The 57,671-nt window shown below is 32.9% G+C and carries 53 protein-coding genes (2 of these 53 only partly in view); 34 read left to right on the top strand and 19 right to left on the bottom strand.

What is annotated here, in order from left to right:
* From OLM52_RS11015 to OLM52_RS10990, 6 genes are all read left to right on the top strand, one after another.
* On the top strand, nucleotides 1-3,252 hold the 3' portion of the coding sequence (locus OLM52_RS11015; protein ID WP_264548562.1) for a DUF4175 family protein. The gene continues 78 nt to the left of window position 1, outside the view; 3,252 of the gene's 3,330 nt are visible here — the last part of the coding sequence; the start codon falls outside the window, past its left edge; its stop codon occupies nucleotides 3,250-3,252.
* Nucleotides 3,245-3,664 carry an rRNA maturation RNase YbeY gene (gene ybeY, locus OLM52_RS11010; protein WP_264548561.1) on the top strand — a complete coding sequence of 140 codons (420 nt, stop codon included), beginning with the start codon at nucleotides 3,245-3,247 and terminating at the stop codon, nucleotides 3,662-3,664. The genes OLM52_RS11015 and ybeY overlap by 8 nt, the downstream gene beginning before the upstream one ends.
* Nucleotides 3,665-3,718: 54 nt before the next feature.
* Nucleotides 3,719-5,590 carry a tRNA uridine-5-carboxymethylaminomethyl(34) synthesis enzyme MnmG gene (gene mnmG / locus OLM52_RS11005; protein WP_264548560.1) on the top strand — a complete coding sequence of 624 codons (1,872 nt, stop codon included), beginning with the start codon at nucleotides 3,719-3,721 and terminating at the stop codon, nucleotides 5,588-5,590.
* Between the two features lie 104 nt (nucleotides 5,591-5,694).
* On the top strand, nucleotides 5,695-6,543 hold the full coding sequence (locus tag OLM52_RS11000) for a class I SAM-dependent methyltransferase (RefSeq protein WP_264548559.1): 849 nt from the start codon (nucleotides 5,695-5,697) through the stop codon (nucleotides 6,541-6,543).
* 236 nt (nucleotides 6,544-6,779) lie between these two features.
* Nucleotides 6,780-7,349 carry an OmpH family outer membrane protein gene (locus OLM52_RS10995; protein ID WP_264548558.1) on the top strand — a complete coding sequence of 190 codons (570 nt, stop codon included), beginning with the start codon at nucleotides 6,780-6,782 and terminating at the stop codon, nucleotides 7,347-7,349.
* Nucleotides 7,350-7,425: 76 nt separating this feature from the next.
* Nucleotides 7,426-9,702: a helix-turn-helix domain-containing protein gene (locus tag OLM52_RS10990; RefSeq protein ID WP_264548557.1), complete on the top strand. Its 2,277-nt coding sequence runs from the start codon at nucleotides 7,426-7,428 to the stop codon at nucleotides 9,700-9,702.
* On the opposite strand, the gene OLM52_RS10985 is transcribed toward OLM52_RS10990, so the two are convergent.
* Nucleotides 9,699-10,088: a DoxX family membrane protein gene (locus tag OLM52_RS10985; RefSeq protein ID WP_264548556.1), complete on the bottom strand. Its 390-nt coding sequence runs from the start codon at nucleotides 10,086-10,088 to the stop codon at nucleotides 9,699-9,701. The genes OLM52_RS10990 and OLM52_RS10985 overlap by 4 nt on opposite strands.
* A gap of 2 nt (nucleotides 10,089-10,090) precedes the next feature.
* Nucleotides 10,091-11,242 (bottom strand): ATP-binding protein, encoded by a 1,152-nt coding sequence (locus tag OLM52_RS10980; protein ID WP_264548555.1) that lies wholly within the window; start codon nucleotides 11,240-11,242, stop codon nucleotides 10,091-10,093.
* Nucleotides 11,243-11,399: 157 nt separating this feature from the next.
* Between OLM52_RS10980 and OLM52_RS10975 the strand changes: the two genes are divergently transcribed.
* From OLM52_RS10975 to OLM52_RS10960, 4 genes are all read left to right on the top strand, one after another.
* Entirely contained in the window at nucleotides 11,400-12,587 is a 1,188-nt protein-coding gene (locus tag OLM52_RS10975; RefSeq protein WP_264548554.1) for a phosphoglycerate kinase, read from the top strand.
* A 66-nt stretch (nucleotides 12,588-12,653) separates the two neighbouring features.
* On the top strand, nucleotides 12,654-14,177 hold the full coding sequence (locus OLM52_RS10970) for a lytic transglycosylase domain-containing protein (protein ID WP_264548553.1): 1,524 nt from the start codon (nucleotides 12,654-12,656) through the stop codon (nucleotides 14,175-14,177).
* Nucleotides 14,178-14,190: 13 nt separating this feature from the next.
* Nucleotides 14,191-15,171: a DUF4837 family protein gene (locus OLM52_RS10965; RefSeq protein ID WP_264548552.1), complete on the top strand. Its 981-nt coding sequence runs from the start codon at nucleotides 14,191-14,193 to the stop codon at nucleotides 15,169-15,171.
* 37 nt (nucleotides 15,172-15,208) lie between these two features.
* Nucleotides 15,209-15,655 carry a GNAT family N-acetyltransferase gene (locus tag OLM52_RS10960; RefSeq protein ID WP_264548551.1) on the top strand — a complete coding sequence of 149 codons (447 nt, stop codon included), beginning with the start codon at nucleotides 15,209-15,211 and terminating at the stop codon, nucleotides 15,653-15,655.
* Here the strand turns inward: OLM52_RS10960 and OLM52_RS10955 are convergent, their stop codons facing one another.
* From OLM52_RS10955 to OLM52_RS10925, 7 genes are all read right to left on the bottom strand, one after another.
* Nucleotides 15,656-16,501, bottom strand: a complete 846-nt coding sequence (locus OLM52_RS10955; protein ID WP_264548550.1) for an OmpA family protein — start codon at nucleotides 16,499-16,501, stop codon at nucleotides 15,656-15,658.
* 1 nt (nucleotide 16,502) lies between these two features.
* On the bottom strand, nucleotides 16,503-18,137 hold the full coding sequence (locus OLM52_RS10950; protein WP_264548549.1) for a S41 family peptidase: 1,635 nt from the start codon (nucleotides 18,135-18,137) through the stop codon (nucleotides 16,503-16,505).
* Between the two features lie 73 nt (nucleotides 18,138-18,210).
* Nucleotides 18,211-18,582, bottom strand: coding sequence for a ribonuclease P protein component (rnpA, locus tag OLM52_RS10945; RefSeq protein ID WP_262317329.1), 372 nt, complete (start codon nucleotides 18,580-18,582; stop codon nucleotides 18,211-18,213).
* A 67-nt stretch (nucleotides 18,583-18,649) separates the two neighbouring features.
* A complete protein-coding gene (locus tag OLM52_RS10940) occupies nucleotides 18,650-20,773 on the bottom strand; it encodes an elongation factor G (RefSeq protein ID WP_264548548.1) in 2,124 nt (707 codons plus the stop codon).
* Nucleotides 20,774-20,927: 154 nt separating this feature from the next.
* Nucleotides 20,928-22,811: a M1 family metallopeptidase gene (locus OLM52_RS10935; RefSeq protein ID WP_264548547.1), complete on the bottom strand. Its 1,884-nt coding sequence runs from the start codon at nucleotides 22,809-22,811 to the stop codon at nucleotides 20,928-20,930.
* Nucleotides 22,812-22,886: 75 nt separating this feature from the next.
* Nucleotides 22,887-24,482, bottom strand: a complete 1,596-nt coding sequence (locus tag OLM52_RS10930) for a S8 family peptidase (RefSeq protein WP_264548546.1) — start codon at nucleotides 24,480-24,482, stop codon at nucleotides 22,887-22,889.
* Between the two features lie 74 nt (nucleotides 24,483-24,556).
* Entirely contained in the window at nucleotides 24,557-25,417 is an 861-nt protein-coding gene (locus OLM52_RS10925; RefSeq protein WP_264548545.1) for an MBL fold metallo-hydrolase, read from the bottom strand.
* Between the two features lie 144 nt (nucleotides 25,418-25,561).
* Here OLM52_RS10925 and OLM52_RS10920 point away from each other — a divergent pair, with 144 nt between their 5' ends.
* From OLM52_RS10920 to OLM52_RS10860, 13 genes are all read left to right on the top strand, one after another.
* Nucleotides 25,562-25,891: a HesB/IscA family protein gene (locus tag OLM52_RS10920; protein ID WP_264548544.1), complete on the top strand. Its 330-nt coding sequence runs from the start codon at nucleotides 25,562-25,564 to the stop codon at nucleotides 25,889-25,891.
* Between the two features lie 36 nt (nucleotides 25,892-25,927).
* Complete coding sequence (locus tag OLM52_RS10915) at nucleotides 25,928-26,296, top strand: four helix bundle protein (protein ID WP_264548543.1); 369 nt, start codon at nucleotides 25,928-25,930, stop codon at nucleotides 26,294-26,296.
* A gap of 62 nt (nucleotides 26,297-26,358) precedes the next feature.
* The gene (sufB, locus tag OLM52_RS10910; RefSeq protein ID WP_264548542.1) at nucleotides 26,359-27,807 is read left to right on the top strand and encodes a Fe-S cluster assembly protein SufB; all 1,449 of its coding nucleotides are present in this window, start codon (nucleotides 26,359-26,361) and stop codon (nucleotides 27,805-27,807) included.
* 37 nt (nucleotides 27,808-27,844) lie between these two features.
* On the top strand, nucleotides 27,845-28,594 hold the full coding sequence (sufC, locus tag OLM52_RS10905; RefSeq protein ID WP_264548541.1) for a Fe-S cluster assembly ATPase SufC: 750 nt from the start codon (nucleotides 27,845-27,847) through the stop codon (nucleotides 28,592-28,594).
* Between the two features lie 65 nt (nucleotides 28,595-28,659).
* Nucleotides 28,660-29,976, top strand: coding sequence for a Fe-S cluster assembly protein SufD (sufD, locus tag OLM52_RS10900; RefSeq protein ID WP_264548540.1), 1,317 nt, complete (start codon nucleotides 28,660-28,662; stop codon nucleotides 29,974-29,976).
* A gap of 104 nt (nucleotides 29,977-30,080) precedes the next feature.
* The gene (locus tag OLM52_RS10895) at nucleotides 30,081-31,082 is read left to right on the top strand and encodes a DUF2157 domain-containing protein (RefSeq protein ID WP_264548539.1); all 1,002 of its coding nucleotides are present in this window, start codon (nucleotides 30,081-30,083) and stop codon (nucleotides 31,080-31,082) included.
* A complete protein-coding gene (locus OLM52_RS10890; protein ID WP_264548538.1) occupies nucleotides 31,066-32,223 on the top strand; it encodes a hypothetical protein in 1,158 nt (385 codons plus the stop codon). The genes OLM52_RS10895 and OLM52_RS10890 overlap by 17 nt, the downstream gene beginning before the upstream one ends.
* A gap of 71 nt (nucleotides 32,224-32,294) precedes the next feature.
* Nucleotides 32,295-33,509, top strand: a complete 1,215-nt coding sequence (locus tag OLM52_RS10885) for an aminotransferase class V-fold PLP-dependent enzyme (protein ID WP_264548537.1) — start codon at nucleotides 32,295-32,297, stop codon at nucleotides 33,507-33,509.
* Nucleotides 33,510-33,523: 14 nt separating this feature from the next.
* Nucleotides 33,524-34,273: an META domain-containing protein gene (locus tag OLM52_RS10880; protein ID WP_264548536.1), complete on the top strand. Its 750-nt coding sequence runs from the start codon at nucleotides 33,524-33,526 to the stop codon at nucleotides 34,271-34,273.
* A 9-nt stretch (nucleotides 34,274-34,282) separates the two neighbouring features.
* Nucleotides 34,283-34,702: a SufE family protein gene (locus OLM52_RS10875; protein WP_264548535.1), complete on the top strand. Its 420-nt coding sequence runs from the start codon at nucleotides 34,283-34,285 to the stop codon at nucleotides 34,700-34,702.
* Nucleotides 34,703-34,764: 62 nt separating this feature from the next.
* Entirely contained in the window at nucleotides 34,765-35,088 is a 324-nt protein-coding gene (locus OLM52_RS10870; RefSeq protein ID WP_264548534.1) for an SUF system Fe-S cluster assembly protein, read from the top strand.
* 72 nt (nucleotides 35,089-35,160) lie between these two features.
* The gene (locus OLM52_RS10865) at nucleotides 35,161-35,664 is read left to right on the top strand and encodes a DUF2480 family protein (RefSeq protein WP_264548533.1); all 504 of its coding nucleotides are present in this window, start codon (nucleotides 35,161-35,163) and stop codon (nucleotides 35,662-35,664) included.
* Nucleotides 35,665-35,759: 95 nt separating this feature from the next.
* Entirely contained in the window at nucleotides 35,760-36,602 is an 843-nt protein-coding gene (locus OLM52_RS10860; protein ID WP_264548532.1) for a DUF3078 domain-containing protein, read from the top strand.
* 48 nt (nucleotides 36,603-36,650) lie between these two features.
* Here the strand turns inward: OLM52_RS10860 and hflX are convergent, their stop codons facing one another.
* The 4 genes from hflX to OLM52_RS10840 all read right to left on the bottom strand — a co-directional run bounded on the left by hflX (nucleotide 36,651) and on the right by OLM52_RS10840 (nucleotide 42,774).
* Nucleotides 36,651-37,874: a GTPase HflX gene (gene hflX / locus OLM52_RS10855; RefSeq protein ID WP_264548531.1), complete on the bottom strand. Its 1,224-nt coding sequence runs from the start codon at nucleotides 37,872-37,874 to the stop codon at nucleotides 36,651-36,653.
* 93 nt (nucleotides 37,875-37,967) lie between these two features.
* Entirely contained in the window at nucleotides 37,968-39,356 is a 1,389-nt protein-coding gene (locus tag OLM52_RS10850; RefSeq protein ID WP_264548530.1) for a DUF5689 domain-containing protein, read from the bottom strand.
* A 5-nt stretch (nucleotides 39,357-39,361) separates the two neighbouring features.
* Nucleotides 39,362-39,970, bottom strand: a complete 609-nt coding sequence (locus tag OLM52_RS10845) for a DUF5017 domain-containing protein (protein WP_264548529.1) — start codon at nucleotides 39,968-39,970, stop codon at nucleotides 39,362-39,364.
* Between the two features lie 11 nt (nucleotides 39,971-39,981).
* Nucleotides 39,982-42,774, bottom strand: coding sequence for a TonB-dependent receptor (locus OLM52_RS10840; protein WP_264548528.1), 2,793 nt, complete (start codon nucleotides 42,772-42,774; stop codon nucleotides 39,982-39,984).
* Between the two features lie 139 nt (nucleotides 42,775-42,913).
* Between OLM52_RS10840 and OLM52_RS10835 the strand changes: the two genes are divergently transcribed.
* From OLM52_RS10835 to OLM52_RS10825, 3 genes are all read left to right on the top strand, one after another.
* Nucleotides 42,914-44,029 carry an endonuclease/exonuclease/phosphatase family protein gene (locus OLM52_RS10835; RefSeq protein ID WP_264548527.1) on the top strand — a complete coding sequence of 372 codons (1,116 nt, stop codon included), beginning with the start codon at nucleotides 42,914-42,916 and terminating at the stop codon, nucleotides 44,027-44,029.
* Nucleotides 44,030-44,122: 93 nt separating this feature from the next.
* Entirely contained in the window at nucleotides 44,123-44,662 is a 540-nt protein-coding gene (locus OLM52_RS10830) for a 3-hydroxyanthranilate 3,4-dioxygenase (protein ID WP_264548526.1), read from the top strand.
* A gap of 87 nt (nucleotides 44,663-44,749) precedes the next feature.
* Nucleotides 44,750-46,300 (top strand): aldehyde dehydrogenase family protein, encoded by a 1,551-nt coding sequence (locus OLM52_RS10825; protein ID WP_413614414.1) that lies wholly within the window; start codon nucleotides 44,750-44,752, stop codon nucleotides 46,298-46,300.
* 134 nt (nucleotides 46,301-46,434) lie between these two features.
* Here OLM52_RS10825 and OLM52_RS10820 read toward each other — a convergent pair whose 3' ends face one another.
* Both OLM52_RS10820 and OLM52_RS10815 read right to left on the bottom strand, forming a co-directional pair.
* Nucleotides 46,435-47,136 (bottom strand): hypothetical protein, encoded by a 702-nt coding sequence (locus OLM52_RS10820; RefSeq protein WP_264548525.1) that lies wholly within the window; start codon nucleotides 47,134-47,136, stop codon nucleotides 46,435-46,437.
* Nucleotides 47,137-47,291: 155 nt separating this feature from the next.
* Nucleotides 47,292-47,867, bottom strand: a complete 576-nt coding sequence (locus OLM52_RS10815) for a PhnA domain-containing protein (RefSeq protein WP_264548524.1) — start codon at nucleotides 47,865-47,867, stop codon at nucleotides 47,292-47,294.
* 91 nt (nucleotides 47,868-47,958) lie between these two features.
* Between OLM52_RS10815 and OLM52_RS10810 the strand changes: the two genes are divergently transcribed.
* Nucleotides 47,959-48,333, top strand: a complete 375-nt coding sequence (locus OLM52_RS10810) for a carboxypeptidase-like regulatory domain-containing protein (RefSeq protein WP_264548523.1) — start codon at nucleotides 47,959-47,961, stop codon at nucleotides 48,331-48,333.
* A gap of 49 nt (nucleotides 48,334-48,382) precedes the next feature.
* On the opposite strand, the gene OLM52_RS10805 is transcribed toward OLM52_RS10810, so the two are convergent.
* Both OLM52_RS10805 and OLM52_RS10800 read right to left on the bottom strand, forming a co-directional pair.
* A complete protein-coding gene (locus tag OLM52_RS10805; RefSeq protein WP_264548522.1) occupies nucleotides 48,383-48,880 on the bottom strand; it encodes a DUF6646 family protein in 498 nt (165 codons plus the stop codon).
* A 41-nt stretch (nucleotides 48,881-48,921) separates the two neighbouring features.
* Nucleotides 48,922-49,656, bottom strand: a complete 735-nt coding sequence (locus OLM52_RS10800; protein WP_264548521.1) for a metallophosphoesterase family protein — start codon at nucleotides 49,654-49,656, stop codon at nucleotides 48,922-48,924.
* Between the two features lie 154 nt (nucleotides 49,657-49,810).
* On the opposite strand from OLM52_RS10800, the gene OLM52_RS10795 reads away from it, so the two are divergent.
* From OLM52_RS10795 to OLM52_RS10780, 4 genes are read left to right on the top strand one after another with little or no spacing between them, the layout of a single operon-like run.
* Nucleotides 49,811-50,023 carry a hypothetical protein gene (locus tag OLM52_RS10795; protein WP_264548520.1) on the top strand — a complete coding sequence of 71 codons (213 nt, stop codon included), beginning with the start codon at nucleotides 49,811-49,813 and terminating at the stop codon, nucleotides 50,021-50,023.
* Between the two features lie 20 nt (nucleotides 50,024-50,043).
* Nucleotides 50,044-50,220: a hypothetical protein gene (locus tag OLM52_RS10790; protein WP_264548519.1), complete on the top strand. Its 177-nt coding sequence runs from the start codon at nucleotides 50,044-50,046 to the stop codon at nucleotides 50,218-50,220.
* Nucleotides 50,221-50,265: 45 nt separating this feature from the next.
* Complete coding sequence (locus OLM52_RS10785; protein ID WP_264548518.1) at nucleotides 50,266-52,272, top strand: tetratricopeptide repeat protein; 2,007 nt, start codon at nucleotides 50,266-50,268, stop codon at nucleotides 52,270-52,272.
* A 38-nt stretch (nucleotides 52,273-52,310) separates the two neighbouring features.
* Nucleotides 52,311-52,982, top strand: a complete 672-nt coding sequence (locus tag OLM52_RS10780; protein ID WP_264548517.1) for a response regulator — start codon at nucleotides 52,311-52,313, stop codon at nucleotides 52,980-52,982.
* Nucleotides 52,983-53,319: 337 nt separating this feature from the next.
* Here OLM52_RS10780 and OLM52_RS10775 read toward each other — a convergent pair whose 3' ends face one another.
* Both OLM52_RS10775 and OLM52_RS10770 read right to left on the bottom strand, forming a co-directional pair.
* Nucleotides 53,320-54,459: an ATP-binding protein gene (locus tag OLM52_RS10775; RefSeq protein ID WP_264548516.1), complete on the bottom strand. Its 1,140-nt coding sequence runs from the start codon at nucleotides 54,457-54,459 to the stop codon at nucleotides 53,320-53,322.
* Nucleotides 54,460-54,531: 72 nt separating this feature from the next.
* Nucleotides 54,532-55,404: an aldo/keto reductase gene (locus OLM52_RS10770; protein WP_264548515.1), complete on the bottom strand. Its 873-nt coding sequence runs from the start codon at nucleotides 55,402-55,404 to the stop codon at nucleotides 54,532-54,534.
* Nucleotides 55,405-55,581: 177 nt separating this feature from the next.
* Between OLM52_RS10770 and OLM52_RS10765 the strand changes: the two genes are divergently transcribed.
* The 3 genes from OLM52_RS10765 to OLM52_RS10755 all read left to right on the top strand — a co-directional run.
* A complete protein-coding gene (locus tag OLM52_RS10765; protein WP_264548514.1) occupies nucleotides 55,582-56,586 on the top strand; it encodes an AAA family ATPase in 1,005 nt (334 codons plus the stop codon).
* A gap of 84 nt (nucleotides 56,587-56,670) precedes the next feature.
* The gene (locus OLM52_RS10760; RefSeq protein ID WP_264548513.1) at nucleotides 56,671-57,537 is read left to right on the top strand and encodes a DUF58 domain-containing protein; all 867 of its coding nucleotides are present in this window, start codon (nucleotides 56,671-56,673) and stop codon (nucleotides 57,535-57,537) included.
* 5 nt (nucleotides 57,538-57,542) lie between these two features.
* Nucleotides 57,543-57,671, top strand: the 5' portion of a protein-coding gene (locus OLM52_RS10755) for a cytochrome P450 (RefSeq protein ID WP_264548512.1). Its footprint extends 1,488 nt past the window's final position; only the first 129 of its 1,617 coding nucleotides appear in the window; the start codon lies at nucleotides 57,543-57,545; its stop codon lies off the right edge, out of view.

Genomic DNA, 57,671 nt, shown 5'->3' with positions numbered 1-57,671 from the left:
GTTATTCTTTTCATCGGATTAGGCTTGTTGTATTTTATTTTTACCTTATTGATCGAATACTTTTTGTGGTTATCCACATCCGGAAGAACCATTTTGTTCTGGTTGTTTGTTGGTGTTGAATCGTTTTTATTGTTTCGATTCATTGCTTTTCCGCTGTTTAAATTATTTAAATTACAACAAGGAATCAATTACGAACAAGCCTCCCGAATCATTGGAAATCACTTTTCAGAAGTACAAGATAAATTGTTGAACTTTCTACAATTAGCGAATCAAAACCAAAATTCTGAATTATTAGCAGCGTCTATCGAACAAAAAGCAGCTTCTTTGCAACCCATTCCTTTTTCAAACGCGGTGAATTTTGCTAAAAATAAAAAGTTATTACCTTATGCAATTCTACCTATTTTATTATTGATTTTGTTTTTCGTGACTGGAAATTCTGCTGTGATTTCCAATAGTTTTGATCGTGTTGTGCACTTTCAAACTAAATATGCTCCTCCTGCACCATTTGAATTTGTAGTATTGAATAAATCATTAACAGCACAACAGAATTCCGATTTTGTGTTACAAGTCAAAACTCAGGGAAAAGTGATGCCTGAAAATATTGCCATTCAAATTGGTGACGAAGAATATTTTTTACAAAGCACAAAACCTGGTGTTTTCGAATATACTTTTTCTAAATTGTCTAAAGATGTCGATTTTTCACTTCAAGCGAATGGTTTAAATTCAAAAGAGTATCAGATTAAAGTCGTGGATGTACCAACGATTGCCAACTTCGAAATGGTGTTACAATACCCTTCTTATTTAGGTAAAAAATCGGAAGTGATTCAAGGAACTGGCAACGCCGTTGTTCCAGAGGGAACTGTTGTCAATTGGAGAATTAACGCTTTAGCGACTGATAAAGTTAGTTTTAAAACGAACAATCAAGTGAGTGTTTTTGCATCTAAAGAGAATAATTTTTCACTTTCAAGAAGAATTATGGACAATTTGAGTTACGAAGTAATTACATCGAATAGAAACATTAATGAGTTTGAAAAATTGTCGTATCAAATCGCAACTATTAAAGATCAATTTCCTACAATTTCTGTTCAAATTGCCCCAGATTCATTAAAGTTAAAATCCAAAATGATGATTGGTCAAGTTGCCGATGATCATGGTTTATCGAAGTTACAAGTTATTTTTTATCCAAAAGGAAATCCTTCTGCAATACGAAAAGCGAATTTAGCAATCAATAAGCAAGCGGTGGATCAGTTTATTTATTCGTTTCCTAATGGTTTATCGATTGAAGAAGGTGTAAATTATGAATATTACTTTGAAGTGTTTGATAATGATTTAGTTAACAACTATAAAAGCACAAAATCTTCTGTTTTTCTTCATTATGAATTGACTGAAGATCAAAAAGAAGACAAACAGCTGCAAGAGCAGAATGAAAATATTAATAGTTTAGAAAAATCGCTTCAAAATCAAGAAAAACAAATTTCTGAATTGGATAAATTACAAAAAATAAATAAAGAAAAATCTACTTTAGATTTCAAAGACCAAAAGAAAGTAGAAGATTTTATCAATCGTCAAAAACAACAAGACGAAATGATGAAAGAATTTACAAAAAAGTTATCTGAGAATTTAGAAGAGTTCAATCCAAAATCACTAGATAAGGAAAAAGAAGAATTGCTAAGAAGATTAGAAGAAGCTGAAAAGCAATCTGAAAAAAACGAAAAGTTGTTAAAGGAATTGGAAGAACTTTCCAAGAAACTAGAAAAGGAAGAACTTTTTGATAAAGCGGATAAATTGAAACAAAATGCAAAAAATCAAAAGCAGAATTTAGAACAGCTAGTTGAGTTAACTAAACGTTTTTATGTTGAAAAAAAAGCAGAACAAATCGCAGATAAATTAGATAAGCTTTCGGAAAAACAAGATAAACTTTCTGAAGATGCTAAAGAAAACACAAAAAAAAACCAGGATGAAATCAATAAAGAATTTGAGGACATTCAAAAGGAACTTCAAGAATTAGACAAAGAAAATCAAGATTTAAAAGCTCCTATGGACATTCCTAATGACAAAAACGAACAGGAAGATGTTAAAGAAGATTTAGAGAAAGCCACAGATGAATTGCAAAAACAAAACCAACAGAAAGCCAAACCTAAGCAAAAATCCGCTGCTTCAAAAATGAAACAAATGGGTAAAAAGATGGCTGCTTCTATGGCTGCTGGTGAAATGGATCAAATGCAAGAAGACGCAAAAGTACTTCGTCAAATTTTAGATAATTTATTGGCTTTTTCATTTGACGAAGAAAAATTAATTAAAACTACTAATGCTACTCAAACTCGTTCTTTGGAGTTGAACAAAGTGCTAAAAAAACAACAAGATTTGAAGTTACAGTTCAAACATGTAGATGACAGTTTGTTTGCAGTTTCCTTGCGAAATCCTAAAATATCAGAAACTATTTTAAAAGAAATAGGTGAGATCCACTATAATTTAGATAAGAGTTTAGAAACATTAGCTGATAACAACATTGCGAAAGGAGTTTCACACCAACAATATGTTTTAACTTCTGCTAACCGTCTAGCTGATTTTTTGAGCAATGTGCAAAGCCAAATGAGTATGGAAGCACAAGGACAAGGTCAAGGAAAACCATCGCCAGGAAAAGGTCAAGGGAAAGGAATGCAATTGCCAGATATTATAAAAAAACAAGATGGTTTGGGTGAGAAAATGAAAGAAGGCATGAAGCCTGGGGATAAGCCTGGAGACAAACCAGGTGACAAACCAGGTGAAGGAAAGCAACAAGGTAAAGAAGGTAAAGGTCAATCTGGTGAAGGAAATCAAGAAGGCGAAAATGGTTCGGAAGGTAATGCTGGAAAAGTTTTAGAAATTCTTAAAGAACAAAGACAATTACGTGATGCACTTCAAAAAGCCTTAGAAAAAGAAGGAATGTCTAATCAAGGTATGAATGCTTTAAATCAAATGAAAGAGATTGAAAAGCAACTAATCAACAAAGGTTTTAAAAACGAAACACTTCAAAAGATGTTAAATTTAAAACATGAACTTTTAAAATTAGAAAACGCTATTCAACAACAAGGTGAAGACACAAAGCGTCAGTCAAAAGCTAATGAAAAAAACTATAACGGTTCTTCTACTCCACTTTCTAAGGAAGTAAAAGAATATCTAAATAGTGTTGAAATATTAAATAGACAAAGCTTACCTTTGCAACCCAATTTTAACCAGAAGGTTCAAAACTATTTTAAAAGCAATGATTAGTTTTAATTACGAAACAGATTTCAAACTCGATAATGAAGCCCAATATGAAGATTGGATTTCTCGTATAATTGAATCCGAAGGATTTGATGAAGGCGAAATCAATTATATCTTTTGTGATGACGATTACTTACATAAAATTAATGTAGAATATTTAGATCATGATACATTAACAGACATCATCAGTTTTGATTACACGGTAGGAAATGTATTACAAGGCGATATTTTCGTTTCTGTAGAACGAGTTAAGGATAATGCGAATGATTTTAACGTTCCTTTTGATGATGAACTAAAACGTGTATTGTCGCACGGTGTCTTGCACTATTGTGGATACAAAGATAAGTCACCTAAAGATGAAGCTTTGATGCGTTCTAAAGAAGAAGAAAAAATGCAAATGTTTCACGTGGAACATTAAGCGTATAAACTAAAGTTTTTTAAATGTTTCACGTGGAACATAATATTTATAAAGATGTTTTTAAATCAATATGATGTAATTGTTGTGGGTGCTGGTCACGCCGGTTGTGAAGCTGCTGCCGCTGCTGCCAATATGGGGTGCTCTACCCTTTTGGTGACAATGAATCTTCAAAACATTGCGCAGATGTCGTGTAATCCTGCTATGGGTGGAATTGCAAAAGGACAAATTGTGCGTGAAATCGATGCGTTAGGCGGATATTCCGGAATTGTTTCAGACAAGACAGCGATTCAATTCAAGATGTTGAATAAATCAAAAGGTCCTGCGATGTGGTCGCCAAGAGTGCAATCTGACAGAATGCGTTTTTCGGATGAGTGGAGAACGATGTTGGAGAATACACCTAACTTGGATTTCTATCAAGAAATGGTGGCTGGAATTATAGCTGAGAACGGAAAGATTGTTGGAGTCAAAACTTCGCTTGGAGTTGAAATTAAAGCAAAGTCAGTTGTGTTGACAAACGGGACTTTTTTGAACGGTTTGATTCATATTGGTGACAAACAATTCGGTGGTGGCCGTGCAGGTGAAAGTGCTTCTTTTGGAATTACAGAAGATTTAGTGAAACTTGGTTTTGAATCAGGAAGAATGAAAACCGGAACGCCTCCACGTGTTGATGGCCGTTCTTTGGATTTTTCTAAAATGACTGAACAGCCTGGTGATGAAGTTCCAGAGAAATTCTCGTATTCTAATTTAACCGCCCCATTAAAAACACAACGTTCTTGTTGGATGTCTTATACTTCATTAGAAGTGCATGATATTTTACGTGAAGGTTTTGATCGTAGTCCAATGTTTAACGGAAGAATAAAAAGTCTTGGCCCAAGATATTGTCCTTCGATTGAAGATAAGATTAACCGTTTTGCAGATAAAGAACGTCACCAGCTTTTTGTTGAACCTGAAGGTTGGACAACATGTGAATATTACATCAACGGATTTTCAACTTCATTACCAGAAGATGTTCAGTTTAAAGCATTGCGTTCCGTAACTGGATTTGAGCATGTGAAATTTTTCAGACCTGGTTATGCTATTGAATACGATTACTTCCCTCCTACACAATTGCAACACACTTTAGAAACTAAATTAGTAGAAGGTTTGTATTTTGCAGGACAAATTAATGGAACCACAGGTTATGAAGAAGCGGCTTCTCAAGGATTAATGGCAGGAATAAATGCAGCGTTAAAAGTGCAAAATAGAGAGCCATTTATATTAAAAAGAGATGAGGCTTACATCGGTGTTCTTATCGACGATTTGATTACAAAAGGCACAGAAGAACCCTATCGAATGTTTACTTCTCGTGCTGAATACAGAACATTATTGCGTCAAGATAATGCTGATTTTAGATTAACACCTAAAGCATTTGAAATTGGTTTAGCGAAAGAAGACCGTTTGATTCGTATGGAACAAAAATTTTCACAATCGGATGCGATGGTGAATTTCTTTAAAGAAACAAGTTTAAAACCTGAAGAAGCAAATCCAATTTTGGAAGCTAAAGGTTCTGCTCCAATGAGTCAACCCGATAAAATGTTTAAAGTCTTTTCTCGTCCGCAATTGGATTTGGAAGATTTTAGAAAGTTTAAAAAAGTAGCTGCTTACATTGAAGAACATGATTTGGATCGCGAAGTTGTTGAACAAGCCGAAATTCAAGTAAAATATTCTGGTTACATCGAAAAGGAAAAAAACAATGCGGATAAGTTGACTCGTTTAGAAGATATGATTATTCCAGATAATTTTAATTTCGATAAAATTCAATCGATTTCAATTGAGGCCAAACAAAAATTAAATAAAATACGACCTCGAACTATCGCACAAGCTTCTCGTATTAGCGGAGTTTCACCGAGTGATATTTCGGTGTTGTTAATATACATGGGAAGATAAGAAAGTATTCAGTGTTCAGTTTTTAGTATTCAGTAAAAAATGTTTCACGTGAAACAACGCTGCTAACCCTATTAAAATAACCCTTTCGCATAAAAATAAAATAAATGAATTTTTTAGAAGATAAAAGTTTTATTACCGTTAAAGATTTTTCAGTTTCCGGAGAATCTTTTTCCTTGTTGTTAAATGAAGAATACCAACTCTTAAAAACACATCCGCAACCTACTTTGGATAAACTAGGTTCATATTATGAATTTGAAGATTATATTTCGCACACGGATGGAAAACGGACGTTGTTTGAAAAAATGTATCATTTCGTAAAAAGAAATGCTATTCGTAAAAAAGTGAGTTTAATTCATTCGTACCAACCTCTAAAGGGAAGAATTTTAGATATTGGTGCTGGAACAGGTGATTTTCTTTTAGAAGCAAAAAATCAAAATTGGGAAATTCTTGGGATTGAACCTAACGATAAAGCAAAAGGAATTGCTTTAGGTAAAGGAATTAAGTTTGGGGATACGATTGAAAAACTAGAAAGCAATTCATTTGATGTGATAACGATGTGGCATGTTTTAGAACATGTTCCAGATGTCGAACATCAAGTAGCTGAATTGAAACGATTATTAAAACCTTCAGGAACAATTATCATTGCGGTTCCAAATTTCAAATCGTACGATGCAAAACATTACGGAGCATTTTGGGCCGCTTATGATGTGCCAAGACATTTGTGGCATTTTTCAAAAACAGCTATCGAAAAATTATTCGACAAACAAAACATGAACCTAGAAGATGTTAAACCAATGTGGTTTGATAGTTTTTATGTTTCACTTTTATCTGAAAAATACAAAACAGGAAAAATGAATTTTGTTTCTGGGTTTTTTATAGGTTTGATTTCAAATCTTTCTGGATTGTTCAAAAAAGAGTTTTCTTCGCATATTTATGTGCTAAAAAACAAGTAAAAATCATTTTAAAGCGTTTTAAAGTGTTTTTTTACTGTTTGTGAAGGAATTTATTACCTTTTTTTAAAGGATTTACCACAATTGATTTAATGAAGTCGTTTTTTATAGTTTATGATTATAGAAATCTTAAAATTACATAAAAAATTCTTATAGTTTAAAAATAAATAAAAAAGCAACAAATTTGCTACTTACCAACTTATTATTACTTTTACAAAAATTATTAATTATTTACAAAAATGAAAAAAGCCATTTTAATTTTAGGAGTTGCATTAAGCATATTAGCTTGTAACAAATCTGAAACATCTGCAAAAGAATTCAAAACTGCATATATAGACACTGCTAAATTGTTGGAAGAAAATGTACAAGCTCAAGAAATGAAAGACAGATATAATGTTAAATCTGAAGAAATGGGTAGAGAATTGCAAGCAGAAGCAAAAAATTTTCAAACAGATTTTGAATTAGCTAGAGCGCAAGCTCAAGTAAAAGGACCAGCATGGGCTCAAGCTAAAGGTGAAGAAATGCAAAGAAGAGAGGAACAATTAAATATAAAACAGCAAGCTTTAGTAAGACAGATTCAAGAAGAAAGCGGAAAAGAAATGGATAGTTTGGTAAAAGATATTAAAGAATTTATCAGTGATTATGCAAAGAAAAATGATTATGACTATGTATACGATAGTCCGGGTGTTATTTATGCTAAAGAATCTAATGACATTACTAAAGAAGTAACAAAGTTGTTAAATGATAAATATAAGTCATCTTCAAAAAAAGACGATAAAGTAGCCACTAAAGAAGAAGATAAAAAATAGTTGAAAGTCCTGAGAAATCAGGACTTTTTTATTTCTAATTGTTTCTATATATTTGTATTTCAAATTTATAAGCCACATGGAACCATTATCAGCCGCAGCCACTTACACCCTTAGATTTATTAATCAAACCAATAAATCCATTTTTCTTACCGGAAAAGCAGGAACCGGAAAAACCACTCTTTTAAAAGAAATTATTGCCACAACACATAAAAATACAGTTGTTGTAGCACCTACCGGAATTGCTGCTTTGAATGCAAATGGCGTTACAATTCATTCGATGTTTCAATTGCCCTTTGCCGCTTTCATCCCTGATAACAAACAACTTCCACACTTTTCTGACACTGTAAAATTTGAAAATCGCGATTCGTTAGGTCGCCATTTCAAGATGAACAACGTGAAACGTTCTGTAATCCGAAATATGGAATTGTTGGTAATCGACGAAGTTTCTATGCTCCGTGCCGATGTACTGGATGCCATGGATTTTATGATGCGAAAAGTCAGAAGAAACGAAAGACCTTTCGGCGGAGTTCAAGTTTTATTTATAGGAGATTTACTACAATTACCGCCAGTGGTAAAAAATGAAGAATGGGAAATGCTAAAGAATTATTATCGAGGCATGTTCTTTTTTCATTCCCATATCATCCAACAATATCCGCCGTTGTATATTGAGTTGGATAAAATTTTTCGTCAAACCGATGCCGAATTTATTGATGTTTTAAACAATTTACGTCACAATAAAATCACTTCCGAAGACGTCAAGATTCTAAATCAATTTGTACAACCCGATTTTGATCTCAAGAAAAATAAAGGATTCATCATTTTAACTACTCACAATTCCAAAGCGGATACCATAAACGCAAAGTCTTTACAAGATCTTGAAGGCAAGCAATTCACCTATTTACCTGAAATTACAGGCGATTTTCCAGAGAAAATATTTCCATTAGACGAAAAATTACAACTTAAAGTTGGTTCGCAAGTCATGTTTGTTAAAAATGATTTGAATTTCGAAAAGCAATATTATAACGGAAAAATGGGTGTCATTAAATCATTAACCGAAAAAGAAATTTTTGTTCACTTTCCAGAAGAAAATAAAACCATAGAAGTAGAACGTTATGAATGGCAAAACATTCGTTATAAGATCAATGAAAATACCAAAGAAATTGAAGAAGATGTAATTGGAACATTTGTCCACTACCCTATCAAGTTAGCATGGGCAATTACAGTACATAAAAGTCAAGGGTTAACATTTGACAAAGCAGCGCTTGATGTATCGCAAGTTTTTGCACCTGGACAAGCCTATGTGGCTTTATCGCGTTTGCGTTCGTTAAAAGGGCTTATTTTGCTTTCTCCGTTACGAATGAATGGCATTTCAAGTGATGAGGAAGTACTCAATTATGCCGAAAATAAAGCTTCCGAAGAAATCTTACAACATTCATTAGCTAAAGAAACATTGATTTTTTGGTTGAATACACTACTTAATTCATTTGATTTCAAAGAATTAGGTCAAGAATGGCGCAATCATTTGTTCAGTTATAATTCTGAAGCACCAAAATCGCCTAAAACCAAACACAACGATTGGGCAAAAACCCAACAAGAAAAAATAGCCGAAATTTTAGAACCTTCCGGAAAATTTCTATCGCAATTACAGAAAATTTTCTACGATGAAAATTTGGATGTTAATTTTGTAAAAGAACGATGTGATGCAGCTTATCAATACTTTTTTAAAACATTAGATACTGTAGCCGAAGAATTATTATTAAAAATTGAAGAAGTAAAACGCATCAAAAAAGTAAAAACGTTTTATGATGAATTATTGGCTTTAGAAGAACTTCAAATTAAAGCGATTTTACAACTTAAAAAAGCGAAATTACTTACGAATATCATTGTAGAAGGTAAAGAAATTACGAAAGAAAATTTAGTTTCTGAAGAAATTAGTACATACAAAATCAATAAGTTAGTGGTTGTGGCAGAACGTTTTAGAACTTCGCATGCCGCTTTGGTGGAAGACGACGAAGATGTTTCGTATTACACCGATTCGAAAAAGAAAAAAACAAAAGAACCAAAGAAATCCACCATTGAAGATACTTTGGAATTGTGGAAACAAAACCTATCAATTTACGAAATTGCAAAACAGCGAAAACTCACACCACAAACCATCTACAACCATTTTACCAAGTTGATTCAAATGGAAATCGTGCAACTTTCAGACATTTTACCAGAAGATAAAATTTCCGATTTAAAAGCGGCTTTTAAAGATTTTAAAGGCGAAAGTTTAGGCGAATTAAAAGAAATTCACGGCGATACATTCACTTGGGACGAATTGCGTTTGTATAAAGCAAGTATAACAAATTAACTCAACCAGTTTACCAACATTACAGCTGGAATAAAGTAAATTACAATAGTTCTTGCACCATCATAATCTTTTGCTAATCGTTGTCCAAACAAAAGAAATAATAAAGTAACACAAGATAAAATGGCGCCATAAAAGCCTAAACCTTTTATCACCACATCTTGCATGATGTTTTGAATAATACCCGAAACACATAAAACACCCGAAACAATTTCTAAAAGCAATACAATTCCTAAAGCAAAAGGAACTTGTTTCGCTAAAACGGTGTTGGCAAAATGTCCATTTAACCATTCGACATTACCTTTCCAGTCTTTCATTTTATCATATCCAGATTGTAAAAAAGTAATTGCTAAAAAAGCCAAAACTAATAGTGGAGCTACTTGTGTCATAATTATGCGTTTTTGTGGATTAATCGAGTTAATTTTATAGATAAATCGGTTAAGATGATCTTGCTATTTCCATTGCGTTCGATATGATAAATAGCGTCTTCTAATTCTTTGTAAATATCTGTAATATTTGCACCATTTACAAACGGAGCAAATTTTTCTAATTCAAATTTTGGCACTTTTGTTTCTAAAAACACTAAATCATTTGCTTTGTAATTCAGCAATAAAGCTTGTCTAAAAAAGTGAATGCAGTAATGTAAAAATTGTTTTTGGGTTTCTCTTCCAGTGGATGCAATGTTTTCGCTCCAAGCAATTAAATCGTTAATGGCTGCGGCATTTCCTTTTGCTCTAAAAGCACTTCTCACCCATTCTACAAACCATTCGTCAAAAGGAAATTCATCATCCTCTTTTCTTAAAATATGTAATGCTTTGTTATAATTTCCTTCACTTTGATGCGCGATTTTTTTAGCAACAGTTGGCTCACAATTTTCACGTGAAACGAAAGCTTCAGCAATTACACTTTCGCTCAAACCTATAAAATCAATCACTTGACAGCGCGATAAAATCGTTTGCAACATATCGCTCGTGCTTTCTGTAATTAAAATAAAAACGGTTTTGGCAGGTGGTTCTTCTAATAACTTCAATAATTTATTTGCCGAAGGGCCATTCATTTTATCGGCCATCCAAATAATCATTACTTTGTAACCACCTTCATAAGCTTTTAATGATAATTTTTTATTGATTTCAGTAGCTTCATCAACACCAATTAACCCTTGTTTGTTCTGAATTCCGAGATTTTTCAACCAATCGAACAAACTTCCATACGGAGATTCGGTTAAAAATTGGCGCCATTCTATCATGAAATGATCACTAACGGCATGGCTTTTTATGCTATCTGTAGTTGCAACTGGAAAAACAAAATGTAAATCGGGATGCGAAAAATGTTCAAATTTAAGATTGCAAGCAGCATTTTCTCCTATGTTTTCACCACCTTCATTGCCACACAAAATATATTGTGCATACGCAATCGCCATAGGAAGTGTGCCACAACCTTCGGGACCAACAAACAATTGTGCATGCGGAATTCTGCCCGCTTCAGCACTTTTTGTAAGGTGATTTTTAATATGATCTTGACCTAAAATATCTTTAAAAAGCATGCAACAAACCTAAACAAATTTTACCAAAATTGATAGAAAAGAAAGCAAAAAATCAAAACAAGAAAGTTTTAAAAATTTACTAAATATGATATTTGTTATAAAGATTTAAAATACAATAATTTATATTTGCAATCATTCGAATCAAAATAAACTAAAAATGAAAACACTAAACGACTTCAATTTCAACAACAAAAAAGCAATTATTAGAGTAGACTTTAATGTGCCTTTAGATGAAAATTTTAAAGTAACAGATGCCACTCGTATCGAGGCTGCAAAGCCAACAATTGACAAAATTTTGAAAGATGGAGGAAGTGTTATTTTGATGAGTCACTTGGGAAGACCAAAAGGCGTTGAAGCTAAATATTCGTTACAACATATTGTGTCTAAAACAGAAGAAATTTTAGGACAAAAAGTACAATTTGCTACTGATTGTATTGGAGAAGTAGCAGAAAATGCTGCAAAAAACCTACAACCCGGCGAAATTTTATTATTAGAAAACTTACGTTTTTATGCTGAAGAAGAAAAAGGAGATGTGGAATTTTCAAAAAAATTAGCTTCTTTAGGTGATATTTATGTAAACGATGCATTTGGAACCGCTCACAGAGCACACGCTTCAACTACCATCATTGCACAATTTTTTAACGAAGCAAAATGCTTTGGATATTTGTTAGCAAAAGAAATCGAAAGTATCGAAAAAGTATTAAAAAACTCTGAAAAACCAGTAGTTGCAATTTTAGGAGGAAGTAAAGTTTCTTCTAAAATTACAGTGATTGAAAACATTTTAGACAAAGTAAATCACATGATTATTGGTGGTGGAATGACTTTTACATTCGTGAAAGCATTAGGTGGAAAAATTGGAGATTCAATTTGTGAAGATGATAAATTAGAATTGGCTATCGAAATTTTAAAACAAGCCAAAGAAAAAGGTGTTCAAATTCATATTCCTGTTGACGTAGTTGCTGCAGATGCTTTTTCAAACGATGCCAATACTCAGATTGTTGATGTAAATCACATTCCTGATGGTTGGCAAGGTTTAGATGCTGGACCAAAATCCTTAGCCATTTTTAAACAAATAATTTTAGATTCAAAAACCATTTTGTGGAACGGTCCACTAGGCGTTTTTGAAATGGAAAACTTTGCAAAAGGAACTATTTCTTTAGGAGAGTTTATAGCAGAATCTACTGAAAAAGGAGCGTTTTCGTTAGTTGGTGGTGGTGATAGTGTTGCAGCAGTTAAACAATTTGGCTTAGAGCCGAAGATGAGTTACGTTTCTACGGGTGGTGGAGCGATGTTAGAAATGTTAGAAGGAAGAACATTACCAGGAATTGCCGCTATTTTAGAATAATTACACAATAAAAACCTGATAATTAAGTTATTAGTTTTTAATGCGCCCCAAAAAACAAAAACAAGAATGAAAAAATTAATTTTTATATCACTATTGGTCTCGTCAGTTGGTTTTGCTCAAGAAAGTTTAGAGCAAAATACATTGACATTACCAAAACTATCGTATTTAGATTCACTAAAAAACACGTTTATCAATCATTCAACTAGCAATTGTATTGACGAAAGATGGATGGCAGAATTGACCAATACAGAATTGTCTGAAGATATGTTTTCAGATATTTCAAATCTTAATATTGATTCAGAAGTTAGCTATGATTTATCTTTGGAGGTCTTGAAAAAACGACTCGCAAAAATGGACGCTAAATCGCCTTTTAATATTGAATATAATCCAGCGTTAGAAAACACAATTAAGTCTTTTTTAAAAAACAGAACCAAAGCTTTTGAGCGATTAATGGCGGTTTCTGAATATTATTTTCCAATGTTTGAAGAGCATTTAGCAAAATATAATATTCCAATGGAGTTAAAATATTTAGCGATTGTAGAATCAGCTTTAAACCCTAAAGCAAAATCAAGAGTTGGTGCTTCTGGACTTTGGCAATTTATGTATCCAACGGGAAAGCAATATAATTTAGAAGTAAATTCATACGTTGATGAACGCCACGATCCATTAAAAGCAACAGAAGCTGCTTGCCAATATTTATCACATTTATATGAAATTTTTGGCGATTGGAGTTTGGTTTTAGCTTCTTACAATGCTGGACCTGGAAACGTTTCAAAAGCGATTCGTCGTTCAGGTGGAAGCCAAAATTATTGGAATATTCGCAAATTTCTTCCACGTGAAACAGCCAATTATGTACCTGCTTTTTTAGCAACGATGTATATTTACGAATTCAAAAAAGAACACGGAATTCTTCCAAAAAAAGCCACATTAACGTATTTTGAAACAGATACCATTATGGTGAAAAAGCAAATGTCGTTTAAGCATATTTCGGAATTATTGGATATTCCTGTGGAACAAATAGAATTTTTAAATCCGATTTATAAATTAAAAGTAATTCCGTTTGAAGAAGATAAAGCGCATTATCTACGTTTACCAAAAAATAAGATGGGACTTTTTGTTTCAAACGAAGAAAAAGTGTATGCCTATTTGAATCATTTGGAAACATTCAAAGAGAAATCATATACAGATGTTGTTGTGGCTAGCCATAAAGATTCAATAAGCACTTCATCTGAGGAAAACAGACCAAAATTTGAACGAAAATTACAATATCATACGATTAAAAGTGGTGAAAGTCTCGGAAAAATAGCAGATAAATACAATGTTTCAATAAGTAATTTAAAATCTTGGAATAATATCAAAGGCACTACAATTCATTCAGGTAAAAAATTAAAAATTTATTCCAATAAAAAAACAGTAATTAAATCTGAAGCTAAATCCAATAATGACGGGACATACACCGTAAAAAATGGCGATTCATTATTTTCGATTTCTAAACAATTTCCTGGAGTTTCTATTGATGATTTAAAAAAATGGAACGATATTAGCAGTGATAATATTCAGCCAGGAATGAAATTAAAAATTAACGGATAAATTATATTTTCCAATGAAGCAATTAGCAATTCTATCTTTTATTACGCTATCTCTTTTCTCATGTAAAGAAAATAAAGAGGATGCACAAGCCGTTTTATCTGAATCAAACGGAAAAATTAACAACGTTTCAATTATAATTGATGACAATTTATGGAATGGTGAAATTGGCGATAGTATTAGAAAAAAATTCGCAGCACCAGTTGATGGATTGCCTCAAGAAGAGCCACTGTTTACTTTAAATCAGTATCCGACTAAAGTTTTTGAAGGGTTTGTTAGAAAAAGTCGCAACATCATTGTCGTAAAAAAAGATACCAAAACCGGTTTTTCATCGAACAACAACTTGTATGCAAAACCTCAAAATGTATTCCTTGTTTCGGGAAAAACAACCGAAGAGATTTTAACTGTTTTAGAAGAAAAATCAGCTGAAATTATTAAAAACATTAAAGCTTCTGATATTGTTGAAAATCAAGTTCGAATGAGAAAATCATTGGTTTCTGACGACAAAATCCAAAAAATGTTTGGAGTAAGCTTAGAAATAGGATTCGGATTCAAATATGACATGGTGAAAGATAATTTCATTTGGCTTAGAAAAGAGTTTTCATCAGGATATAACAGTATTTTAATTTATGAAGTTCCAATTGAAAAAGTAGAAAAAGACAACAATATTATTGCCAATATTATTACAATGCGAGATGAAATTGGAAAAGCAAATATTCACGGAACATTACAAAATACATGGATGATTACCGAAGCAGCTTATGCTCCTTATTTGTTTGATGTAACCGTTGCAGGTAAAAAAACCTATTTAACAAAAGGAACTTGGGAATTGAAAAACGATTTCATGGCCGGACCTTTTGTAAATTATGCCATTAAAGATACTAAAAACAACCGTTATTTAATTTTAGAAGGATTTACTTATAATCCGTCTAAGTCGAAACGAGATTTGGTTTTTGAATTGGAAGCCATTATTCAATCGGTTAAATTTTTAAAATAATATAAAGTTCCCTTCATTGGGAACTTCTTTTTTTATCATGGAAATAACATTCGAAATAAAGCGATTTAACGAACTTTCTATAACCGAACTATATTCTTTACTGCAACTTCGCTCAGAAGTGTTTGTAGTGGAGCAAAATTGCGTTTATCAAGACATTGATGGTAAAGACGAGAAAGCAATTCACGTTTTAGGGTATTACAACGGCGATTTGGCTGCATATTCTCGTTTATTCAACAAAGGCTATTATTTTGATGAAGCATCAATTGGACGAGTTGTGGTGAGCCCAAAATACCGTGTTAAAAAATTTGGTCACAATTTAATGCAAGTTTCTATTGAAGCAATAAAAGAAAATTTCAATGAAACAGCTATCACGATTTCTGCACAAGAATATCTAAAAAAATTCTACGAATCACACGGATTTATTCAAACCAGCGAAATGTATTTGGAGGATGATATTCCGCATATTCAGATGAAAAAAAAATAATTATTTTTTCTTAGCAGGAGGTTCATTTTTGGTAATCAAAAGCTCCACTCTTCTGTCTAAAGCACTTCCTTGTTTTAACGATTGTGTGTTGCCATAACCCTTAAAAGTCATTCGGGTTTTGCTAATTTGTTTCATTAATAAGTAGTTGTAAACACGCTTGGCCCTGTTGGTAGAAAGTTCGCGTTTTTTGGTATCTCTATCAACGGCTTCTTTTTGAAAAGTTGGTGTACAACAAACATGTCCTTGAATTTCAAAATGAATGTTTTTGTTCTTTTGCAGTTGAATGGCAATTTTATCCAATTCTTTTTTGGCTTGATAAGTTAATTTACTACTTCCGCGTTCAAAAAGCACCTTGTCTAGGTAAATTCTATCGCCAACAATTACATCTTTTCTAACCGAACTATAAACCCCAGGAATTTTTAAATCTTCAATTACGATGGGTTTAAAATTTACCACTACATCTACTCTTCGGTTTTTGGAGCGCGCTTCTGGAATATTGGTTTGCATATCTTCGTCGAGCATGATTCTACCTTTACCTTCCAGCGTAATGATAATTTTACTTTTAATGCCTCGTTCTACCAATTTGTCTTTAACTGTATTGGCTCGATTTGTCGATAAAATGTAATTGTATTCATCTTTTCCTCTATCGTCGCAATAGCCAAAAATTTGAACTGAAGCAATGCGAGAAGTATCTATTTTGCTCACAAACGCCACTACTGCATCAGCTTGTTCGTTTTTTAAATTGTATTTATCAAATTCAAAAAATATCGAGTGTACTTCTTCTTCCTCTTGTCCGAAAGAAAAACAAGAAAAAGCTACAAATAGTATAGAAAGAAAGCGATTCATTTTATTTTTTTAAAATAGATTTATACTGTGATGTATTGTTTAAAAGCGCAATTGCTTTTTCGATTTCGGTATTGTTTTTCGTATAAAAAGTATACAACCCTTCGCGATATTGATAACGAATAATTAATTCTTCTTGCAATAATTTCTTAATTTGGTTTTTGTTTTTGTCCAACGCTAAATCTTGGTTTCTTTCTAAAGCCAATTCCAATTGTTTATATTCGGCTGCTATTTCGGTGTCAATTTTCTCCTTTTTAGCGCTTTCCAACACGTTTTTTAGTGCCTGATTGGTTTCGGTGTCTAAACTGATTTTTTCTTGTTTTAAATAGGTTTTAAAGTTTGCAAAATCAGCATCAGAAACAGAAGGAATTCCGGTTTGTGTCGGATTTTTGTAATACAATTGCGTTGCAAAATTAAAAACAGCGTCTTTTTTTACCACCGCATCAGTAATATTGGCTGTTTTAGATTCTTCAATTTCTACATCTGGCAACACGCCTCCACCATCATAAACAGTTCTTCCGGCTTTAGTTTTAAACGAATTGAATTCGGTTTGATTTTTCTTAATCGCTTTTCCGTTTTCGTCTTTTTTAGAATAATCTAAGGCTTGAATACATCTTCCAGAAGGAGTATAATATCTTGAAATAGTAACTTTAACTTGAGTTCCATATGATAAATCCAAAGGTCTTTGTACCAATCCTTTTCCAAAACTTCTACTACCAAGAACAACTCCTCTATCTAAATCCTGAATTGCACCTGCCACAATTTCAGAAGCCGAAGCACTTTTTCCATCTACAATAACAGCCAATGGAATTTCTAAATCGATAGGTTCATTTTTAGTTTTATACACATGATTGTGTTTCGGGTTTTTAGATTTTGTGGTTACAATAAGTTCGTCTTTAGCCACAAATAAGTTGCAAATATTTACAGCTTCGTGCAATAAACCACCTGGATTTCCTCTTAAATCTAATATGATTTTGGTAGCTCCTTGTTTTTTTAAGTCTAGTAAAGCTGCTTTTGTTTCTGAACTTGCTTTTTCGGTAAATTTTGACAAAACAATATAGCCTACATTATCTTTTAATAGCGCATAAAAAGGAACGGCTTTGATTTCAACTTCATCTAAAATAATTGTGGCTGTTTGTGATTTTCCTTGTCGAATGTATTGCACAACAACAGCTGTGTTTTTTGCTCCTTTTAGCAATTGCGAAGCGTCTTCGGTGTATTCTTTTAAGTTAACATCGCCAATTTGCGTAATTTCATCACCGGCTTTTAAACCCGCTTTATCCGCTGGAAATCCTTTGTAAATTTCTTTTAAATATACTTTCCCGTCTTTGCGTTGTACCATAGCACCAATTCCGGTGTATTCGCCCGTATTGTTAATTTTGAACTTTAAAACGTCTTGTTCGTTAAAAAAAACGGTATATGGATCCAATTCTTTCAACATGCCTTTTATGGCAACATCCATCATTTCACCTGGATTGGTTTCATCTACATAGTTTTGATTCACCGTTTTGAAAACACCAGTAAAAATTTCGATTTGTTTGGCAATTTCAAAAAAATCGTTTTTAAAACTCACTCCGATAAAAAGAAAAGTTAAAGTGACAACGGGGATAATTATTTTTCTTTTGAAATAAGGCTTCATGGATTGACGTGTTGATTGATACTATTTTACGAAAGTAAATAATATTGAGCAAAAATTAAACCATTGTGGTGATTTACTTTTTAATTTCGTTGAATTTTTGAAAAAGTTGGATAGTTTTTTCCTCAATTTCTTGATACGAAAGTCGTTCTTTGGTTTGATAGAAAAACATAAAAGCATACGGTTTTTCTAAATTATCAATCAAAAGATGCTTGTTTAAACGATACGTTTCGCGTAAAACACGTTTGAAATAATTTCGGTCTACTGCTTTTTTGAAATATTTTTTTGATACCGAAACTCCCATTTTCATTAGTTCGGCATTGGGTTCTTTGTTCTCAACATATACCAAACGCAGCGGGAATTTCGAAACCGAATTTCCTTCTGAAAAAAGCAAATCGATAGTGGTTTTGCTTTTTAATTTTTCTTTTTTGGGATATGTGAATTGCATAGCGCAAAGGTATAAAAAAAGCCTCTTCAAATAATGAAGAAGCTTTTTCTATCGCAAAATTCATTTTTTACACTTCAGAAAGCGACGCATTGCTTATAACTAAATTTTCCTGAATGTGTGGAGGAACTAATTGATAATTACTAAATTCTAATTTGAATTTTGCTTTTCCTTGTGTTAACGAACGAAGGGAAGAACCATAATCTTTTAGCTCGGCTAAAGGTACTTCTGCTATTATTTTTTGATAATGTCCGTCGGTTTCCATGCCTTGAATGATGGCTCTTCGGGTTTGTAAATCGCCCATAACATCACCAGTGTGATTATCTTCGCACAATACTTCTAAATGATAAAAGGGTTCTAAAAGTTGTGGTTTTGCTTCGTTAAAAGCCATTCGAAATGCATGTGAAGCCGCTAATTGAAACGAAATATCATTGCTGTCAACAGCGTGCATTTTTCCATCATAAATGCAAACCCGTATGTTTTGACAATTGGAACCGGTCAACGGACCTTCGGTCATTTCATGCATGATGCCTTTTTTGATGGCAGTTGCATAACGATTATCAATGGCGCCACCCACAATACACCAATAGAACGCAAATTTTCCGCCCCAAGGCAATTCTTCGATTTCTTTATTACGAATGTTTACACCTTGTGGTTCGGGCATATCGTCAAAATAAGGCTCAATGGTTATATGTACTTCTCCAAATTGCCCCGAACCACCACTCTGTTTTTTATGACGGTATTCAGCTTTTGCAGCTTTGGTTATGGTTTCGCGATACGGTACTTTTGGTTCTTCAAACAGCATTTCGATGTTGTTTTCGTTTTCAATGCGGTGTTTGATTAAATCCAAATGCAATTGCCCTTGTCCTTGAATAATAGTTTGTTTTAGTTCGGCAGATTGTTCCACTTTTAAGGTTAAATCTTCTTCCTGAATTTGGTGCAACGCTTTAATCATTTTTTCCATATCGGCAAGATTAGCGGTCGAAACGGCTTTTCTGATGCGGCTGTCTGGAAATTGCATTTTTCTGATTTTTCGGTCTACACCTTTCGCGTTAAGCGTATTATTTGAATGCCCAAATTTTAAACGAACCGTTGCTCCTAAATCGCCAGCAACTAATTTTTCCACTGCGGTTCGTTGTTTTCCTTCGGTTACAAAAATTTGAGTTAGGCGTTCGATTTCACCATTGTCGGCATTCACTAATTCATCACCAGCGTTCAATTCGCCCGAAAGTACTTTGAGATAGGAAACCATTCCCACTTGAGGTTCAGAAAGTGTTTTGTAAATAAAAATGGTGGTTTTATCAGAAACATCGCATTTTAATTCAGCGCCATTTTCAAGTTTTTTAGCAGGTCTGTCGGCTGGAGAAGGCGCAATATCATCAATAAATCCCATGATTCTTCCACTTCCCATATCTTTCAATCCTGAAGCACAAAAAACAGGATAAATTTGTTGATGTGCCAAGGCAACGGTTAATCCTTTTGCCAATTCTTCTTCGTCTAAATTGCCTTTATCAAAGTATTTTTCCATTAAACCTTCTTCGTTTTCTGCCGCAGCTTCTACTAAAGCGTTATGAAGTGCATTTGCTTTTTCTAATTCTGCAGTTGGAATAGGCATTTTTTCTGGTTTACCGCCATTTTCTGGGAAAACATACATCGTCATGCGAAGGACATCAATAATGCTATTGAATTTTTCGCCCGAATTGTACGGATATTGTATCGGAATTACTTTGTTTCCAAAACGATTTTTGGCTTGTTCTAAAGTGGTGTCATAATCCGCTTTTGGGTGATCCATTTGATTGATGACAAATAGGGCAGGAGTTTGATAATCTTGCACATATTCCCAAACGATTTCGGTGCCAACTTCTACACCCGAAGCTGCGTTTAAAAGAATTAAAGCCGTGTCTGAAACTTTTAAAGACGAAACCACTTCGCCTATAAAATCATCAAAACCAGGTGTGTCAATAATATTTATTTTGTTGTTGTGCCATTTGGCATGCATTAAATGGCTGTAAATGGTGTTTTCGCGTTCACGTTCCAAGTCGGTAAAATCAGAAATGGTGTTGTGTGCTTCTACCGAACCACGACGCGGAATGATACCGCTTTCAAACAACATGGTCTCGATGAATGTGGTTTTCCCTGAACCTGAATGCCCAAGAAATACCACGTTTCTAATGTCTTTGGTTGCAATGCTCATACTATTGTTTTTTAAAATTGCGTACTAATTTTTGAATTGCGTTTTAAGCACATTAAAATTACGACATTCTAAAAACGTGAATTATGATATTTATCAGGTAGGTAGTCTATCAGAAAGCATCACACAAAAAAAGCGACCCTAAAGTCGCTTTTCGTTATTTTTTGATAAAAACATTGTCTTCTTTATTTACATCGGCTAATAAACCGCTTGGGTCAATAGTGATGGATTTTATGTTGGATTGTGCTTTTGGAATTTCAAAAAAGTAGGTTGGATAAGCCCAATCCCAGCCTTTTAAAACCGTAGCTTTAATTCCAGTGTAAGGATTTGGTTTTTCCCAACGCATTAACGTGTTTGGAATGTAGAAAAATTCTTTAGTTCCGTCGGTATATTCTACTAAAATATCTAACGGCATTGGCATTCTGCCTTTGCGTTCTAATGAAACACCTGTTCTTTGCACGCCATCGGTTGCGCTTTCAACGTTTTTAATAGCATAATCAATGGTGTTGGTGGTCAGTGTCCAATCTAACAAATACCAATCTAAATTTGCGCCAGAAACCTTTTCAGCCACACGTTTGATGTCGTTTGGTGTAGGATGCGTAAATTTATATTCGTTGTAGTAACGTTTGATCGTTTTGTTGAGGTTTTCTTGCCCAATTAGGTAACCCAATTGCGCCAAAAACACTTCCCCTTTACTGTAAGCCGAAATGCCATACGCCATATTCAAATCATAACGATCGGCGTGTGTAGAAAGTGGTTGTTCTTTCCCCGATTTTGCCAAATAAATGTAGTTTTTATAAGCATCTTCAAACGGATTTTCTGGTTTTTTTGGAGGGAAAACTTTGTTCATCGCTAAATTAGAAATATACGATGTAAATCCTTCGTCCATCCATTCGTGTTTGGTTTCGTTGGTTGCTAATACAAATTGGAACCATGAATGCGCCATTTCGTGTGCGGTAACACCAACTAAACTCCCAAAAGCTCTGTTTCCGGTGATTAAGGTACACATGCCATATTCCATTCCGCCATCGCCACCTTGAATTACGGAGTATTGTTTGTATGGATATTGTCCAACGTTTTCATTAAAAAACGCTAATAATTCGGCTGTTTTAGGTTGTAATTTTTTCCAGTTTTCTAAATTATCTTTTTTGTTTTTGTACAAGAAATGCAATTCTACATCATTCGGACCTAAAATCATGTCGTGTATGAATTCGTTATCCGCTCCCCAAGCAAAATCATGAACGTTTGGCGCATAAAAATGCCAAGTTAGATTTTTGGTTTTCTTTGGATAAACGACTTGCACACCAGCATCTTGATAACCGTGACCGATTTCGTTTTTGTTTTGTAAATAACCCGTTCCGCCAATAGTGTAGGCTTTGTCGATAGTGATTTTTACATCAAAATTACCCCAAACACCATGAAATTCTCTTCCGATGTATGGATTAGCGTGCCATCCTTCAAAATCATATTCGCATAATTTTGGATACCATTGTGTCATGGATAAAGCAACGCCTTCTTCAGAAATTCTTCCCGAACGACGAATTTGCAAAGGCACTTGTCCTTCAAAATCTAATGAAAGGGTAGTTTTTTGTTTGGGTAAAATAGCTTTTGCTAACGTAACTTCTAAAATAGTTCCCACTACTTTTGTGGTTGCTGCAACGCCATCTTGTTTGAAGTTAGCGATGTTTAAATAACCAATTTCATTTGGTTTTAGGGTGCTGATTTTACTTTCTTTTACATCTTTACCTTCTTTTTTAAAGGTGCGCACCATGCGTTTATCGGGATCTGAAATTACTTGTAAACGCGCATCCATTTCGCTTCCGGGTTGAAATGCATTATTGTACAAATGATAATACACTTTGTGCAGCGTATCATTAGAATTATTAGTGTAAGCAATTTCTTGTTTTCCAGTATATTGAAATTTTTTAACATCCATTTTCACATCCATTTTATAGTCAACGTGTTGTTGCCAATACCCTGGATTTGGATTGTTTTGTGCGAAACCAAAGCAAGAAATAAAAATAAAAAGTAAGTTTTTCATAATCAGTTTTTTAAAAGAAAAACCTACAAGAATTTAACAACCTGTAGGTTTTGGTTTTTATAGTGGTTTAAACTATTATTTTTTTGACATAATCTCAGCTAAAAGTAACGCATTGTAAGCATTTACAATTTTACCCGATTTAGAAGCATCAGCAAAATTAGCTTTGTGCTTGTCTTCTCCAATTACCACTTCATTTTTTAAAGGTGTTCCACTTTCCATGATAATTTGTTTTACTTGAACCGCAGTTAAGTTTGGATAGTATGAACGAATTAATGTTGCTACACCAGCAACATTTGGTGATGCCATTGAAGTTCCTTGTAAATATTCGTAAGTATTTAATGGAGTAGTAGCATAAATTTTATCTCCAGGAGCATAAATGTCTACATTGTTTTTTCCGTAATTAGAAAAACTTGCCACCATTTTACTTCCATAAGCCGGAGAAAGTGCACCAATAATTAAAACATTTTTAGCAAATTCTGGACTTCCATCATAGGTGTCGTTTGGATATTTGTTGGTAACATCTAAATCATATGATTCGTTACCAGCAGCAATAACTACTAAAACGTCTTTAGATTCGGCATATTTGATAGCATCGATAACCCATTCTTTGTTTTGAGAAAAATATTTTCCAAAAGAACCGTTGATTACTTTTGCACCATTGTCAACCGCATAACGAATTCCTAAAGCGATATCTTTATCATATTCGTCCCCATTTGGAACGGCTCTAACAGTTAATATTTGTGCATTATTTGTAACACCATCGCCACCTTTATTGTTGCCTCTAACTTGAGCCACAATTCCAGCAACGTGTGTTCCGTGTTTTGCTTCTTTTGGCTCTGGACCCACTACATTATTGTTTCCGTATTTCGTATCTTTTAAATCGTTTGGATTATCACCAACAATTGAACGACCATCAAATTCTACATTTAAGTTGTAGTTCATTTGACCATAAACATAGTCTTTAAACTCTTCAATTTGAGCGTCAAATTCTGCTTTAGGCGTTGACGATAAAATTTGCGAAAAAAGTGCTTTTGGTTGTGCCAAAGCGCTTTCAGTAGCTGGAATAGCTTTTACTTCTTCTAACGTGAAATCACTTTTTTTCAAGTAAGTAGCCAATTGTTTTTCAGCATTTACGATAAAATCTAATTGCTGTTTTTGAGGCGTAAGTCCTTTTAACTCTTCTTCTAATTTTGCTTTTGCTTTATCATATTCTGGAGTTCCAGGCCCTTTTTTAACAATACGTGTCATTTCTAATTGTTCATGAACAGCGTTTCCTAAGAAATTCCAACCGTGCATATCGTCAATATAACCGTTTTTGTCATCGTCAATTCCGTTTCCAGCAATTTCTTTTGGATTGGTCCAAATTACTGCTTTTAAATCTTCGTGGTTAATATCTACACCAGAATCTACGATTCCAACAATTACTTTTTGTCCTTTTTTACCTTTAAGTAATTCTTTGTAGGCCTTATCAACACTCATTCCAGGCACAGTGTCTTTTACTAAGTCTAAATGACTCCAACGTTGTAAATCTTTATCCGCTAATGGGGTAATTTTTAAGGGTAAATTATCAACGTTTTCAACAGCAGTTGAAACCATTTTTTGCGATCCACAACTTGCTAAAATAAATCCTAAAGCCAAGCTTAAATAAAGTGGTCTAAAAATTTTCTTCATGTTTTCAATTAATTAATTTTCAGTTATTGGACTGAAATGTTGTCTATTTGTTACAGTTTTGAGTGTTTTTAACATTATTTTAAAATATCATCGCATTTAAAAACCTCTTTTAAACGAACCCCTTTTTCGGTTCGTTCTACCGTGATAATTTCATTATGTGCATCGTGTTCTAAAAACAAATAATAATTATTATCTGCTGCTGCATTCATGAATTTTGCTTTTTCGTCCAATGTTAATAATGGCCTTGTATCATAACCCATTACATATGGAATAGGAATATGACCAGCGGTTGCTAATAAATCGGCACAAAAAACGATAGTTTTTCCATTGTAGTTGATGTGCGGTAACATTTGTTTTTCGGTATGACCATCAGCAAAGAAAATCCCAAATCCCAATTCAGATTCTGATAAAAAATCACCTTGTGGTCTTTTAACGAAATTCAACTGACCGCTTTCTTGCATTGGAATGATATTTTCATGTAAAAAAGAAGCTTTTTCTCTTGAATTTGGTTTCGTTGCCCATTCCCAATGGTTGTCGTTTGTCCAAAATTTCGCATTTTTAAAAGCCACTTCGTAACCCGTTTTATCTTTGTTCCAATTGACACTTCCACCACAATGGTCAAAATGCAAATGCGTCATAAACACATCGGTAATATCATCGCGATGAAAACCAGCTTTTTTTAGTGAATTATCTAATGAATGCTCTCCCCATAACGAATAATATCCAAAAAATTTATCTGATTGTTTGTTGCCCATTCCGGTATCAATAAGCGTTAGTCGATTGCCGTCTTCAATTAATAAACATCTCGCGGCGATGTCAATTAAATTATTTTCGTCGGCTGGATTGGTTTTATTCCAAATGGTTTTAGGTACCACTCCAAACATAGCGCCACCATCTAATTTAAAATTTCCAGCTTCAATTGGGTATAATTTCATACTTCAAACATTTTTCAGCCAAATTACAAAAAATACTATAAACAGAAACTATGAATCGATAAGTTATAAAAATGTTAGCAACTCTTGTAAAAAGCAATTTATGGCTTATCTTTGCAGTTAATTTAGACAAAATCAAAATAAGAAATGATTAAAGTATCTGATACAGCAAGTAAAAAAATCATCAGCATGATGCAAGAAGATGGTTTTGATGCAGCCAAAGATTACGTTCGAGTAGGCGTAAAAAGTGGTGGTTGCTCGGGTTTGTCTTATGATTTAAAATTTGACAACGAAATAGGAGAAAACGATAAAATATTTGAAGATAATAATGTAAAAATTGCTGTAGAAAAAAAGAGTTTTCTTTACTTGGCAGGAACAATATTAGAATTTTCGGGTGGTTTAAACGGAAAAGGATTTGTTTTTAACAATCCAAATGCACAAAGAACGTGTGGATGTGGAGAGAGTTTCTCGTTATAAAATTTAAAGATTGAAAAATTAAATGATTTAAAGATTATGACGAAATCTTTTGAAGAATTTGAAGTTCACAAAAAAGGTGTTTTGCTTACAAAACAAGTTTTTAAATTATTGAATAATTCTTCATTAGAGAAAGAATTTGGTTTTAAAGATCAAATTAAAAGAGCTGTAATTTCGATTACAAATAATATAGCTGAAGGTTCAGAATATAACAACAATAAGCAATTCATTCGATATTTAAAAATTGCAAAAGGGAGTTGTGCTGAAGTTAGAAATATGCTACTATTAGCAAAAGAATTAGAATTTTGTACAGAAAATGAAATGCAAGATAGTTTTCAATTAACAATTGAGATTTCTCAAAACATTTCTAATTTTATAAAGTATTTAGATTCAAAATTAGAAAAATGATAGTTTGAAGGTTTTATGGGAATTTTTAAATTCTTCAATCTTTAAATTTTTAAATTAAAAAAATGAGTAAATACACAGAAGACGACTTAAAAGTCGAATTAGAAAATAAAGAATACGAATACGGATTTTATACCGAATTGGACTCGGAAACGTTTCCTATTGGTCTAAATGAAGACATCGTTCGTGCGATTTCAAAGAAAAAGGAAGAGCCTGAATGGATGACAGAATGGCGTTTAGAAGCTTTCAGAGCTTGGTTAGAAATGATTGAGCCAGAATGGGCAAATGTGCATTATGAAAAACCAGATTTTCAAGCGATTTCGTATTATTCGGCACCTAAAAAAGCCGATCCGAATAAAAAATTAGAAGACGTTGATCCAGAACTTTTGGCGATGTACAAAAAGTTAGGGATTTCGGTGGACGAACAAAAGAAAATGAACAATGTGGCGATTGATATAGTGGTAGATTCGGTTTCTGTAGCAACGACTTTTAAGAAAACATTAAACGAAAAAGGCATTATTTTCTGTTCGATTTCGGAAGCGATCAAAGAACATCCAGAATTGGTTCAAAAATATTTAGGAACCATTGTTCCGCAGAAAGATAATTTCTATGCCGCTTTAAATTCGGCAGTTTTCTCTGATGGAAGTTTCTGTTATATTCCAAAAGGCGTTCGTTGTCCAATGGAATTATCAACGTATTTCCGTATCAATCAAGGTGGAACAGGTCAGTTTGAAAGAACATTGCTAATTGCAGATGAAGGAAGTTATGTTTCGTATTTGGAAGGTTGTACGGCTCCAAGTCGTGATGAAAATCAATTGCACGCAGCCGTTGTAGAATTAATTGCAATGGACGATGCCGAAATTAAATATTCAACCGTACAAAACTGGTATCCTGGAAACAAAGAAGGAAAAGGTGGGGTTTATAACTTCGTAACCAAAAGAGGTTTATGTGAGAAAAACGCTAAAATTTCTTGGACACAAGTAGAAACAGGTTCGGCGGTAACTTGGAAATATCCTTCGGTTGTTTTAAAAGGAGATAATTCAATTGGCGAATTTTACTCCATTGCGGTTACCAACAATTATCAGCAAGCCGATACAGGAACTAAGATGATTCACTTGGGTAAAAATTCCAAATCGACAATTATTTCCAAAGGAATTTCAGCTGGAAAATCACAAAATAGTTACAGAGGATTAGTACAAATCGGAGCAAGAGCCGAAAACGCACGTAATTTTTCGCAGTGTGATTCGCTTTTAATGGGAAATAATTGTGGCGCACACACTTTTCCATATATCGAAAGTAAAAATGCTTCGGCAAAAATTGAACACGAAGCTACGACTTCAAAAATTGGTGAAGACCAAGTGTTCTATTGCAACCAACGTGGAATCCCAACCGAAAAAGCAATTGCCTTAATAGTTAACGGATTCAGTAAAGAAGTATTGAACAAATTACCAATGGAATTTGCAGTGGAAGCACAGAAGTTGTTGGAAATTTCGTTAGAAGGTTCAGTAGGATAATCAATTTTAAAATTAGAATAAATAACACATTTACAAAATGTTACAAATAAAAAACTTACACGCTTCGGTAGAAGACAAAGAAATATTAAAAGGAATCAACCTTGAAATTAAAGCAGGAGAAGTTCATGCGATTATGGGGCCAAATGGTGCTGGAAAATCAACTTTATCTTCTATCATTGCTGGAAACGAAAACTATGAAGTTTCTCAAGGAGAAATCTTTTTAGACGGAGAAGAAATTTCAGAATTAGCACCAGAAGAAAGAGCGCATAAAGGTGTTTTCTTATCGTTTCAATATCCAGTTGAAATTCCAGGTGTTTCGGTGACGAATTTCATCAAAACGGCCATCAACGAAAGTAGAAAAGCCAACGGAAAAGAGGAAATGCCAGCAAACGAGATGTTGAAGTTAATTCGTGAAAAATCAGAATTATTGGAAATGGACAGAAAATTCTTGTCGCGTTCGTTAAACGAAGGTTTTTCGGGTGGTGAGAAGAAACGTAACGAGATTTTCCAAATGGCAATGTTAGAGCCAAAAATCGCAATTTTGGACGAAACCGATTCAGGTTTAGACATCGACGCGTTACGAATTGTGGCTAATGGTGTAAATAAATTAAAAAACGAAAACAACGCGGTATTAGTGATTACACACTACCAACGTTTGTTAGATTATATTGTTCCAGATTTTGTTCACGTTTTAATGGACGGAAAAATCGTAAAAACTGGTGGAGCAGATTTAGCTTTAGAGTTAGAAGAAAAAGGATACGACTGGATTAAAAACGAATTAAATTAGTTTACAGTCTCAGTCACAGTTATCAGATGACTGCGACTGAACACTGCGACTGAACACTAAATACAATGGAATTAAAAGATAAATTATTAGCTTCTTTCATGGCTTTTGAAGAAAAGATTGATACACATTCTGAACTTCACGAGTTAAGAAGTCATGCCATAAAAAATTTCGAAAACAAAGGTTTCCCTACTAAAAAAGAGGAAGCTTGGAAATATACATCCCTAAATGCAATTTTAAAGAATGATTTTTCGGTTTTCCCAAAGAAAGAAAATGCAATTGAATTTAAAGACGTAAAAAAGTATTTCTTACACGAAATTGACACGTATAAAGTAGTTTTCATCGACGGAATCTTTAGTTCGTTTTTGTCTTCAACTACACATGATGGTTTAGATGTTTGCTTGATGTCTTCGGCATTGACAAAGCCTAAATATAAAATGGTAATCGACACCTATTTTAACCAAATTGCCAATAAAGAAGATAGTTTAACGTCTTTGAATACGGCATTTTCTTTAGAAGGCGCTTACATCAACATCCCAAAAAGTAAAGTGGTTGAAAAACCAATTGAAATTATTTATTTCTCAACAGGAAATGAAGCGGCTTTGATGGTACAACCTCGTAATTTGGTCATTGTGGGAGAAAATGCTCATGTGCAAATTGTAGAGCGTCATCAAAGTTTGAATTCAAATCCCGTTTTAACCAATTCGGTTACCGAGATTTTTGCTCAAAAACGCGCGATTGTAGATTATTACAAAATTCAAAACGATGTACAAACCGCGAATTTGATTGACAATACGTACATTGCTCAAAAGCAAGAAAGTAGAGTAGCGGTGCATACGTTTTCGTTTGGTGGAAACATTACCAGAAACAACTTGAATTTCTATCATCAAGGTGAAAGAATCGATTCCACGTTAAAAGGAATTACCATTATTGGCGACAAACAACACGTAGATCATTATACTTTGGTACAACACGCAACACCAAATTGCGAAAGCCACCAAAACTATAAAACAATTTTAAACGATAGTTCAACAGGTGTTTTCAATGGAAAAATTTTCGTAGAAAAAGAAGCGCAAAAAACAGATGCTTTCCAACAAAACAATAACATTTTAATTGGCGATAAAGCCACTATCAACGCAAAACCACAATTGGAAATCTTTGCCGATGATGTAAAATGTTCGCACGGTTGTACCATTGGACAATTAGACGAAAGCGCCATGTTTTATATGCAACAACGCGGAATTCCTAAAAAAGAAGCCAAAGCTTTGTTGATGTACGCTTTCACAAGCGAAGTAACCAACAGTGTAAAAATCCCAGAATTAAAAGCAAAAATTGCTCGTATTATCGCCGATAAATTAGGCGTAAATATGGGATTTGATTTGTAGTCATTGCAATTTACAAAGCAAAATAAATTAAACCGCCTTTTGGGCGGTTTTGTTGTTTTAGTCAGAATGTAAAACTTTCCTTATCTTTATTCAAATTTTAATTCATGGAAAAACCACATTTTTCAGAACTACTGCTTCAAAAACTCCATCAAAAAGATTTTTTGAATGATAAGGATTTGGAGGAAATTGCTGATTATCAAAAGAAAGGTATTTTTTCGTTACGGAGCGAATTACTTTTAATGATTTACTTTTCGATACTCTTATTTACTTCTGGAATTGGCGTCATTATTTATAACAACATTGATTCTATCGGGCATTTAGCCATACTTTCCGTCAATTTTATTTTGATGTTGGCATGCTTTTATTTTAGTTTTAAAAAAGCAAAAGGTTATGACAATGATGAGGTTGTATTCGAAAATCCGCTGTATGACTATTTGGTTTTAACGGGAAGTTTATTGGCTTGTATTTTTTTGGGTTACATCAATTTTCAATACCAAATTTTTGATGATTCGTATGCTTATGTTTCTTTGATTTCGGCTTTGCTTTGCTTTTTTGTAGCCTATTATTTTGATAATCGAATTGTCCTTTCTATGGCAATTTCAAGTTTAGCAGCTTTCATAGGAATCAGCATAACTCCAAAAAGTTTGTTTCAAAATGAAGTCTATTCTGATGTGTATTTAACGTATTCAGGATTGGTGTTAGGAATAGCTTTGCTAGCTTGGATGGAACATACTTTGAAAACTAAAATTAAAGCGCATTTTCATTTTGTTTTTGCAACATTTGCTTTGCATTTGTTAGGAGTTTGTATTATTGCGGGTTTACTTTCGGAACATTGGTTTGTTTTTATTCCAATTTTACTAGGTTTTGGCTATTATTTTTATCGATTTAGCTATCGAATTTTTGCAACTTCTATTTTCGCTTTCATGTTGTTATATAGCTATTTTGGAGTAAATGTATTAGGCGCAAAATTATTGTCTTTTATAGATTTTGCACCTTTTTACGAATTATTGATTGTGGTTTCACCTTTTTATGTTATAGCGAGTATTTACCTTTTTATCAGATTAGTAAAACAATTTAATTCCGAAAAAAATGCAAGCGTACAATAAATATGATTTAGAAAATTATTTCTTAGCCGAAGAAGCTAAAGAATTATACCAAAAGAAATTTCTTCCCAAAGAACAATTACAAAAAATAAGCACTCAATTGGTTCAACTCAAATCCAATTCCAATATTTTCTTTAGAATCGGTTTCTTTTTGTTGGGAAATTTTCTGTTTTCATCTGTAATAAGTGCTTTTGCGGTAATTTTACTTCAGGCAATTACAGACCAATATCAAATTATTTTCTTTTTGTATGCAATTGTAGCATATATTGGCTTAGAAGTTTTGGTTCGAATGAAATTTTTCCGACATGGATTAGATGATGCTTTCTTGCTTTCGGCTCAAATATCTTTTTTAATTGGAGTAGGAATTCTTACAGAAGCTATACTGCCAGTCTTACTATCAATGTTTGTTCTAGGTGTTTTTTTTGCTATTCGTTTTATCAACACAATTTCAGCAATAATGGCTTTTTTAGGTTTTGTTGGGATATTTTTCAACGTTATTGTTGAACATGATTTCATGCCCAAGTTTTATTTGTCGTTTGTTGGTTTGATTTTAGCTGTTTTGGTTTATTTCGGAGCTGTTCATTTGCATAAAAACCAAAATTTCTATCCGTATTTTAAGACTTTAGATTCGATTCGATTTGCCAGTTTGCTTCTAGGATATTTGTCGATGAATTATTTAGTGGTTCGTGAGATGTCAGAATCTTTGTTGGAATTAACAATTACAAATACGTCAGATGTACCTTTTGCAATTGTTTTTTATGTGTTTACTTTTTTAATCCCTTTGCTTTATTTCTTTTTCGGAATAACAAGGAAAGATAAATTGGTTTTGTATTCTGGATTGCTAACTTTAGCTTTTGGATTTTACTCCATACGCTATTATTACCATTTTTTCCCAATGGAATATGTGATGGTAATTTGCGGAATTTTACTTTTTTGTCTAGCTTATTTGATTATTCAAAAATTAAAATTCAAAACAGAAGGCATAACCTTCCAACCTGATAGAGATTCGGATAATTCGTCATTGTTAAATGCACAAGCCGTTTTATCATTAGCCAATGCAACTTCGCCACCACCAAACCAAGCGAATCCAATGGAATTTGGCGGCGGCGGTTTTAGTGGAGGTGGAGCAGGAGAGAAGTTTTAATTCTATTTTAACCTTTATTTATTCCAATTATAAACAATCAAGTTGTAAATTTGTACTCAAATTGTATGAAAATGTTTGATGTTCAAAAAGTAAGAGCTGATTTTCCCATTTTATCGCAAAAAGTAAATGGTAAACCTTTGGTGTATTTTGATAACGGTGCCACTTCGCAAAAACCGCAAGTAGTTATTGATGCCATTTCTAAGTATTACAGTGAAATTAACGCTAATATTCACCGTGGTGTGCATACCTTAAGTCAATTGGCTACGGATGCGTATGAAGTGTCTCGAAATACGATACAAAATCACTTAAACGCAAAACATAATCACGAAATCATTTTTACTTCAGGAACGACTTTCGGAATTAACTTGGTGGCTAATGGTTTTGCAAGTTTACTTCAAACGGGTGATGAGGTGATGGTTTCGGCTTTAGAACACCATAGCAACATTGTTCCTTGGCAATTTTTGTGTGAAAAAACAGGAGCAAAGTTGGTGGTTATTCCCATGAATGAAAAAGGGGAATTAATCCTTTCTGAATTTGACAAATTACTTTCCGAAAAAACGAAAATTGTAACGGTAAATCACATTTCAAATGCGTTAGGAACGGTTAACCCAATTGAATACATCATTAAAAAAGCACACGAAGTAGGAGCAGCCGTCTTAATCGATGGAGCACAAGCAACTCCTCATTTACGTCCAGATGTGCAAGCTCTGGATTGTGATTTTTATGTGTTTTCGGGACATAAAGTTTGTGGACCAACAGGTGTTGGAATTTTATACGGAAAAGAAGAATGGTTGCGAAAATTGCCTCCTTATCAAGGCGGAGGCGAAATGATTGCTGAAGTTACGTTTGAGAAAACCACGTATGCCGAGTTACCACATAAATTTGAAGCAGGAACACCAAACATCGAAGGCGGAATTGTTTTAGGAACCGCCATTGATTATATGAATTCAATTGGCTTTGATAACATCGCAGCTTACGAACAAGAATTATTAGATTACGGAACCAAAAGATTACAGGAAATAGAAGGTTTAACCATTTTTGGAACAAGTGAAAACAAAGCTTCGGTAATTTCGTTTAATATTGATGGAATTCATCCGTATGACATTGGCACAATTATAGATAAGTTAGGTATAGCGGTTAGAACTGGTCATCATTGCGCCCAACCTATTATGAATTTTTTCAATATTCCTGGGACAATTAGAGCAAGTTTTGCGTTTTACAATACCAAGGAAGAAATTGATATCTTTGTAGAAGCGGTTAAAAGAGCACAAATGATGTTATCTTAAAAAAAAGTAAAATTATGAAATCACTATTTTCAATTTTTTTAGTCATTTTTTTATCGAAAGGATGTTCACAAGAGCAAGACTTATCGGATGTAAAAATTATATATGGTGCTAACAATAGAGGTTTTCATAGAACCATTCAAATCGAAAAAGACGTATTTACAGTAGTTAACAAAAGAGATGCTAAGCCAGTTTTAGTGGAGTTAACCGATGCACAATGGAATGAAATTGGAAAGTTGTATTCAAAAATTGATTTGAACACTTTTAACGATTTAGAAGGACCAACTATGGAACGTGCTTATGACGGAAAGCCACACGCCGATATGTCAATTATAGTAAAAGACAAAACATATACAACTAAAGGATTTGATCATACGATTCCTCCAGCAAAAATTAAAGAATTTGTAGATTATATTAATAAATTAGCAGATGATGCAGTTGCAAAAAATCCAGTTTTGGGAAGTTATTCTGTAGAAGAGTTGTTGTCAAAAGATGTTAGTAAAAAAGAATATTTTATAAGTTTTGATGCAGATAAAGTATCGGGTTTTATGGGTTGTAATATGTATTCTGGTACATACGAATTTCAAGAGGAAACAATTTCTTTTGGTCCGTTGATGGCAACCAAAAAATACTGTGAAAACGAAATGGAAAATGAAACTTCATGGTTTAAGGTTTCTTCTGAAGTTTCCACTTTTAAAATGGAAGACAAAACCATTTTATTATACGACAACGAAAATAATTTAGTATTAAAAGCAACAAAAAAATAATTTTTTTTAATGACAATTAAAGAAATACAAAACGAAATTGTAGACGAGTTTTCCATGTTTGACGACTGGATGCAACGCTATGAATACATCATCGAATTAGGAAAAACACTTCCGTTAATTGATGAACAATACAAAATAGACGAAAACATCATCAAAGGTTGTCAATCCAAAGTTTGGGTTCATGGAGAAGAGCAAGACGGAAAAATCATCTTTACAGCGGATAGCGATGCTATTTTAACGAAAGGTATTATAGCAATTTTAATACGTGCTTTTTCCAATCAAACGGCAGCTGCAATTTTAGAAGCAAATACTGATTTTATTGATGAAATTGGTTTAAAAGAACACTTATCACCAACTAGAGCTAATGGTTTAGTTTCGATGATAAAACAAATAAAAATGTATGCTTTGGCATTTCAATCGAAGCAATAAATTAATAATATAAGTTTTCGGATTTACTGAACACTTTTTACTGAACACTGAATACTTAAAATATGGAAGAATTTAACGATACAATCAATTTAGGCGAAAACGTAGTTAAAGTTTTAAAAGGAATTTTTGACCCTGAAATTCCAGTAGATATTTACGAATTAGGTTTAATCTACGATGTGATGATTAATGAAGATAATGATGTAAAAATCTTAATGACATTAACATCGCCAAATTGCCCAGTAGCTGAAACTTTACCTCAAGAAGTTGAGGAAAAAGTAAAATCTATTGATGCTGTAAAATCATGTGAAGTAGAAATTACTTTTGATCCACCATGGAGTAAAGATTTAATGAGCGAAGAGGCAAAATTAGAATTGGGAATGCTTTAAATAAGTAATCAGTGTTCAGTTTTTAGTTGGCAGTTTGCTGAACACTAATTTCTGAACACTGAACACTAGAATATGGACGAAATTATAAACAAAGTAGCGCAAAGTTCTTTGATGGTATTCGATTTAGAAGATTACTATCCAGATGCGCATGTGGTCGATTTAGATATTTCACAATGGTTATTGGAAGGCTTTATTTTGAAAGAATCCGATTTTAGAGCACAATTAAAAACCACTGATTGGTCTCAATTTGAAGATAAATACGTCGCTTTATATTGTTCAACTGATGCAATACTTCCAGCGTGGGCTTTCGCTTTGGTTGCTGTTCATTTAGTTCCTCACGCTTTAAAAGTAATTCACGGAAGTAAAGAGTCTGCAGTTATCGAATGGTATCAAGATATTTTGAACAAACTCGATTATACTGATTATTTTCAGAAGCCAGTAATTTTGAAAGGCTGTTCTAAAAAACCAGTTCCAAATCAAGTATATACTTTAGCGGTTCAAAATCTAATCAAAGTTGCTAAAAGTGTCATGTTTGGAGAAGCTTGTTCGGCTGTTCCATTGTTTAAAAAGCAATAAAAACATCGTTCAAATCTTTCATTTTGTCTTGATAATTTGGTCAGTTTCTGTAAATATGTACATTTGTTCTTACAAATTTTTAAAAACAGAAACAAATGAAAAAATTTTTACTTCTTTTATTATTTGTTGTTTCTGGCGTTTTTGCTCAAGAAACAGCAACTGATTCCACAAAGCATTGGACAAGAAAAGGTGTTTTTACTTTTTTAGCAAATCAATCATCTTTTAGTAATTGGCAGGCTGGTGGTCAAAACAATTTTGCTGGAAACGTTGGTATTAATTATGATTTTAATTACAAAAACGGTGATTGGAATTGGGACAATAAAATAATTTTAGCCTATGGTTTAACTAAAATTAAAGGTGCTGATACTCAAAAAACCGACGATAGAATTGAATTAAATTCGCTTTTAGGAAAAAAAGCTTCTGGAGAATGGTTTTATTCTGCTTTTTTCAACTTTAAAACACAAATGGATACAGGTTTAGATCCGGCTACGCAAACGGTTAAAATTTCACATTTCTTTTCACCTGCTTATTTTCAATTTGGACCAGGTATGTTGTGGAAAAAAAGCGATAATTTAAAAGTAAATTTTGCTCCTGCAACTTCTAAATTAATTATGGTGCATGATCATTTTACAGAATTTGGTTCATCTTTTGGGGTTGAACAAGGAGAAACAACACGCTATGAATTAGGGGCAGCTGTAAATGGGTATTACAAATTCAATTTAATGGAAAATGTTTCTGTTGAAAACACTTTGAATTTTTATTCTAATTATTTAGAAGATCCACAAAATGTAGATATTGATTACCAACTGAATATTGTGATGAAAATTAATAAATTCTTATCTACAAATTTTGCATTTCAAACGATTTATGATGACAATGCCTTTAGAGGCTTTCAAACCAAACAAATTATTGGTTTAGGGTTGAATTATGGTTTCTAATTAAAATTGGCTTATACAAAACAAAAAGACCTCAATCGAGGTCTTTTTTTATTCGTTTTCAACAGCATCTTTATAATCTGGATATAGAAATTTGTTGTAAGGAAATCTAGTGATATGAATTTCTCTGACTGCTTCGTACACTTTTTCTCTGAATTCTTCAAAGTTGGCTTTTTCGGTAGCCGAAATAAATAAAGTATTGTTTTCGCCTAATTTACTCATCCAAGTTTGTTTCCAATCTTCCAAAGTGTAATGTTTTGTGGTTTTTTCAACACTTAAATCGTTTTCATCAAAATAAACCGAATGATAAGCGTCAATTTTATTAAACACCATAATGGTTGGTTTATCAGCACTTTTAATATCTAGTAAAATTTTATTTACTGATGCAATGTGATCTTCAAATTCAGGATGTGAAATATCAACCACATGAAGTAATAAATCGGCTTCTCTAACTTCATCTAACGTGCTTTTAAACGATTCAACTAATTGTGTTGGAAGTTTTCTAATAAAACCAACGGTGTCGCTTAAAAGAAAAGGTAAATTCTTAATTACGGTTTTACGAACGGTTGTGTCTAGTGTTGCAAACAGTTTATTTTCCACAAATACATCACTTTTCCCAACAGCATTCATTAAAGTTGATTTTCCAACATTAGTATAACCAACTAAAGCGACACGAACCATGGCGCCACGATTGCTTCGTTGGGTTGCCATTTGTTTGTCAATTACTTTGATTTTATCTTTCAGTAAAGAAATTCTATCGCGCACAATTCGACGGTCGGTTTCAATTTCGGTTTCACCTGGACCACGCATTCCAATTCCTCCTTTTTGACGTTCTAAGTGTGTCCACATTCCGGTTAAACGAGGTAGTAAATATTGGCATTGTGCTAATTCTACTTGCGTTCTTGCATATGAAGTTTCGGCACGTTGTGCAAAAATATCTAAGATAAGATTGGTTCTGTCGAGTACTTTACAATCTAATTCTTTGGTTATATTTTTGGATTGTGATGGCGTTAGTTCATCATCAAAAATAACGGTTGTAATATCGTTATCTTTGATATAATATTTAATTTCTTCTAATTTACCCGTTCCAACAAATGTTTTGGGATTTGGTTTATCCATTTTTTGCGAAAAACGTTTTACAACCGTTCCTCCTGCAGTAAAGGTCAAAAACTCCAATTCGTCAAGATATTCGTTTAGTTTATCTTCACTTTGGTTTTGGGTTACGATTCCTACTACAATTGATTTTTCAAAGTCAATAACTTCTTTCTCTAACATAATCGTTCTTTAAGTTTACAAAGGTACGAAATAGCTAGCATAAAAAAAGCGACTCAAATTTGAGTCGCTTTAAGTTATGGTTTAAAACTGTAATTAGTTAATTACAATATTGTCTATTTGCATAGTTGTTGTAATTCCAGTACCATTTCCAACATATTCAAAAATAAAGAATCCGTTTCCTGTAACTCCAGCTGGAATATTGTAAACACCACTTGGAGTAAAATTTGTAGGATATCCTGAAGGTAATCCAGCAGAAATAGTAAAACTAGATGTAATATCAATTAGTGTAGCTGATGTAATTTGCGTACCAGGCACATAATTTGTTGAATAATATACTTTTAATACATTTCCATTATGAAAACCAGCTTTGCTTTCAAACGCCATTGTACTAGCAGCAGTCATATTAACTGGAACTATGAATAACGATCTATTTGCTTCTGGTGTACCACCAAATGAAGACATTTGAATGTATGTGTTTCCACTGAAAACTTTTCTTTGCCAATATCTACTACCAACAGCAGCATCATTGATATATTTTGGAAAGATTTGTTGGTTATTGGTTGTGTAAGAAGTAAAAGGTTCGTTTAAAGACGCATCATAAACCAATGCACTACCACCAATAGGAGGAAAGAAATCGATAGCTAATCTTGGTTCAGTAAGATTAATATCGTTAAGTGTTCTAACCATAAATTGGAAGTCACTGTTATATTTTGTTAATACACCTCTAACTTTTCCATTTAATGAAGGAACTGCATTTCCTGCAAATGTTGCATATTCACTTACACGAACAATGATTTTGTTTCCAAATTCATCTGTAATTTCGTGATTAGTTGCGCCACCAAAACTATTCAAGCTTGCATCATAGTAGTTTTTCCCTATTGAAGCATCTGTAAATTGTACAGCATCAAACTCGATTAGCATATTGATGTATTGGTTATCTTTTGCCTGAGCAATTGTTAAATGTTTAACAATATCGTCTTCATTAACTTTAGTACATGAACGATTGATAATGTTTTCATATTCAACTCCAGAAATTCTTCCTACTATATCATCACTAGGATTATCTGGTGTGTCATTGTTGTATAAAGAGCCTATTTCCATTGAAGCAATTTGACTATCAAAGTGAAAATGTCTGTTTTGCATGTTGATAGTAACTTTTCTACCTGGTTCAAATTTAGTATATAAATTGTAAGCGTCAACAGGCATTGTAAACCCTTTTGTTCCGTCAATTGAAACCAATGAAATTGATTTGTAAAAGTTTCCACCTTCATCACTTGAAGTAACGTATGCTTCAATAAAATCAGCATCTGTGTATTCCTGTGCGGTAGCATTTGCTAAAGCAGCAACATCTTGTACTGAAACTGTCGCAGCAATGTCAATACATTCTCCTGATAAATCAGGCTTACCGTAGTCGTCTCCGTTTACACAACCAACTAGGGTTGAGAATAAACCGACAGTTAAAATAAGTTTTAAATTTTTCATAGCTATTAATTTGATGAGTAAATTTTAATTTTGTCTACTTGGAATAATCCGTCAAGACTTGTGCTATTTCCTGTTGCTTTAAATGCGATGTGAATATTTCCTGTGTATGCAGATAAGTCAATATCTCCTGAAGGAATGTATGTGTATCCATTCGTTGTATTATCTGCAACAGTAGCATTTAATGGAACCCAAGTTGCTGCTAAAACATTTGTTCCGTCAAAATCAGTTGAAATAAATACTTCTAACTTATTGTCTGGATTATCTACAAAGTTTGTAGCAGATTGAAAGGTTAATACTTCTCCAATGTTTTCGTCCATATTAATTGCTGGAGTAATAGCCCAACCAATGTTTGAAGCCTGACCACTTCCAAATGAACTAAATTGAATATAGCCATCGTCATTGAAATCTCTTTCGGTCCAAAGTCTAGTTCCTGCTTCTGCAAAATTAACCCAACCGGTATAGTCAAAATTTTCGTTGAAATTGATTTCATTAAAATCTTCAGAGAAGATTACGGGTTTCAATGTAGGGATGGCAAAATCGTCTTCTCCTACACAACTTGATAAAACAACAGCTGTTATTACCAAATAAACGGATTTAAAAAAAGTATTTTTCATAGTGTATTTTTTTAGAAATTAATGTAGAAGTTAACAAAAAACGTTCTTCCATACCCATAGAAATATTTTGGTCCAAAAGCACGAGTGCCACTTGCTAAATCTTGTTGTAAATCAGGATAAGTTGCTTTACGTGATTGTTCAAAACCACCTGTTTTATACTCAATATCAAAAACATTGTTTATAGAGGCAAAGAAACCTACAGTATTACGATTAGCTTTACTAATTCTCCAAGATTTTCCACCAGTTAAATTTACTAATGTAAAACCATCAAATTCTTCTTGTTTTAGTACTTCTCTAACAGTTTCTTCTGTTGCTCCAGGGAATGAAACTCCTGTGCTACCATCAATACTAAAATTGTCAGTTCTTAAAACACTTGAAACATCTAAATAGGTATTTCCAAGGTAGTTAACATTTGCTCCAACCCACCAAAAATTAGGGTCTCTATACTCTAAACCAAAAGAAGCTGCTGTTTGTGGCATTCCCGGTTGACGGTAATTTTTTAGATATACCGTTCCAAAATCTGTAATTGGATCATTTCCGGTAGCTGCAATATTATCGTCATTAGTTTTTAATTTTGCATTGTCTGAATAGATATACTGGCCATATGACGCAGCTGCTGTAGCTTTAATTGTTGGCGTAATTTGGTATTCTAAACCTAATTCTACACCCATATTTTGTTTTTCAATTCCAGAAACGATTTCACTTACAAATGAATCTTCGTCACCTTCAGTATCTCCAATGTTTTCTGCGTAGAAAAACGAAATTTCTGTTGCGTCTTGGATTTTAGAATAAAAACCAGTTAAACGACCTTTGAATTTTGGTGCTCTAATGATATAACTACCATCTGCACTTACCACTGATTCGCTAGTAATATCTGGAGTAATTACATTGTTTAAACGAGCGTTAGAAAAAGTGTTTCTTAAAGTTGGCGCTTTTGTCATGTAAACCCCGTTGAAATCCAATAAATGTCTTCCTGTAAGTTTGTAAGTTAACCCTCCTTTAAATCCAAAATTTTCAAAAACAATTCGATCACTTTTGCCTAATGAATTATCAGCATAAATACCATTTCTGTATATACCTTCTCTTTGATATTCTGTTCTTGAGAAAGATTGTGCTAAATAAAAATCAGCTTTGTCGTATGTGAATTTAAATTGTGTAAATCCATCAAAAGTTAAAGCGTGTAATAAATAATTGTATCCATATTTATCACCTTCAACTACTTGTCTGTTAGGGTTATTTAAGTCTGGTTGTGCTGCATCTCCCGTGAAGAATTGATCAACATCTGAAAAATATTGTCCTCCTAAAAGATCTAATAAATTTTGGAAGTTGTGTGATCTTAATTTTCTGAAATTAGCACCCGCATTTAAACTGATATTATCAGAAAGACTTGAGTTTAAAATAGTATTTGCGCTTAATAAATTATCGTCTGTTCTATCTTCATATAAAACATAAATACTTCTACCAGAATTAGCGCTATTTTGATTGGCTAAATACATAGCAGTCCAATCAATTTGACTATTTGTTAAAAAATAATCTTTTGCTATTGCTGCTTGTGCATAGTTAGGTTGCCATACACCACCAGCAGTGTGGTAGTTCAAATAGTAACTTGGTAAATTTCTGTAATAAGTTGGGTCAGGATTGTTTCCGCCTTGGAAATCTAATCTTGAGTTTCCTATAGAACCAGTTTGAAAAGCTACATTTGTATTTAAAGTAGTTCTTTCAGATAATTTCCAATAATGCGATAACATTGTAATAGGTTCCTCTAAATCTTTGTCTCTAGAGTTACGTTTTTTACCATCTTGCCATCCCCAATATGAGTTATATTTCACTCCCATTAAGTCAGTAACTTCCTTAGTGTTTGGTGAGTTTTTACCTCTACTGTTTTGAGCATATATTGCAGTTAAGTTTAAACTGTGCTTGTCGTTGAATTTTTTCTCAACACTTGCAAATAATGAGTTTGCAGCATAATCAGTTCCTTCAAAATAACCTTCTTCTGCCCATCTTCTTGAAGCTGAAACCACAAAAGCCCAACCATCTTTATTCATCCCAGAAGCATGAGTCCCCATTAATCTCCAACTATAGTTAGTGTTTGTTCCAGACATCGAAATTCTTGAACCTGGACGGTAAAAAGAAGCTCTAGTATTTATTTCTTGTGTTCCTAAAATACCACCAAAAGTATAATCTGAAGGTTTAGATCCCATAGTAAACTCTTGGTTTCTAGTAGCGTCGTTTAAGCCTCCCCAGTTACCCCATTGTGGTCTACCATCATAAATTTTATTCATAACGATACCATTAATCATGGTCGTTCCGTTTTCATTATCTAATCCTCTAATTCTAAAACGCGCTTGTCCCCAGTTGAAAGCCGCCGCTTGTTGGTAAGTATCTCGAGTTGCTTGTAATAAACCAGCAGTACTTTCAGACCCACTATTATCATCACCTAAGTCGTTCTCTGTAATTGTTACTAAACTTAATTGTTGTTCAGATGTGATGTCTTCTTCTAAAAGAACTACACCTAAATCTAATGTTTCACCATCTGCAGAAGGTTCAATCACAAACGTTTGTTGTAGATACCCCGATGTTTTTATAATCAACACCTGCTCTCCAGCTGGAATAGATTGAAACACAAAATTACCATCAAAATTTGTTAAAACTGTTTGCGTTGTGTTTCGAATTTCAGCAACAACATTTTGTAATGGTTTTTGATTTTTAGCATCGATAACCTTACCTTTTAGGGCTGGATTTTGCTGTGCAAAAACAAAAACAGCTTGCAGCACTAGTAAAGTGCTTAATACAAGTTTTTTCATAAAGAATATTATAATTAATACTTATTTAACGTTAAGTACTTTTAAACTTAACAGCCTGCAAATGTATAACTTTTAATAATATTATTTACCTTTGGCACCCAATTTGTACTAAACTTGATAATAATATAACATACATTTTATGAAAATTAAACATCTAATTGCTGCTTTTGTAGTTGTTTTATCTGTAAACAATGCATTTTCTCAGGATAAAAAATTTAAAGTGCATACTATAGCATTTTACAATTTTGAGAATCTATTTGACACAATTAATGATCCAGATACTTATGACGAAGAATATACGCCTGTTAATGGTTGGACTTCTAAAAATTATAAAAAGAAATTAGACAATTTAAGCAAAGTGCTTATTGAATTAGGCACAAGCGAAAGTCAAAAAAATTCTCCTGTTATTATTGGTGCTTGTGAAATTGAAAATAGAAGAGTGCTTGAGGATTTAGTAAAACATCCAACGCTTATTAATAAAGGATATAAAGTAGTGCATTTTGATTCACCTGATAAACGTGGAATTGATGTAGGGTTTTTATACCAAGAAAAACACTTTCAACCTACAAGCTATACGAATGTTCCTTTGTATGTATATGAAAATGAATCAAAAGAGAAAAGTAAATCAAAAGACGAAGCGGATGAAACCGAAGAAAATGTTAACTACGACAAAAAAACCAAGCGTATTTACACACGTGATCAACTTTTAGTAACGGGTTTACTTGACGGAGAGGAAATCAATGTTATTGTTAATCACTGGCCATCTCGTTCAGGTGGAGAAAAAAGAAGTAGTCCATACAGAGAAGCTGCAGGAAGATTAAACAGAAAAATAATGGATTCTATCATTAAAATTAACCCAAACGCAAAGTTTATAACTATGGGAGATTTGAATGACGGTGCCTACAATAAAAGCGTAAAACAAGGCATTGGAGCGAAACTTAAAAAAGAAGAATTAAAAGAGCCTAGAGATGTTTACAATCCTTTTGAACAAATGGCAAAAGAAGGTCACGCTTCATTGTTCTACAGAGATTCTGGTGATATTTTTGATCAAATCATGGTTAGTGAACAATTCATTTCGAAAGACAAAAACGATTATTCAACGTTCAAATATTGGAAAGCAGGAATTTATAATAAACCGTTTTTAATCCAAAAAACCGGACAATACAAAGGATACCCTTTACGAAATCAAAACGGAGTTCCAGGATTTTCTGATCACTTTCCGGTGTATATCTACTTGCTTAAAGAAGTGAAATAAAAATTCAGTAATAAAATAAAAGGTTAGTTTGTAACAAAAAGTACAGCTAACCTTTTTTCTTTTTAGTAACTTTACTTTTTAAATTTAATGACAATGGCAATCGCAAAACCGTTCAACTTGCAAAAGTGGATTAAAGAAAATAAAGAGTTACTTCAACCACCCGTAAGTAACAAAAATTTATATGTTGAGTCTGACGATTATATTGTAATGATTGTGGGCGGACCCAATGCCCGTAAAGACTATCACTACAACGAAACGGAAGAATTGTTTTACCAATTAGAAGGTGAAATCACCGTTTATATTCAGGAAGATGGCAAAAAGAAAGCCATGAAACTTTCGGAAGGTGATATGTATTTGCATCCTGCTAAAGTACCACATTCTCCTGCTAGAACTGAAGGTTCGGTAGGTTTGGTAATCGAAAGAAAACGCGCCGGAAAAGGTTTTAATGATGGCTTACTTTGGTTTTGTGACAAATGCAATCATAAATTGCACGAAGTGTATTTCGAATTGCATAACATTGAAAAAGATTTTCTACCGCATTTCAGCGAATTTTATAATTCGGAAGAAAAAAGAACCTGTAAACAATGTGGAACTATAATGGAAACCAACCCAAAGTTTACGACAAAGAAATAATCGCAACGTAACATAAGCGACTTTCTATTTAAAATATATTTTCTACATTTGTAGATATTTAACAAAAACCGATAAAAAAGTTATAAAATGATATCTGAAGCAGCTATTCAATTTGGTATGCAAGAAGCTTTGCAACAATTAGGCATTAAAGAAATTAACGAAGGAACTTCTACTGGAACCAAGTGGTTTTCTAACGGAAAAATCATCGAATCATATTCACCTGCAACAGGAGATTTGATTGGAAAAGTAAAATCTTCAACAAAAGAAGATTACGAAACAGCTATGAGTGCTGCAGAAGAAGCGTTCAAAACATGGCGTTTGGTTCCTGCTCCAAAAAGAGGGGAAATCGTGCGTCAAATGGGCGAAGAATTACGTAAACATAAAGAAGCTTTAGGAAAACTAGTGTCTTTTGAAATGGGTAAATCATATCAAGAAGGTCTTGGAGAAGTTCAAGAAATGATTGACATCTGTGATTTCGCAGTAGGTTTATCACGTCAATTACATGGTTTAACGATGCATTCAGAACGTCCAATGCACAGAATGTATGAGCAATGGCATCCGTTTGGAATTGTTGGCATCATTTCGGCTTTCAATTTCCCAGTAGCGGTTTGGTCTTGGAATACCATGTTGGCTTGGATTTGTGGTGATGTTTGTATTTGGAAACCAAGTTCAAAAACGCCTTTATGTGGTGTAGCGTGTCAAAACATCATTCAAACCGTATTAGAAAGAAATAATTTACCAGAAGGAATCAGCTGTTTAGTGGTTGGTAACGAATCGGGTGATTTAATCAATAACGACAAACGTATTCCATTAGTGTCGTTTACAGGTTCTACAAGAATTGGTCGTCACGTATCAAAAACGGTTGCTGAGCGTTTTGGAAATACTATCTTAGAATTAGGTGGAAACAACGCAATTATCGTTTCTCAAGAAGCCGATTTATCAATGGTATTGGTAGGAGCTGTTTTTGGAGCGGTAGGAACAGCAGGTCAACGTTGTACGTCAACACGTAGATTAATTGTTCACGAAAGTGTGTACGATAAAACCTTAGACGTTTTAGCAAAAGCTTACGCACAGTTAAAAATCGGAAATCCATTAGATGCAAACAATCACGTGGGTCCACTTATCGATAAAGGTGCAGTGCAAGACTATTTAGATGCGATTGAAAAAGCAAAAGCAGAAGGCGGAAGAGTAATTGTAGAAGGTGGCGTTTTAGAAGGAAAAGGATACGAAAGCGGTTGTTATGTAAAACCATGTATTATTGAAGCTAAAAACGAGTTCGAAATCGTACAACACGAAACTTTTGCTCCTGTTTTATATGTAATGAAATACAGCACAATTGAAGAAGCAATTGCCATGCAAAATGCAGTTCCTCAAGGATTATCTTCTTCTATCTTTACCAACAATATGAGAGAAATGGAGTTATTCCTTTCTGCTGCGGGTTCTGATTGTGGTATTGCTAACGTAAACATTGGAACTTCTGGTGCTGAAATTGGTGGTGCTTTTGGTGGTGAAAAAGAAACAGGTGGTGGCCGTGAATCAGGTTCTGATGCATGGAAAGCCTACATGAGAAGACAAACTAACACCATTAACTACGGAACAGCGTTACCATTAGCACAAGGTATTAAGTTTGATTTTTAAATAAGTGATTAGTGAAAAGTAATTAGTGATTAGTTACTTTTTGGATATAGAAAAACCCTGCAAATTTTTGCAGGGTTTTTTGTTTTTTTATGGGTAAGGAATACAATTCCGAGCTATCGGATATTTTGTACTTATCACATTTTCTTGTAAATCATATCTTTTTTTCGAATTAATTTTCTGTTTTTTATTTCAACTAATTCATTATTAAAAAATTCGTAGTTAGAATTTTCATACAGATTTACCTCGAAAGTTCTAGCATTTGTATCTTTAACGTGATATGTATAACTTTTCCTGAATGTTGATATATTTAGTAATTTAAAATCCTTTGGTTTTTTAAATTTTATTTTTCCATTATTATCCATTTGGAGGATGCTATCATTATCATTTAATTTTAATATTGCATAATCACTTGGTTTATTGTAATAAAAATCAAAAACTTTTAAAGTTACTATATCGGATTTAATCTTATTAATTTCTTTTACAATAATTGTATCAGTCAAATAATCATTATAGCTATTTAGAATTATTACATTATTGTTTTTTTGTATCCAATTACCATTTGTTATTGTTTCTGATGACTCTGCATTATGTATATAACAAAAAGTTCCATTATTTTTTAATTTAATTGAAGATTTCACTAATGAACTTCCATAAATAAATTCAACTTCAACTTCATCTTTTTTAAAAATCGTATTACTACATCCCGAAAGAAAAATAGCGACAAATATGCCTGAAAAAAGATTTTTCAAATACATGCGTTTGTTTTTATTAATATATTTTTTAAACAAGTCCATTTCTGAGATACGATGTTTTATGGTGTATTTTAATTCTAACAAATATACCAAATTAGTAAAACCAAAAACCCCACAAATCAAATTTGCAGGGTTTTCTATGTTATTCTGTCAAGCTGAACTTGTTTCAGCTTCTCTTTTTAGATTCTGACCCGAGCTTGCGAACTGACGAAGTAAACGAGTTCAGAATGACAAAAGAATTACTTCGTTTTCTTCACGTACTGTGTTAAAATATAAATATTTTGGTTTTCCACTCTACCTTCAATAAGGTTTGCGTCGTCCCAAACTAATTTTATGTTGTGCACGGCTGCTCCACGTTTTGCAGTAAAGGTAGCGCCTTTTACATCTAAATCTTTAATTAATACAACGGAGTCCCCATCTAATAAAGTTACGCCGTTGCTGTCTTTATGTACAATTTTGTTTTCGTCTTCTTCTTCGCCTTCACCGGTAGCTTTTGCCCATTCTAACGCTTCTTCATCCAGATACATCATCTCTAATAAATCAGTGTTTTTTAAACGCGCTAACATACGCCAAGATACAATTTGAACGGGTAAATGCTCACTCCACATACTTTCCGATAAACCTCTCCAGTCTTTTTCATCGGTAGTTTCTGGATTTTCAATTTGATCTTTTAAGTGTTTTGCAATTAAAACACTATTTTCAACCGTTCTTTCATTGGTTGGCGGCAATACATAAACAACTAAGTCATGTTCAGCACCACTAATTTCGCAAACTGAACCACTACGGTCTTTCAGTTTTCTTTCTATTACACTCATTTTGAATGGATTTTACGTAAATAAATAATTTGGAGCAAAGTTATAAATTGAAATTAATTATCTTTGATTATTCGATTAAAATCTACTTAAAATGAAAAAATTACTCTTAATTATAGTTTTATTGCCTTTTTTGTTGGCTACGCAATGCGATAAAGAGGATAATGGAATTGCTTGTACTGAAGAAGCAAAAGCGGGTTTAAATATCACTATAAAAGATGCTGAAACAAATGTGTATTTAAGCGATGGTGTTTCTGTGATAGCTACCGATGGAAGTTATACAGAAACCTTAGTGAGTTTTGATGTTGCAGAACCCATTTTTTCGGGAGCTTATGAACGAGAAGGGAATTATACAATAACAGTTTCAAAATCGGGTTATGTAACTTATACGTCTGAAATTATAACGGTAACTTCAGATGTTTGTCATGTCATTCCGCAACAAAGAACCATCTTACTCCAGCCCGAATAAAAAAAGGAAGCCATTAGACTTCCTTTAATAAATATGTTTTTTACATTTTTTACAAATTGAATGAAGCTCCAAAAGTAAAAACAAATTGGTTGTTGTAATGTTCAAATCCGTTGACATCAGAATCGTAACGTGCTAAAGGAGCAAAGGCTTCAGTATACAATCCAAAACCATCTGTAAAAAAGTATCTAAATCCTAAGTGTGCTCCAAAATTTCTGGTTCCTAAATCCAAACCGGGATAAACATCCATTTTAGGATCTAACCCCATTACACTACCAATATTGGCATTAAAACGTGCTTTAATGTCAGCTCTATCTTCAAAACGAGCTTTTTCACCTGCTATCTCTTTTGCATTTAATAAGTATGTGGCAACAAAACCAAACGACATGTTTTCTCCCAATCCAAAATCAACGGTTGAGGTAATTCCGGTTCCACCATCTTGAAAATTAGCTCCAACTTGAAATTTTGTATCTCCTTTTCCTTTAAAAGCTTGCGCATTCGACATTTGAACCGCTGTAAGCATCGTAATTACTAATAAAATTTTTTTCATTGTTCTGTAGGAATTAATTAAGTTGCAAATATAAGACTATTTTAGTTTCTACCTTTTTCATTAGGGTATAAATCGGGTAAAGCATCACTTTGCCAAAATTCTTTTGTATCCACATCCATTAGGGTAAGTTTTCCTTTAAAAGCGGCACCAGTATCAACATTCCAAACATTTGCAAAACGGACAGGGATATTTTCCCCAATTTGGGTAACAGGTGTATGACCAATAAATATTTCTTCGTATAATTTTAATCGTTTAGGATAGTAAATATGGTCTTGTGCAAGGGTTTTATCTAAACACATAACCATTTCCCAAAGCGTTCTATCCCAATAAAATGTTTCATTAAAATATTCGTTTTCAATCCCTTTACTATTACTAAATCCAGCATGAAGAAACAGTTTGTTGTTTTCGTCAAGATGGTAATTATGAAGTGATTTTAAGAAGTTTATGTGTTTTTTTTTGGTTTCGGCATCAATATTTTGATACGAAAGTACCGTAGCTTGGCCACCGTGTTGAAACCACAATTTTTCATTAAATTTTTCGTTATTACCTAATAACCAATCTAATAGAAGTTCGTCATGATTGCCCCGAATAAAAATACAAGGTTGTTTTTTTTCTAATTCAATCAAAAAATCTAATACAGCTGGAGATTCACTCCAACCATCAACAAAGTCACCTAAAAAAATTAACGTATCTTTTGGATCAAAATTAATTTTTTCAAGCACTTGAAGTAACGCTTTTAGACCTCCGTGGATGTCTCCGATGACAAATTTTTTCATAAAAACTCAATAAACACTGGAAAAAAAAAGTGAAAAAGTACAGAAAATCTGTAACATACTTAAAAAAACGATTTGTATTTTTATACTGCAAAAAACGACAATTTTTTTAGATTAAAACAAAAAAACAAAAAACAAACATTAAAATTCAATCCCAATGAAAAACACAGTAAAATTATTCAGTTTATTAATGGTTAGCTTAGTATTATTTTCATGTTCAACAGATGAGCAAGATGCAGATTTAGAAAGAGCCATTAAAATGTCAGAAAATATGCAACAACTGCAAGCTAGAGAAGGAGAAGAAATAATCAAAACCGATAGTATTGCAAGAGAAGAAACAAATCCGGTAATTGTAGTAAAAAAAGATTAATAACGTAAAAAGATTATAATATGAAAACTATAGTATTATTAATAGTAAGCTCTTTGTTCTTGTCAAATATGCCAAACAACAAAGAAAATGATTCAATTGAAAAAGTAATGGCTTTTAAAATTGAAAAAACAGATAAAATTAAAGTAGAGAATATTGTTAACTCAAGAATGCCTATAATAATTGTGAAAAACGATTAATTATTATCTATAAACTGTAAATTTGTGCAAAAGCAAATCTTTTAATTGAAACAGATAATAATTTTATTTGGTTTTCTTTTTCTCGTGGGATGTAATTCTAACGAGAATAATCCTGTTATTCAAAAAAAATTAGATGCTTATTTTGAAAACAGTTCAAATGTGAATTTGGACAAGGAAATTCGATTAAAATATATTGATTCTGCTAAAAATGCTATTCAAAAAGCAAGCGATAATGATTCCATAAAAATCAAAAATTATTTTAAATTAGCAAATCGTTACTTTATTTTATTAGAGTATGAAAAATATAAAGAAACTACTAATACAATTTTAGAAATTTCTACATCAAATAAAGATTCTTTAAACATAGCCAAGGCCGAATATTATTTAGGAGATTATTATTTTTCTCTTTCTAAAAATGATAGTGCCTATTATTATTATTTAGGAGCAGAAAAGAAGTATGAAAAAATTGATGATAAGTCTAATTTAGCAAGAACAATACTTCACAAAGCCTATATTTTACTCTACGAAAAAGATTTCTTAGGAAGCGAATCAGAAACTATAAAAGTGCTTAACATTGCGAAAGAAATTAAAGATGAATCGCTAGTATATGAAAGTTATGTTAATTTAGGAAGTTCTTTATCGGGTTTAGGAAACTATGAAAAAGCTTTGGAATATCATCAAAAAGCATTAACTCAAATCAAAAACATTGAAGACGAAAATTACAAGCCAGTTTTTCAAGCTCAAACTTTAAACAATATAGGTTTTGTCTACTTAAGCATTAACAAATTCAATGAAGCAAGTCAAATTTTTGCGGAAGGATTAAAAATTGAAAATCTCAAGGATATTCAACCGGTTTTATACGCATCTTTGGTTGATAATTATGGATATTCGGTCTTTAAAATTGATAAAAATAAAGGCTTACAAGATTTTCAGAAAGCTTTAGCAGTTAGAGATGAAATTGGAGATATACTTGGAAAAATCAACAGTCGAATTCATCTTACGGAATATTACCTCTCTCAGAATGATACCCTAAAAGCACTTCAACTGAATAGCGAAGCCAACAAATTAGCCAAAGAATCTCACTACAATAAAGAGGTTTTAGTAACATTAGATTTTTTTACTAAATTAATTCCACAAGAAGGTTTATCCTACGCAAGAGAATATATTAAATTAAATGATAGTCTTCAAAAACAAGAAAGAGCTACTCGAAACAAACTAGCCCGAATTGAATTTGAAACTGACGAAATCATCTCTGAAAAAGAAACACTTTCCAACCAACGAAAAATTATTTTAATCACTTCGTTACTGATTATCTCATTTGGGTTTTTATTGTATGTTATTCTATATCAAAGAAGTAAACACAAAGAATTGGTTTTTACGCAACAGCAACAAGAATCAAATGAAGAAATCTATAGGTTGATGCTTAATAATCAAGAAGATATAGATGAGGTTCGAAGTAAAGTAAAACGAAACATTGCTTTAGAACTTCATGATAATATTCTAAACAGATTGGCAAGTACTCGCCTTAATCTATTTGCAATTTCTAGAAGACAAGATGAAGAAACCATTAAAAAAGCAATAGAACACATTGATTCTATTCGAGAAATTGAACAAGAGATAAGAACATTTTCACATGAATTACACAGAGAATCAGAAATAAATAAAAGTAATTTTAGGAATATTCTAGAAGAACTTTTAAAGAATCAAAAAGAAATTTATCCCGCTGAATGCAATTGCGATATCTTTTTTGATGACGCAATGAATAATATGAGTCCCGAAATTAAAATGAACGTTTATCGTATCATTCAGGAAGCATTTAACAACATCAATAAATATGCTAATGCCACTAAAATTGGATTGGCTCTTGATGTAGAGAAAGGTTTTTTACATTTAGAAATCAACGACAATGGCGTGGGTTTTAATGTGAAAAAAGTTAAAAACGGAATTGGTCTAAAAAATATGAAAAATAGAGCAGAAGCTATGAAAGGCGAAATTTCAATAGTATCTGAAAGAGACAAAGGAACTACCATAAAGTTAAAAATTCCGATATAATTAAAAAAAAGTTTAAATTTGAAATAAATACAATCAAAGTGAACAAAAAAAACATTCATATTTTAATGATCGATGATCATCCCTCAATGATAGAAGGTTATAAGAGTATATTGTCTTTTAACGATTTAGGATTACAAATTACTACAACACCAGCTTATAATTGCGAATCAGCATACAATATTATCAGTACTACTCCAGTAGCCGAAGCGTTTGATTTTGCTTTTGTGGATTTGAGTTTACCTCCTTATTTGGAAAAAAACATCAAAAGTGGTGAAGATTTAGCGCTCCTCATTAAAAATAAATTTACAAAGTGTAAAATAGTTATACTGACATCACATGCAGAAGCTTTTATTTTAGATAATATTCAAAGAAATATAGCACCAAACGGATTGTTAGTAAAAAGTGATTTTACTGCAGATGAGTTTTTATTGGCATTTGAAAAAATCTATAACAATCATATCTATACTAGCAAAACAGTTGTAGAAAATATTGCCGAATTACATGAAAAAAACTCGTTCTTAGACGAAAACAATAGAAAGCTAATTACACTATTGGCGGAAGGAGTTAAAACAAAAAATTTACCGCAACGAATGAATTTATCAATAAGTGCAATTGATAAGCGCAAAGCACAGATTAAATTCTATTTCAAAATTGAAAAAGGGAGCGACGAAGACATCATCCGCGAAGCTAAAAAGCACGGATTAATCTAAAATTTTTCAAGAAACGCCCAAAACACTGGAAAAAAAAAGTGAAAATGTACAGAAAATCTGTAACAATTAATCTTTAGTCTATGTGTAACTTTATATTCTAAATGATAAAGAAAATGAAGTTATATACAAAAATAGTTATCGCCCTGTTAATCCTTAGCCTAATCTGGATTTACGCAATTGTTGATTTAACGTATTATACACTTTTTCAAGAAAAATCAACATTTTTTAATACACTCGATTATAGTGTACAGTTTAAATTAGTTTACATAATGGGAGTGGCCCTTTTTGTTTCTTATTTAACGCTAATTTTCTTCAAAAGAAGTAAAAATAATTTTTATTAATCGTATTTCATTTTTCTTAAAATACGCATTACTTCCTTAAAAGAAACATACACTAAAGAGTCGTCAAACGCTTTTAAATAAGGTTTGGCATCAATTAGCTTTTGTTTGGCCTCTTCAAAACCATTCAAGTAACAAATCATTAAGGTGTGCGGTACATTGATCAAATCTCTTTTTTCAGAGGGTTGCAAAACAACGCCTTTTTGAAGTTTAACCAAAATAGCATTATTGGCATTGTAAATGTGATGCAACATTTTTTTATTGTATTGTGGTGGTTCAAACAATAATTGCGTGTCTATTTTGTAATACCCATTGTCAAAAAAATGAATGGAGACTTTTTCTAACGGATAAAAACTGGTTTTATCATTTAATCCCAAACTCACATATTCTGTAATTGAAAAAGAATCATCATCATAGGCAATACTCACTTCATCTAAAGCGGAATAAAAAAGTTTAACTTGTTCGTTTACCAATTCAATATCCACACGCGAGTAGTACATTTTATCGCGCACTTTTTTCTTGTTTCCTGCCCAGCAAACCACAAAAAGCTCTTTAAAAACTTTATAATTTGACTCTAAATCTTTGTGCCTGTTATTTATAAAATCTAAAACACTTTCTAAGGTATACGAAATACTATTTCGGGAGTTATTTTCTAAACTAATAACTGTTTCAATATTCTGTTTTGAATACGGAATTTTTTCGGTTGTTGGAGAAGTATTGCTGCCTCGCCTAACAAATGTACTATTGGCAACTATAGTATGAATTCCTTTTTTGAAATACGAAGTTTTCGATTTGGGTTTAATCGTAACCAAACCTACCACTTTATCTTTTGGTAAACTTGGAAAAGGGACATTCTCGTATTGAATTTTTGGTGGATTTTCTAAAAAAGCGTTTACCAAATTTTGAATGCGACTATCATCAAAAAAGTCATCACCCACAATTTCATTAGTCGCATCTTCAACACCCACTACAATGTAAGAATTGTTGCTTGGATTTGAATTGGAAAGCGCACAAATGTGTTTTAAAAACTTTGCTTTTCCTTCTTTTGTATGTAAATTTAACTGACGTTTTTTATCATAAAAACTATTCTCATCATTGTGAGCTAATAAATTCTTGATAAGAAGGCGCTTGTTGATCATTGTTTTGGTTTGCAGTCTCAGTCTCAGTTTTCAGTGCTGTCCTGCGACTGAAAACTGCGACTGAAAACTAAATTAAGGCACTTTATTTCCCATACTTTCAGTCCAAATCGCAAACCAATCTTGCGTGTCTAAAACTAGTGCCTTTGCTTTCATTAATTGTTGAATGCGACTCACATTTATAGTTCCGGCTACAGGTAAAATGTTTGCAGGATGTTGTAAAATCCAAGCAAGTAAAATCAAGTCTGAACCCACATGATATTTATCTACTAACTTAGAAAAAAGTAATTTTAAGCGTTGGGTTTGCTCTGTATTTTCTCTAAAAACTACTCCTAAAGGATTCCAAGCCATAGGCGTTATTTTGTGCAGTTGCATGTAATCTAAACTTCCATCCAACATGGCTTCATGATTGGTTGCAGAAAATTGAATTTGATTAAAAGAAACTGCTGTTTTTTGACGTAATAATTCAGTTTGAAAAGGGGTGAAATTTGAAACGCCAAAAGACAATATTTTTCCTTCGGATTTTAGTTTTTCAACCGCTTCAGCAACTTCATCAGCTTGTAGTAACGGACTTGGTCTGTGTAATAAAAACACATCTAAATAATCAGTTTGAAGATTTTTTAGCGAATTTTCAGCCGACCAAATGATATAGTCTTTAGAATAATTGTAATGTTTTACTATGTTTTGCGGACGATTTTCAGAAATATGTTCAATTCCGCATTTAGTAATTAATTGCACTTTTTTTCGATCAATTTTTGAAGTTGACCACGCTTTTCCAAAAGCAGCTTCGGTTGTATAACCACCATAGATATCCGCATGGTCAAATGACGTAATTCCGTTTTCAAAAAAAAGGTTAATTAAGTGATTCATTTCGTTTGTGTTAAGGTTTTTATCCCAAACACCCCAATTCATAACTCCGGCAATTATAGGTGATAATTTTACTGACATAGTAAGTTGTTTTTTGAAATTTTTCTTAAAATTATAAAATAGAATCATAAAACACTCACAATTACTACTTTTTTTAATGTTTTTTAACGCTATATTAACAACTAAAAATTAAAAAAAATCACAATTTGCGGTGTTAAAAAATGTTGTTAATTTCACAGCACCAAATTAAACCTTAAAATGGAAGAAAATACATCGACGTTAGACATTAGAGCAATCAATGAAAAGATAGAAAGAGAAAGTGCTTTTATCGACTTACTTACCATGGAAATGAACAAAGTAATTGTGGGTCAAAAACACATGGTAGAACGATTACTTATTGGGTTATTAGGACAAGGACACATTTTGTTAGAAGGTGTTCCTGGATTAGCAAAAACGTTAGCAATTAATACGCTGTCACAAGCAGTTCACGGTTCGTTTAGCCGAATTCAGTTTACACCAGATTTATTACCAGCTGATGTGGTTGGAACCATGATTTACAACGTAAAACAAAACGATTTTACCATTCGAAAAGGACCCATTTTTGCCAACTTTGTTTTAGCCGATGAGATCAATCGTGCGCCAGCAAAAGTGCAATCGGCTTTGTTGGAAGCTATGCAAGAAAAACAAGTTACTATTGGAGATGAAACCTTCAAATTAGACAAACCATTTTTAGTAATGGCAACTCAAAACCCAGTGGATCAAGAAGGAACCTATCCGTTACCCGAAGCACAAGTGGATCGTTTTATGCTAAAAGCCGTAATTGATTACCCAAAAATGGAAGACGAGCGCTCAATAATTCGTCAAAACTTAAAAGGTGCTTATGAGAAAGTAAACCAAGTGGTTTCTTTAGAGCAAATTTTAAGAGCGCAAGAAGCAGTTCGTGAAGTCTATATGGACGAAAAAATCGAAAAATATATATTAGATATTGTCTTTGCAACGCGTTATCCAGAAAAATATAAATTAGAAAGTTTAAAACCATTAATTAGTTTTGGAGCTTCACCACGTGGAAGTATTAATTTGGCTACCGCTGCTAAATGTTATGCTTTCATCAAACGCAGAGGGTATGTAATTCCAGAAGACGTTCGTGCAGTTGTATACGATGTGTTGCGCCACAGAATTGGAGTTACGTATGAAGCGGAAGCAGAAAATGTAACTTCTGTAGATATTATTAGCAAAATTGTTAACGAAATCGAAGTGCCTTAATTTAGTTATCAGTATTCAGTCTCAGTGTTCATAAAATTTTGTTTTGATACTGCGACTGCCAACTGCGACTGCCAACTAATAAAAATGGATACCAAAGAAATTCTAAAAAAAGTTCGAAAAATTGAAATCAAAACCCGAAGATTGAGCGATCACATCTTTTCGGGAGAATATCATACGTCTTTTAAAGGACGCGGAATGACGTTTTCAGAAGTACGCCAATATCAATATGGCGACGATGTAAGAGCTATTGATTGGAATGTAACCGCTCGTTATAACGAACCTTTTGTAAAAGTATTTGAAGAAGAACGTGAATTAACCATGATGTTAGTTGTGGATATTTCGGGTTCAGAAAGTTTTGGTACAAAAAACCAACAAAAACGCGATATGGTTACTGAAATTGCTGCTACGTTGGCTTTTTCGGCAACGCAAAACAACGATAAAATAGGATTGCTTTTGTTTTCAGACCAAATCGAGTTGTTTATTCCGCCTAAAAAAGGAAAATCGCACGTTTTACGAATCATTCGCGAATTAATTGAGTTTGAACCCAAAAGTAAAAAAACCGATTTATCTCAAGCGTTGAAATATTTATTAAGTGTTTTGAAAAAGAAAGCGATTGTGTTTTTAATTTCCGATTTCATGACTACAGCTTATGAGCATACGCTAAAAATCGCTTCAAAACGACATGATGTAACTGGAATTCGTGTTTTTGATCAAAGAGAAGAAAGCATTCCAAACATCGGAATTGTAACTATGTTAGATGCCGAAAATGGTGAAACGTTAGTTGTTGATACCAACTCAAAATCGGTTCGACAAAATTACGAAAAGTACTATCGAGAAAACGTAACGTATTTTAGAGAGGTATTTTCAAAATGTGGTGCAGGAGCCATAAGTTCAAGAGTAGATGAAAGCTATGTAACCAAATTATTGGGTTATTTTAAAGCGCGTAATTAAGAAAAATGAAAAAGACAATTTACTTTTATATTGCTTTATTGTTTGGATTTTTGGGATCAGCTCAAAAAATCACAACAGCTATTGATTCTTCACAAATAAAAATTGGATCGCAATTCAATTTAACAATCAAAGCA

Source organism: Flavobacterium sp. N2820 (genome assembly GCF_025947285.1).
Classification (GTDB): Bacteria; Bacteroidota; Bacteroidia; order Flavobacteriales; family Flavobacteriaceae; genus Flavobacterium.
This window is presented reverse-complemented; position numbering and strand designations above follow the sequence as displayed.

What these genes read in the sequence shown, in the direction of transcription:
- OLM52_RS10830 (WP_264548526.1), top strand. Translation starts at nt 44,123, where the DNA reads ATGGCAATCGCAAAACCGTTCAACTTGCAAAAGTGGATTAAAGAAAAT.
- OLM52_RS10930 (WP_264548546.1), bottom strand. Translation starts at nt 24,482, where the DNA reads ATGAAGAAAATTTTTAGACCACTTTATTTAAGCTTGGCTTTAGGATTT.
- OLM52_RS10815 (WP_264548524.1), bottom strand. Translation starts at nt 47,867, where the DNA reads ATGAGTGTAATAGAAAGAAAACTGAAAGACCGTAGTGGTTCAGTTTGC.
- OLM52_RS10795 (WP_264548520.1), top strand. Translation starts at nt 49,811, where the DNA reads ATGAAAAACACAGTAAAATTATTCAGTTTATTAATGGTTAGCTTAGTA.
- OLM52_RS10825 (WP_413614414.1), top strand. Translation starts at nt 44,750, where the DNA reads ATGATATCTGAAGCAGCTATTCAATTTGGTATGCAAGAAGCTTTGCAA.
- OLM52_RS10950 (WP_264548549.1), bottom strand. Translation starts at nt 18,137, where the DNA reads ATGAAGCCTTATTTCAAAAGAAAAATAATTATCCCCGTTGTCACTTTA.
- OLM52_RS10850 (WP_264548530.1), bottom strand. Translation starts at nt 39,356, where the DNA reads ATGAAAAATTTAAAACTTATTTTAACTGTCGGTTTATTCTCAACCCTA.
- OLM52_RS10885 (WP_264548537.1), top strand. Translation starts at nt 32,295, where the DNA reads ATGTTTGATGTTCAAAAAGTAAGAGCTGATTTTCCCATTTTATCGCAA.
- OLM52_RS10920 (WP_264548544.1), top strand. Translation starts at nt 25,562, where the DNA reads ATGATTAAAGTATCTGATACAGCAAGTAAAAAAATCATCAGCATGATG.
- OLM52_RS10790 (WP_264548519.1), top strand. Translation starts at nt 50,044, where the DNA reads ATGAAAACTATAGTATTATTAATAGTAAGCTCTTTGTTCTTGTCAAAT.
- OLM52_RS10995 (WP_264548558.1), top strand. Translation starts at nt 6,780, where the DNA reads ATGAAAAAAGCCATTTTAATTTTAGGAGTTGCATTAAGCATATTAGCT.
- OLM52_RS10965 (WP_264548552.1), top strand. Translation starts at nt 14,191, where the DNA reads ATGAAGCAATTAGCAATTCTATCTTTTATTACGCTATCTCTTTTCTCA.
- OLM52_RS10810 (WP_264548523.1), top strand. Translation starts at nt 47,959, where the DNA reads ATGAAAAAATTACTCTTAATTATAGTTTTATTGCCTTTTTTGTTGGCT.
- OLM52_RS10760 (WP_264548513.1), top strand. Translation starts at nt 56,671, where the DNA reads ATGGATACCAAAGAAATTCTAAAAAAAGTTCGAAAAATTGAAATCAAA.
- sufC (WP_264548541.1), top strand. Translation starts at nt 27,845, where the DNA reads ATGTTACAAATAAAAAACTTACACGCTTCGGTAGAAGACAAAGAAATA.
- OLM52_RS10860 (WP_264548532.1), top strand. Translation starts at nt 35,760, where the DNA reads ATGAAAAAATTTTTACTTCTTTTATTATTTGTTGTTTCTGGCGTTTTT.
- ybeY (WP_264548561.1), top strand. Translation starts at nt 3,245, where the DNA reads ATGATTAGTTTTAATTACGAAACAGATTTCAAACTCGATAATGAAGCC.
- OLM52_RS10895 (WP_264548539.1), top strand. Translation starts at nt 30,081, where the DNA reads ATGGAAAAACCACATTTTTCAGAACTACTGCTTCAAAAACTCCATCAA.
- OLM52_RS10875 (WP_264548535.1), top strand. Translation starts at nt 34,283, where the DNA reads ATGACAATTAAAGAAATACAAAACGAAATTGTAGACGAGTTTTCCATG.
- OLM52_RS10890 (WP_264548538.1), top strand. Translation starts at nt 31,066, where the DNA reads ATGCAAGCGTACAATAAATATGATTTAGAAAATTATTTCTTAGCCGAA.
- OLM52_RS10870 (WP_264548534.1), top strand. Translation starts at nt 34,765, where the DNA reads ATGGAAGAATTTAACGATACAATCAATTTAGGCGAAAACGTAGTTAAA.
- OLM52_RS10940 (WP_264548548.1), bottom strand. Translation starts at nt 20,773, where the DNA reads ATGAGCATTGCAACCAAAGACATTAGAAACGTGGTATTTCTTGGGCAT.
- OLM52_RS10925 (WP_264548545.1), bottom strand. Translation starts at nt 25,417, where the DNA reads ATGAAATTATACCCAATTGAAGCTGGAAATTTTAAATTAGATGGTGGC.
- OLM52_RS10975 (WP_264548554.1), top strand. Translation starts at nt 11,400, where the DNA reads ATGAAAACACTAAACGACTTCAATTTCAACAACAAAAAAGCAATTATT.
- OLM52_RS10960 (WP_264548551.1), top strand. Translation starts at nt 15,209, where the DNA reads ATGGAAATAACATTCGAAATAAAGCGATTTAACGAACTTTCTATAACC.
- OLM52_RS10845 (WP_264548529.1), bottom strand. Translation starts at nt 39,970, where the DNA reads ATGAAAAATACTTTTTTTAAATCCGTTTATTTGGTAATAACAGCTGTT.
- OLM52_RS10985 (WP_264548556.1), bottom strand. Translation starts at nt 10,088, where the DNA reads ATGACACAAGTAGCTCCACTATTAGTTTTGGCTTTTTTAGCAATTACT.
- OLM52_RS10805 (WP_264548522.1), bottom strand. Translation starts at nt 48,880, where the DNA reads ATGAAAAAAATTTTATTAGTAATTACGATGCTTACAGCGGTTCAAATG.
- OLM52_RS10990 (WP_264548557.1), top strand. Translation starts at nt 7,426, where the DNA reads ATGGAACCATTATCAGCCGCAGCCACTTACACCCTTAGATTTATTAAT.
- OLM52_RS10955 (WP_264548550.1), bottom strand. Translation starts at nt 16,501, where the DNA reads ATGAATCGCTTTCTTTCTATACTATTTGTAGCTTTTTCTTGTTTTTCT.
- sufD (WP_264548540.1), top strand. Translation starts at nt 28,660, where the DNA reads ATGGAATTAAAAGATAAATTATTAGCTTCTTTCATGGCTTTTGAAGAA.
- OLM52_RS10835 (WP_264548527.1), top strand. Translation starts at nt 42,914, where the DNA reads ATGAAAATTAAACATCTAATTGCTGCTTTTGTAGTTGTTTTATCTGTA.
- OLM52_RS10800 (WP_264548521.1), bottom strand. Translation starts at nt 49,656, where the DNA reads ATGAAAAAATTTGTCATCGGAGACATCCACGGAGGTCTAAAAGCGTTA.
- OLM52_RS10840 (WP_264548528.1), bottom strand. Translation starts at nt 42,774, where the DNA reads ATGAAAAAACTTGTATTAAGCACTTTACTAGTGCTGCAAGCTGTTTTT.
- OLM52_RS10915 (WP_264548543.1), top strand. Translation starts at nt 25,928, where the DNA reads ATGACGAAATCTTTTGAAGAATTTGAAGTTCACAAAAAAGGTGTTTTG.
- OLM52_RS11000 (WP_264548559.1), top strand. Translation starts at nt 5,695, where the DNA reads ATGAATTTTTTAGAAGATAAAAGTTTTATTACCGTTAAAGATTTTTCA.
- mnmG (WP_264548560.1), top strand. Translation starts at nt 3,719, where the DNA reads ATGTTTTTAAATCAATATGATGTAATTGTTGTGGGTGCTGGTCACGCC.
- OLM52_RS10980 (WP_264548555.1), bottom strand. Translation starts at nt 11,242, where the DNA reads ATGCTTTTTAAAGATATTTTAGGTCAAGATCATATTAAAAATCACCTT.
- OLM52_RS10765 (WP_264548514.1), top strand. Translation starts at nt 55,582, where the DNA reads ATGGAAGAAAATACATCGACGTTAGACATTAGAGCAATCAATGAAAAG.
- OLM52_RS10775 (WP_264548516.1), bottom strand. Translation starts at nt 54,459, where the DNA reads ATGATCAACAAGCGCCTTCTTATCAAGAATTTATTAGCTCACAATGAT.
- OLM52_RS10865 (WP_264548533.1), top strand. Translation starts at nt 35,161, where the DNA reads ATGGACGAAATTATAAACAAAGTAGCGCAAAGTTCTTTGATGGTATTC.
- OLM52_RS10770 (WP_264548515.1), bottom strand. Translation starts at nt 55,404, where the DNA reads ATGTCAGTAAAATTATCACCTATAATTGCCGGAGTTATGAATTGGGGT.
- OLM52_RS10935 (WP_264548547.1), bottom strand. Translation starts at nt 22,811, where the DNA reads ATGAAAAACTTACTTTTTATTTTTATTTCTTGCTTTGGTTTCGCACAA.
- OLM52_RS10970 (WP_264548553.1), top strand. Translation starts at nt 12,654, where the DNA reads ATGAAAAAATTAATTTTTATATCACTATTGGTCTCGTCAGTTGGTTTT.
- rnpA (WP_262317329.1), bottom strand. Translation starts at nt 18,582, where the DNA reads ATGCAATTCACATATCCCAAAAAAGAAAAATTAAAAAGCAAAACCACT.
- hflX (WP_264548531.1), bottom strand. Translation starts at nt 37,874, where the DNA reads ATGTTAGAGAAAGAAGTTATTGACTTTGAAAAATCAATTGTAGTAGGA.
- sufB (WP_264548542.1), top strand. Translation starts at nt 26,359, where the DNA reads ATGAGTAAATACACAGAAGACGACTTAAAAGTCGAATTAGAAAATAAA.
- OLM52_RS10880 (WP_264548536.1), top strand. Translation starts at nt 33,524, where the DNA reads ATGAAATCACTATTTTCAATTTTTTTAGTCATTTTTTTATCGAAAGGA.